This is a genomic window from Pseudomonas sp. TE3786, from assembly GCF_054057335.1.
In genome coordinates this window covers 111,002-166,417 of record NZ_JBSRZF010000002.1, presented here as the reverse complement: position 1 = coordinate 166,417, position 55,416 = coordinate 111,002, and the positions used below count along the sequence as shown (strand labels likewise).

56 protein-coding genes, 2 tRNA genes and 1 pseudogene (2 of these 59 only partly in view) are annotated in these 55,416 nt (G+C 61.5%); 37 read left to right on the top strand and 22 right to left on the bottom strand.

The features are described from left to right. On the bottom strand, positions 1-689 hold the 5' portion of the coding sequence (locus tag ACVW0Y_RS03245) for an AraC family transcriptional regulator (RefSeq protein ID WP_457436017.1). Its footprint begins 307 nt before the window's first position; the window shows 689 of its 996 coding nt (coding positions 1-689); its start codon is at positions 687-689; its stop codon lies off the left edge, out of view. Positions 690-885: 196 nt separating this feature from the next. Here ACVW0Y_RS03245 and ACVW0Y_RS03240 point away from each other — a divergent pair, with 196 nt between their 5' ends. The 5 genes from ACVW0Y_RS03240 to ACVW0Y_RS03220 all read left to right on the top strand — a co-directional run bounded on the left by ACVW0Y_RS03240 (position 886) and on the right by ACVW0Y_RS03220 (position 4,099). Then, positions 886-1,737, top strand: coding sequence for a MaoC family dehydratase (locus ACVW0Y_RS03240; protein ID WP_457436016.1), 852 nt, complete (start codon positions 886-888; stop codon positions 1,735-1,737). 39 nt (positions 1,738-1,776) lie between these two features. After that, complete coding sequence (locus ACVW0Y_RS03235; RefSeq protein ID WP_457436015.1) at positions 1,777-2,082, top strand: MazG-like family protein; 306 nt, start codon at positions 1,777-1,779, stop codon at positions 2,080-2,082. Further along, entirely contained in the window at positions 2,079-2,828 is a 750-nt protein-coding gene (locus ACVW0Y_RS03230) for a methyltransferase domain-containing protein (protein WP_457436014.1), read from the top strand. The genes ACVW0Y_RS03235 and ACVW0Y_RS03230 overlap by 4 nt, the downstream gene beginning before the upstream one ends. 27 nt (positions 2,829-2,855) lie before the next feature. Next, positions 2,856-3,461: a DUF4136 domain-containing protein gene (locus ACVW0Y_RS03225; RefSeq protein WP_457436012.1), complete on the top strand. Its 606-nt coding sequence runs from the start codon at positions 2,856-2,858 to the stop codon at positions 3,459-3,461. 71 nt (positions 3,462-3,532) lie between these two features. Beyond that, positions 3,533-4,099: a DUF4136 domain-containing protein gene (locus ACVW0Y_RS03220; protein WP_457436321.1), complete on the top strand. Its 567-nt coding sequence runs from the start codon at positions 3,533-3,535 to the stop codon at positions 4,097-4,099. Positions 4,100-4,173: 74 nt separating this feature from the next. On the opposite strand, the gene ACVW0Y_RS03215 is transcribed toward ACVW0Y_RS03220, so the two are convergent. Further along, positions 4,174-4,569 (bottom strand): hypothetical protein, encoded by a 396-nt coding sequence (locus ACVW0Y_RS03215; RefSeq protein WP_457436011.1) that lies wholly within the window; start codon positions 4,567-4,569, stop codon positions 4,174-4,176. Positions 4,570-4,800: 231 nt separating this feature from the next. Here ACVW0Y_RS03215 and ACVW0Y_RS03210 point away from each other — a divergent pair, with 231 nt between their 5' ends. Then, positions 4,801-5,280: an N-acetyltransferase family protein gene (locus ACVW0Y_RS03210; protein WP_457436009.1), complete on the top strand. Its 480-nt coding sequence runs from the start codon at positions 4,801-4,803 to the stop codon at positions 5,278-5,280. 110 nt (positions 5,281-5,390) lie between these two features. Continuing rightward, on the top strand, positions 5,391-6,512 hold the full coding sequence (locus tag ACVW0Y_RS03205) for a GGDEF domain-containing protein (protein ID WP_457436008.1): 1,122 nt from the start codon (positions 5,391-5,393) through the stop codon (positions 6,510-6,512). 100 nt (positions 6,513-6,612) lie between these two features. Here ACVW0Y_RS03205 and ACVW0Y_RS03200 read toward each other — a convergent pair whose 3' ends face one another. The 6 genes and pseudogenes from ACVW0Y_RS03200 to ACVW0Y_RS03175 form a co-directional block, all read right to left on the bottom strand. Then, complete coding sequence (locus ACVW0Y_RS03200; RefSeq protein WP_457436320.1) at positions 6,613-7,341, bottom strand: methyl-accepting chemotaxis protein; 729 nt, start codon at positions 7,339-7,341, stop codon at positions 6,613-6,615. A gap of 135 nt (positions 7,342-7,476) precedes the next feature. Continuing rightward, positions 7,477-8,499 (bottom strand): annotated as a pseudogene (locus ACVW0Y_RS03195) (cache domain-containing protein); the annotation flags it as partial. Positions 8,500-8,709: 210 nt separating this feature from the next. Beyond that, a complete protein-coding gene (locus ACVW0Y_RS03190; RefSeq protein ID WP_457436007.1) occupies positions 8,710-9,321 on the bottom strand; it encodes an ABC-type transport auxiliary lipoprotein family protein in 612 nt (203 codons plus the stop codon). After that, a complete protein-coding gene (locus tag ACVW0Y_RS03185; protein ID WP_457436005.1) occupies positions 9,318-10,256 on the bottom strand; it encodes an MlaD family protein in 939 nt (312 codons plus the stop codon). Before ACVW0Y_RS03185 ends, ACVW0Y_RS03190 begins: the two co-directional genes overlap by 4 nt. A 1-nt stretch (position 10,257) precedes the next feature. Continuing rightward, positions 10,258-11,046 carry an ABC transporter ATP-binding protein gene (locus tag ACVW0Y_RS03180; RefSeq protein ID WP_457436004.1) on the bottom strand — a complete coding sequence of 263 codons (789 nt, stop codon included), beginning with the start codon at positions 11,044-11,046 and terminating at the stop codon, positions 10,258-10,260. Next, complete coding sequence (locus ACVW0Y_RS03175) at positions 11,043-12,173, bottom strand: MlaE family ABC transporter permease (RefSeq protein ID WP_457436003.1); 1,131 nt, start codon at positions 12,171-12,173, stop codon at positions 11,043-11,045. The genes ACVW0Y_RS03180 and ACVW0Y_RS03175 overlap by 4 nt, the downstream gene beginning before the upstream one ends. Positions 12,174-12,354: 181 nt before the next feature. Between ACVW0Y_RS03175 and ACVW0Y_RS03170 the strand changes: the two genes are divergently transcribed. Continuing rightward, complete coding sequence (locus ACVW0Y_RS03170; RefSeq protein ID WP_457436001.1) at positions 12,355-12,648, top strand: hypothetical protein; 294 nt, start codon at positions 12,355-12,357, stop codon at positions 12,646-12,648. Between the two features lie 136 nt (positions 12,649-12,784). Further along, entirely contained in the window at positions 12,785-13,915 is a 1,131-nt protein-coding gene (locus tag ACVW0Y_RS03165; RefSeq protein ID WP_457436000.1) for a M14 family metallopeptidase, read from the top strand. 48 nt (positions 13,916-13,963) lie between these two features. On the opposite strand, the gene ACVW0Y_RS03160 is transcribed toward ACVW0Y_RS03165, so the two are convergent. Next, a complete protein-coding gene (locus ACVW0Y_RS03160; RefSeq protein WP_457435999.1) occupies positions 13,964-14,140 on the bottom strand; it encodes a hypothetical protein in 177 nt (58 codons plus the stop codon). 150 nt (positions 14,141-14,290) lie between these two features. Here ACVW0Y_RS03160 and ACVW0Y_RS03155 point away from each other — a divergent pair, with 150 nt between their 5' ends. From ACVW0Y_RS03155 to hutH, 4 genes are all read left to right on the top strand, one after another. Further along, positions 14,291-15,670 carry an MATE family efflux transporter gene (locus tag ACVW0Y_RS03155; protein WP_457435997.1) on the top strand — a complete coding sequence of 460 codons (1,380 nt, stop codon included), beginning with the start codon at positions 14,291-14,293 and terminating at the stop codon, positions 15,668-15,670. Then, on the top strand, positions 15,645-16,706 hold the full coding sequence (locus ACVW0Y_RS03150; RefSeq protein ID WP_457435996.1) for a sensor domain-containing diguanylate cyclase: 1,062 nt from the start codon (positions 15,645-15,647) through the stop codon (positions 16,704-16,706). Before ACVW0Y_RS03155 ends, ACVW0Y_RS03150 begins: the two co-directional genes overlap by 26 nt. Positions 16,707-16,768: 62 nt before the next feature. Then, on the top strand, positions 16,769-17,221 hold the full coding sequence (locus tag ACVW0Y_RS03145; RefSeq protein WP_457435995.1) for a DUF2214 family protein: 453 nt from the start codon (positions 16,769-16,771) through the stop codon (positions 17,219-17,221). Between the two features lie 211 nt (positions 17,222-17,432). Beyond that, a complete protein-coding gene (gene hutH, locus ACVW0Y_RS03140; protein ID WP_457435993.1) occupies positions 17,433-18,965 on the top strand; it encodes a histidine ammonia-lyase in 1,533 nt (510 codons plus the stop codon). A gap of 69 nt (positions 18,966-19,034) precedes the next feature. Here hutH and ACVW0Y_RS03135 read toward each other — a convergent pair whose 3' ends face one another. Both ACVW0Y_RS03135 and hutC read right to left on the bottom strand, forming a co-directional pair. Next, entirely contained in the window at positions 19,035-19,598 is a 564-nt protein-coding gene (locus ACVW0Y_RS03135; protein WP_457435992.1) for a HutD/Ves family protein, read from the bottom strand. Then, positions 19,595-20,326, bottom strand: a complete 732-nt coding sequence (gene hutC, locus ACVW0Y_RS03130; RefSeq protein WP_457436318.1) for a histidine utilization repressor — start codon at positions 20,324-20,326, stop codon at positions 19,595-19,597. The genes ACVW0Y_RS03135 and hutC overlap by 4 nt, the downstream gene beginning before the upstream one ends. Positions 20,327-20,462: 136 nt before the next feature. On the opposite strand from hutC, the gene ACVW0Y_RS03125 reads away from it, so the two are divergent. The 3 genes from ACVW0Y_RS03125 to ACVW0Y_RS03115 all read left to right on the top strand — a co-directional run bounded on the left by ACVW0Y_RS03125 (position 20,463) and on the right by ACVW0Y_RS03115 (position 24,736). Further along, a complete protein-coding gene (locus ACVW0Y_RS03125; RefSeq protein WP_457435991.1) occupies positions 20,463-21,827 on the top strand; it encodes a formimidoylglutamate deiminase in 1,365 nt (454 codons plus the stop codon). Positions 21,828-22,098: 271 nt separating this feature from the next. Continuing rightward, positions 22,099-23,373, top strand: a complete 1,275-nt coding sequence (locus tag ACVW0Y_RS03120; protein WP_457435990.1) for a murein hydrolase activator EnvC family protein — start codon at positions 22,099-22,101, stop codon at positions 23,371-23,373. A 34-nt stretch (positions 23,374-23,407) separates the two neighbouring features. Beyond that, a complete protein-coding gene (locus tag ACVW0Y_RS03115; protein WP_457435989.1) occupies positions 23,408-24,736 on the top strand; it encodes a S41 family peptidase in 1,329 nt (442 codons plus the stop codon). Positions 24,737-24,818: 82 nt separating this feature from the next. Here the strand turns inward: ACVW0Y_RS03115 and ACVW0Y_RS03110 are convergent, their stop codons facing one another. From ACVW0Y_RS03110 to ACVW0Y_RS03070, 9 genes are all read right to left on the bottom strand, one after another. Beyond that, on the bottom strand, positions 24,819-25,574 hold the full coding sequence (locus ACVW0Y_RS03110; RefSeq protein ID WP_457435988.1) for a substrate-binding periplasmic protein: 756 nt from the start codon (positions 25,572-25,574) through the stop codon (positions 24,819-24,821). Between the two features lie 243 nt (positions 25,575-25,817). After that, entirely contained in the window at positions 25,818-26,576 is a 759-nt protein-coding gene (locus ACVW0Y_RS03105) for a substrate-binding periplasmic protein (protein WP_457435987.1), read from the bottom strand. A 232-nt stretch (positions 26,577-26,808) separates the two neighbouring features. Next, positions 26,809-27,564 carry a substrate-binding periplasmic protein gene (locus tag ACVW0Y_RS03100; RefSeq protein WP_457435986.1) on the bottom strand — a complete coding sequence of 252 codons (756 nt, stop codon included), beginning with the start codon at positions 27,562-27,564 and terminating at the stop codon, positions 26,809-26,811. A 279-nt stretch (positions 27,565-27,843) separates the two neighbouring features. After that, entirely contained in the window at positions 27,844-28,614 is a 771-nt protein-coding gene (gene hisF / locus ACVW0Y_RS03095; RefSeq protein WP_457435985.1) for an imidazole glycerol phosphate synthase subunit HisF, read from the bottom strand. Between the two features lie 10 nt (positions 28,615-28,624). Beyond that, positions 28,625-29,362 (bottom strand): 1-(5-phosphoribosyl)-5-[(5-phosphoribosylamino)methylideneamino]imidazole-4-carboxamide isomerase, encoded by a 738-nt coding sequence (gene hisA / locus ACVW0Y_RS03090; protein WP_457435984.1) that lies wholly within the window; start codon positions 29,360-29,362, stop codon positions 28,625-28,627. A gap of 39 nt (positions 29,363-29,401) precedes the next feature. Next, positions 29,402-29,662: a DUF2164 domain-containing protein gene (locus tag ACVW0Y_RS03085; RefSeq protein WP_457435983.1), complete on the bottom strand. Its 261-nt coding sequence runs from the start codon at positions 29,660-29,662 to the stop codon at positions 29,402-29,404. Beyond that, positions 29,662-30,300 (bottom strand): imidazole glycerol phosphate synthase subunit HisH, encoded by a 639-nt coding sequence (hisH, locus tag ACVW0Y_RS03080; RefSeq protein WP_457435981.1) that lies wholly within the window; start codon positions 30,298-30,300, stop codon positions 29,662-29,664. Before hisH ends, ACVW0Y_RS03085 begins: the two co-directional genes overlap by 1 nt. Continuing rightward, positions 30,300-30,893: an imidazoleglycerol-phosphate dehydratase HisB gene (gene hisB / locus ACVW0Y_RS03075; protein ID WP_457435980.1), complete on the bottom strand. Its 594-nt coding sequence runs from the start codon at positions 30,891-30,893 to the stop codon at positions 30,300-30,302. Before hisB ends, hisH begins: the two co-directional genes overlap by 1 nt. 277 nt (positions 30,894-31,170) lie before the next feature. Further along, entirely contained in the window at positions 31,171-32,829 is a 1,659-nt protein-coding gene (locus ACVW0Y_RS03070) for an OFA family MFS transporter (RefSeq protein ID WP_457435978.1), read from the bottom strand. Between the two features lie 165 nt (positions 32,830-32,994). On the opposite strand from ACVW0Y_RS03070, the gene ACVW0Y_RS03065 reads away from it, so the two are divergent. The 5 genes from ACVW0Y_RS03065 to ACVW0Y_RS03045 all read left to right on the top strand — a co-directional run bounded on the left by ACVW0Y_RS03065 (position 32,995) and on the right by ACVW0Y_RS03045 (position 37,275). Beyond that, positions 32,995-33,393, top strand: coding sequence for an acetyl-CoA sensor PanZ family protein (locus ACVW0Y_RS03065; protein ID WP_457435977.1), 399 nt, complete (start codon positions 32,995-32,997; stop codon positions 33,391-33,393). Positions 33,394-33,548: 155 nt separating this feature from the next. Further along, on the top strand, positions 33,549-35,774 hold the full coding sequence (locus ACVW0Y_RS03060; RefSeq protein ID WP_457435976.1) for an AsmA family protein: 2,226 nt from the start codon (positions 33,549-33,551) through the stop codon (positions 35,772-35,774). Then, positions 35,771-36,838: an A/G-specific adenine glycosylase gene (gene mutY / locus ACVW0Y_RS03055; RefSeq protein ID WP_457435974.1), complete on the top strand. Its 1,068-nt coding sequence runs from the start codon at positions 35,771-35,773 to the stop codon at positions 36,836-36,838. Before ACVW0Y_RS03060 ends, mutY begins: the two co-directional genes overlap by 4 nt. Further along, a complete protein-coding gene (locus tag ACVW0Y_RS03050) occupies positions 36,835-37,122 on the top strand; it encodes an oxidative damage protection protein (protein ID WP_457435972.1) in 288 nt (95 codons plus the stop codon). Before mutY ends, ACVW0Y_RS03050 begins: the two co-directional genes overlap by 4 nt. Before the next feature lie 77 nt (positions 37,123-37,199). After that, positions 37,200-37,275 (top strand) — tRNA-Phe (locus ACVW0Y_RS03045). 97 nt (positions 37,276-37,372) lie between these two features. On the opposite strand, the gene ACVW0Y_RS03040 is transcribed toward ACVW0Y_RS03045, so the two are convergent. After that, entirely contained in the window at positions 37,373-38,395 is a 1,023-nt protein-coding gene (locus ACVW0Y_RS03040) for a PDDEXK nuclease domain-containing protein (RefSeq protein ID WP_457435971.1), read from the bottom strand. A 618-nt stretch (positions 38,396-39,013) separates the two neighbouring features. Here ACVW0Y_RS03040 and ACVW0Y_RS03035 point away from each other — a divergent pair. From ACVW0Y_RS03035 to ACVW0Y_RS03005, 7 genes are read left to right on the top strand one after another with little or no spacing between them, the layout of a single operon-like run. Beyond that, a complete protein-coding gene (locus ACVW0Y_RS03035) occupies positions 39,014-40,147 on the top strand; it encodes a transporter substrate-binding protein (RefSeq protein ID WP_457435970.1) in 1,134 nt (377 codons plus the stop codon). Further along, a complete protein-coding gene (locus tag ACVW0Y_RS03030) occupies positions 40,144-40,737 on the top strand; it encodes an ANTAR domain-containing response regulator (protein WP_457435969.1) in 594 nt (197 codons plus the stop codon). The genes ACVW0Y_RS03035 and ACVW0Y_RS03030 overlap by 4 nt, the downstream gene beginning before the upstream one ends. Beyond that, positions 40,734-41,582, top strand: a complete 849-nt coding sequence (locus tag ACVW0Y_RS03025; protein WP_108096440.1) for an ABC transporter permease — start codon at positions 40,734-40,736, stop codon at positions 41,580-41,582. Before ACVW0Y_RS03030 ends, ACVW0Y_RS03025 begins: the two co-directional genes overlap by 4 nt. Next, the gene (locus ACVW0Y_RS03020) at positions 41,583-42,509 is read left to right on the top strand and encodes an ABC transporter permease (RefSeq protein ID WP_457435968.1); all 927 of its coding nucleotides are present in this window, start codon (positions 41,583-41,585) and stop codon (positions 42,507-42,509) included. 39 nt (positions 42,510-42,548) lie between these two features. Continuing rightward, positions 42,549-44,171, top strand: a complete 1,623-nt coding sequence (locus ACVW0Y_RS03015) for an ABC transporter substrate-binding protein (RefSeq protein WP_457435967.1) — start codon at positions 42,549-42,551, stop codon at positions 44,169-44,171. Between the two features lie 59 nt (positions 44,172-44,230). Further along, positions 44,231-45,178, top strand: a complete 948-nt coding sequence (locus ACVW0Y_RS03010; RefSeq protein WP_457435966.1) for an acetamidase/formamidase family protein — start codon at positions 44,231-44,233, stop codon at positions 45,176-45,178. Beyond that, a complete protein-coding gene (locus ACVW0Y_RS03005) occupies positions 45,175-46,908 on the top strand; it encodes an ABC transporter ATP-binding protein (protein WP_457435965.1) in 1,734 nt (577 codons plus the stop codon). Before ACVW0Y_RS03010 ends, ACVW0Y_RS03005 begins: the two co-directional genes overlap by 4 nt. A gap of 290 nt (positions 46,909-47,198) precedes the next feature. Here the strand turns inward: ACVW0Y_RS03005 and ACVW0Y_RS03000 are convergent, their stop codons facing one another. Continuing rightward, entirely contained in the window at positions 47,199-48,068 is an 870-nt protein-coding gene (locus ACVW0Y_RS03000; protein WP_457435963.1) for a helix-turn-helix transcriptional regulator, read from the bottom strand. A gap of 162 nt (positions 48,069-48,230) precedes the next feature. On the opposite strand from ACVW0Y_RS03000, the gene ACVW0Y_RS02995 reads away from it, so the two are divergent. The 9 genes from ACVW0Y_RS02995 to ACVW0Y_RS02955 all read left to right on the top strand — a co-directional run. Then, on the top strand, positions 48,231-48,821 hold the full coding sequence (locus ACVW0Y_RS02995; protein WP_457435961.1) for a nucleotidyltransferase domain-containing protein: 591 nt from the start codon (positions 48,231-48,233) through the stop codon (positions 48,819-48,821). Continuing rightward, positions 48,793-49,236, top strand: a complete 444-nt coding sequence (locus ACVW0Y_RS02990; RefSeq protein WP_457435960.1) for a DNA-binding protein — start codon at positions 48,793-48,795, stop codon at positions 49,234-49,236. Before ACVW0Y_RS02995 ends, ACVW0Y_RS02990 begins: the two co-directional genes overlap by 29 nt. A 181-nt stretch (positions 49,237-49,417) precedes the next feature. Continuing rightward, entirely contained in the window at positions 49,418-50,191 is a 774-nt protein-coding gene (locus ACVW0Y_RS02985) for an ABC transporter ATP-binding protein (protein WP_108096446.1), read from the top strand. A 16-nt stretch (positions 50,192-50,207) separates the two neighbouring features. Further along, on the top strand, positions 50,208-50,960 hold the full coding sequence (locus ACVW0Y_RS02980; RefSeq protein ID WP_457435958.1) for an ABC transporter substrate-binding protein: 753 nt from the start codon (positions 50,208-50,210) through the stop codon (positions 50,958-50,960). A gap of 176 nt (positions 50,961-51,136) precedes the next feature. Further along, positions 51,137-51,829, top strand: a complete 693-nt coding sequence (locus ACVW0Y_RS02975; RefSeq protein WP_457435957.1) for an ABC transporter permease — start codon at positions 51,137-51,139, stop codon at positions 51,827-51,829. After that, complete coding sequence (locus ACVW0Y_RS02970; RefSeq protein ID WP_457435956.1) at positions 51,829-52,518, top strand: ABC transporter permease; 690 nt, start codon at positions 51,829-51,831, stop codon at positions 52,516-52,518. The genes ACVW0Y_RS02975 and ACVW0Y_RS02970 overlap by 1 nt, the downstream gene beginning before the upstream one ends. A gap of 57 nt (positions 52,519-52,575) precedes the next feature. Further along, positions 52,576-53,793: a methyltransferase gene (locus ACVW0Y_RS02965; protein WP_457436316.1), complete on the top strand. Its 1,218-nt coding sequence runs from the start codon at positions 52,576-52,578 to the stop codon at positions 53,791-53,793. 292 nt (positions 53,794-54,085) lie between these two features. Continuing rightward, positions 54,086-54,161: transfer RNA gene (locus ACVW0Y_RS02960), tRNA-Thr, on the top strand. Between the two features lie 141 nt (positions 54,162-54,302). Further along, positions 54,303-55,416, top strand: the 5' portion of a protein-coding gene (locus tag ACVW0Y_RS02955) for a Fic family protein (protein WP_457436314.1). The gene runs 14 nt beyond the window's last position; only the first 1,114 of its 1,128 coding nucleotides appear in the window; it begins with the start codon at positions 54,303-54,305; its stop codon lies off the right edge, out of view.

The window sequence follows — 55,416 nt, the reverse complement described above, 5'->3', positions numbered from 1 at the left end:
CGCACCAGGTCCAGGCGCTCCACTTCGGCCAACTGCCGCCGCGCCAAGGATTCGTGCATGCGCAGGAGTTCCGGGGCGGCATGCCGGGAGGCGCGATTCAGCACCTCGGCATCGAATTGCAGGGCATAACGCTCGGCATCCAACTGGGCGGGGCAGCCATACACATCAAGGTAGCGCTCCAGTGCCGCACCCTCGCTGTGGATCAGTTGCACCAGGCGCGGTTTGAAGTGGCCTTCGGTGAGCGCGTCGAACAGGCGAATCACCGCGCCTGCGAGCATTTCCGGGAAGTGCCGGGGCACACCGGCAGGCATGCCGAGCACCAGGGTGGCGAGTTCGCCATCGACGTCCAGGCGCGCGTTCAGGGTATCGGAGAGCAGGCGCACATAGCGCAGGGCGTGGCGCAGGCCGTCGCCAAAGGTTTCGCTGGAGAGAAACAGGTATTCCAGCAGCAGGCCATGGAAGGCCGGCAGGTGCCGGGCCAGGAACAGGCCGACATCCACTTCGCCACATTCCTCGCTGGCGGCTTTCCAGAACAACGCCTGTGCCGAATGGGGAAAGCGCCCGGCAGGCAAGCCACCAGGCGGTAAACCGACCCGCGCCAGCACTCGATCAGGGTCGGTTCCGCTGGCCCGCAGGGCGTCGATCACCGGGCGCATCAGCGCCACATCGTCGGTCAGATCACGCGTCATTTTTTAGGATTCTTATTTGTCCGTGAGGCGCGGCCATCTTAGGCAGTTTTACCCCGCAGGCTCAAGGCCGCGCATTGCCTTGCAACAGGCTATTGGCTGGGCTGCCGCCCGAGCGGGCCGGGCGGCCAATGTGGCGTGGTGCTGGCAGTCTAAGCTTCGGGCATTGCCGTTTTTGCGCAAAAGCTAAGGAGACGCTATGCCCACCAACTGGCTCGACCTGCCCGCCCTCCCTGCCCTGCCCGGCCTGTTCGCCCGTGCGGCGCTGCGCCGGGGAGTGCGTGGACAGACCCTGCCCGATTTCGGCTTACGCTGCGCGATCAGCGTGGAGCCAAACAAGCTTGCGCGTTATCGACAGATTTGTGGCTTCAGCGACGACGGTCATCTGCCGCCCACCTATCCGCATATCCTCGCCTTCCCCCTGCAAATGCAACTGCTCACCGACCCCAGCTTCCCCTTTCCGCTCCTGGGTTTGGTGCACCTGGAAAACCGTATCCGTGGCGTGCGCCCCCTGGGTGGCCTGGGGCCATTTATTGTCAGCGTGCAGGTGGAAAACCTGCAGCCCCATGAAAAGGGCGCGGTGTTCAGCCTGATCACCCGCCTGGAAGATCAGCTTGGCCTGCTTTGGGAGGGTGACAGCCGGATTCTCTGCCGCGCCCTGAAACTGCCTGGGCAGCCGGCCGAGCGCGGCGAAGAAATCACTCTGCCACTGGAAGACATCGCCCACTGGCACGCGCCCGCCGATATCGGCCGACGCTATGCCGCCGTGGCGGGCGACTACAACCCCATCCATATGTCGGCCCTGAGCGCCAAGCTGTTCGGCTTTCCGCGCGCCATCGCCCATGGTCTGTGGAACAAGGCGCGTGCCCTGGCGGCGCTCGGCGAGCGGCTGCCGACGTCCGGCTATGTGGTCGAGGTCCGTTTCCAGAAGCCGGTGCTGTTGCCCAGCGCGGTCACCCTGCAAGCCAGCAACCCGGCCTCCAGCGGCCAGTTCAGGCTGAGCGGTAACAACGATTTGCCGCATATGAGCGGTAGCTGGCGAGTGATCTAGCTGCGTGAAACAATGCGGTTCTTCACTCAGGACAGCCGCATGAACCTCGACGAACTCACCACCCGCCTGCATGCCATTCGTGACCGCAACGACTGGCGCGGCTTTCACAGCCCGAAAAACCTGGCCATGGCCGCCAGCGTGGAAATGGCCGAGCTGGTGGAGATTTTCCAGTGGCTGAGCGAAGACCAGTCACGGCAACTGCCGGCTGACGAACTGGCCCATGCCGGCCAGGAAGTCGGCGATATCGTGCTCTACCTGTTGCTGCTGTGCAGCGAGCTGGGCCTGGATATGAACGAGGTGGTGCGCGCCAAGCTGGCCGACAGCGAGCGGCGGTTCAGCAAATGAGCGACCGTCATTTCGATGAGTTGGCCACTCGTTTCGCCGAGAAGATCTACGGCGGTGCCAAGGGGGCCATTCGCCTCGCCGTGCTCCAGGCCGACCTCGCCGAAGCACTGCCGGAGCGACCGCTGCGGGTGCTGGATATCGGCGCCGGCCTGGGGCATATGTCGCTGTGGCTGGCCGAACGCGGCCATCAGGTGACCCTCACCGAGCCCGCCGAACCGATGCTGCAGGGTGCCCGTGAGCGCTTCGCCGCCGCCGGGCAAACCGCCACCTTTATTCAAGCGCCCTGGCAGGACCTGCTCGGCCAACTGACCGAGCGCTACGACCTGGTGATCTGCCACGCCGTGCTCGAGTGGCTGGCCGAACCCCATGCCATTTTGCCGGTGCTGCATCAACTGACCGCACCGGGTGGCTGGCTGTCGCTGGCCTTCTACAACAAGGACGCGCTGATTTACCGCAACCTGCTCAAGGGCCACTTCCGTAAGCTGCGCAAACAGGAATTCGCCGGCGAGAAACAAAGCCTGACTCCGCAAATGCCCTTGGACCCATGGGAGCTGGCGACGCAACTCGCCCCTGACTGGCGAGTCGAAAGCCAAAGCGGCGTCCGGGTGTTCCACGATTACATGCCCAGCGAATTCCAGCACAAGGCCGAACTGCTCGACCTGCTGGAAATGGAACTGGCCCACCGTCGCCATCCCAGTTTCATGGGCCTTGGGCGCTACTTGCATTGGATCTGCCGCCCGCATTGACCAGGCGGCTCTGCCGAGGAGTGCGTGATGAACTGCCGTTTACCGCTGCTGATCTGCTGCCTCGGCCTGGCTGCCTGCCAGAGCCAGAACCCTTACACGCCCAGCTCCAACCCCCTGCCGCCCGCGCCGCCGCAAGCGGCGCAAACCCTTGATCTCAGCGCCTACCCGGCCGCCCCGCGCGACTACAGTCGCTACCAGACCTGGGCCTGGGCCAACGGCCGCCTGCCGGGCGGCAGCGCCGGTGCCACCCCCGAGCAGATGGCCGATATCCTCAGCAACAGCCTCGACCAGCGCGGCCTGCGCCCGGCCCGTCAAGGCACGCCCGCCGATGTCCAGGTGCATGCCGATGTACGCGTGGAGCGCCGCCTGCGCGAAGAACGCGGTGACTACGGCACTTACTACGGCCGCGGCCCCTACGGCAACAATTACGGTGGCATGTACGGCAGCGTGCCGATCATGCGTACCTATGAAGAAGAGGTGCAGGTGGTGCAGGTCGAGCTGATCGACTCCCACAACCAACAGAGCATCTGGAATGGCAGTGCTGAAACCAGTAACCGTGGCAGCCAGAGCGAGCGCGTCGATGCATTGCGCTCGGCAGTAAATAAAGCCCTTAGCGCTTATCCGCCGCGCTAGAGCCTCGCAACCACGACTAGACTCAAGCGCACCAATGCTTTTGAGTAGGGAGACCGACCATGACTGCCCGTTTGCTGGCCCGTTTGCTGTTAGTACCTTTATTGCTGATGCTGGCTGCCTGCCAGACCACCCAGCTGGACCAGGATTTCGACAAACACCGCGACTTCGCCGCCTACCGCACCTTTACCTGGAAAGAACCCGGGCTGCAGTACAGCCCCGATGACCCGCGGATCAAAAGCGACCTCACCGAACAACGCATCCGTGACGCCGTCAGCGAACAGCTCGACCAGCGTGGCGTGCGCCTGGCACCGGCCGGCAGCAAGGGCGATGTCAGTGTGCAAGCCTGGCTGATTGTGGAAAACCGCACCGACCAGGTCAGCACCAGCTACGGCGGTGCCTGGGGTAACTACTGGAATGGCGGTGCCTATTGGGGCGGCCCGGCGTACACCGAAACGCGCAATGTCGACTACAAGGTCGGCACCGTGCAGGTCGATCTGTTCGACGGCAAGGATGGCAAATTGGTCTGGCGTGGCAGCGCCGAGCAGATCGTGCGCAACAACCAGACCAGCCCGGTGGAGCGCGAAACTGCGATTCGCGAGACAGTCAGCAAGCTACTTTCCCAATACCCGCCACGCTGATGGCAACAGCGCCCAGTGAACTGACTGTGGGAGAGGCCCTCTCCCCCACAGTAAATTGTGCGAGCTGAAACGCCCTATTCGCCGGTACGTTCCCGCTCCATCGCCTCACCACTGGCGCGGCGCTGGTCTTCCAGACTGCCGCTGCTCTCGGTGCCGGTGCTGCCTGAACCCGTCTGGTTATTCAGCTGCGGATTGCTGGTGCCGGTATCCGCACCGTTGTTGATCGAGCCGCTGTTATTGGTGTTGTCGTTATAGCCATTGCTGTTCAGGCCATTGGTATTGGAGTTGCTGTTGCCGCCCGTGGTGCCAGTGCCGGAAGGCGCAGTCTGGGTCGACGGTGCCGATGGGCTGGCACCCTGTACCGCGCGAGCCGGGGCGCTGGCGTCGACGGCGAAACTCGGCGCACTGGCACCCAGCGCCAACAGCAAAGCCGCGCCCAGCAGGGCCGGCCGGCGAATCAAAGCGTTCATCTGTCACTCCCTGAGCCGGGGGCTCATTGTCTGATGTACAGCTTGGAGCCGTTGCGTTGGCCAAGAGTGCGAGGTGATGGACGAATGGTCGTCGCGCTGCTCGACGGGATCAGCGCAAGTTCTTCCGCGCAGAACAGCGACTTCGGTGCTGATCAGGATGTTCGCCCAGCCACCTGGCTGAACCGCTCGGGTTAAGCTGCCCAGCTCTTGCCAGCCACTGTCGAGCCCCGCATGCCCCCACTCAGCCATCGCCCCGCCACGGCCGACGACCTGCCCCAGGTCGTGGCCATTCCCCAAGACGCCGAAGAGTTGTTCTTCTGCTACCCCAAAGGCAGCTGGCCATTCACCCTGGCGCAGCTGGCCGACGCCGTGGCCGCACGGGAAGCCAGCACAGTGGTGGAACTGGACGGACGAATTGCCGCCTTCGCCAACTTCTACAGCAGCCAGCGCGGCGAATACTGCGCCCTCGGCAATGTGATGGTGGCGAGCTGGGCGCGCGGTCAGGGCGTGGCCCATTACCTGATCGCGCAGATGGAACAGATCGCCCGCCAGCGCTTCGCCGCCAAGGAAATGCAACTGAGCTGCTTCAATGCCAACAGCGCCGGGCTGCTGCTCTACCCTGCCCTGGGCTATCAGGTGTATGGCGTGGAAGAACGCCGCGATCACCGCGGCCAGCGCGTGGCCCTGCTGCAGTTTCGCAAGACGCTCTGATAGCCCCGTTGGCAGCGGCTTTAGACAGAGCTCGCGGTGATAGCCTTTTGATATTTTTTTCCCGGCGAAAGCACTATGCTCGGGCAACATAGCTGCTGTGATCACAAATCATGACCGACGCCGAATTGCCGCGTTCGCCCCAGGCCTTTGCCCTGTGGCGCGAAGTCCAGGACACCCGGGTACGCACCCGCCTGGGGGGCATCTATTACCTGCTGGCCTGGCTGCTCACCTGGCTGTTCAGCGGCAATCCTGCGGCCATCTGGGTCAGCGGCGTTGCCGGCACCCTGCTGTTTGCCGCACTGATGGCCGGCCGGCTGCTGCACACCCCGCCCCACACCCAGGACCAGCTGCAATGCTGGTTGGACCGCCATTGGGGCCTGGTACTGCTGACCTCGCTGTGCTGGGGCCAGGCGCATGCCTGGGCACTGTATAGCGAGGCCCTGCATGACTCGGCGATGATCGCTACCCTGAGCACCGTAGCCTTCAGCACGGCGATGACCTTCAACTTCGCCATGCGTAAAAAGCGCGCTTTTATCGCCCTTCTGCTGCTGTATGTGCCGGGGCTGGCGGTGATGGCCCTGGATTGGCGCGCGGGCCACAGCCAGCTGATCACCTTGCTGTTCTACCTAAGCTACCTGCTGCTGGCGCTGAACCGCAGTCACCGCGAATACCTCGCCACCCTCGACCTGGAGCTGCGTCTGCTGCAACAGCAAGCCAGCCTCGACCAGTTGAGCCGCACCGACAGCCTCACCCAACTGGGCAATCGCTACCAATTCAACAGCCTGTTCCAGAGCATGGTGGCCGCTGCCAAACGCACCGGCGAGCCACTGGCCCTGGTGCTACTGGATATCGACTTCTTCAAAAAGGTCAACGACCAGCGCGGCCATGCAGGCGGCGATGCCTGCCTGAGCGCGTTCGCCCAACGTATGCGTCTGGTGTTCCGCCGCGACAGCGACGCCTTGTTGCGCCTGGGCGGCGAAGAGTTTGGCGTGCTGATGCCCAACACCAGCCTGGAGCAGGCGCAGTTGCTGGCCGAGCAATTTCGCCGCGACCTGGCGCACAACGGCATCGACCTGCAAGGCGAGCACCAGCCGCTGACCACCAGCCTGGGTGTAGGTCGCTTCGACCCTCGCCTGGATGACAATGCGGAAAGCTTTTTCAAGCGCGTCGATAGCGCCCTTTACCAGGCCAAACGCAATGGCCGCGACCGCCTCGAGTTAGCCGCGGTGTAGCCGTAGGTTGGGCTAAGCGCTAGCGCCGCCCAACTCAGATGCCATGCCCATTGTTGGGCTGCGCCTTTGGCTCAACCCAACAAGGAAGTCGCGACCAGCTTTAAAGCCGGAAACTGCCCATCTGCTTGCCCAAGTCCTCCGCCAGGCCCTGCAAGGTCTGGCAGTCCTGGCGGCAGGCTTGCACTTCGTCCGCGGTGGCATGCGCCAGGTCGGCGATGCCCTGGACGTTGCGGTTGATCTCTTCAGTTACCGAGGATTGCTCCTCCGTGGCCGCCGCCACCTGGGTGTTCATATCGCTGATGCGTTCGATCTGCGCGGTGATCGAGCCCAGCGACTCGCCGGTGCGCTGGCTGGATTGCACGCCATCGCCCGTCGCCGCCTGACCGGCCTGCATCGAACTCACGGCAGTCTGCGCGCCGGTTTTCAGGCGCTGGATCATTTGCTGAATCTCGCCAGTAGAAGCCTGGGTGCGGCTGGCCAGGGTCCGCACCTCATCGGCCACCACGGCAAAGCCGCGGCCCATCTCGCCGGCGCGCGCCGCTTCGATGGCGGCGTTCAACGCAAGGAGATTGGTCTGTTCGGAAATGCCGCGAATCACCGATAGCACCTGGTCGATGGACGCCACTTCATTGGCCAGCTCGGCAACGGCGTCAGAGGCTTCGCCGATGTCACCGGACATTTTCTCGATTTGCTTGATCGAGCCGCCCACCACCTCGCGCGCCTGCACCGCTTCATCGCGGGCACTCTGCGAGGTGCCGGCAGCACTGCTGGCATTGCGGGCGATTTCCTGCACCGTCAGGCCCATCTCATGTACAGCAGTGGCCACCATATCGGTCATTTCATGTTGGCGGCTGGCGCGCCCGGCGGTGTTTTCCACCACTGTGGCAACCTGACCCACCGCAGTACGCAGGCGCACGCTGGTGCCCAGAACGGCACTGATCAGCTCGCGCTGGCTACTGATAAAGCGGTTGAAGCCGCGGGCCAGATCGCCCAATTCGTCCTGCCGCGTTTCATCCAGACGGCGCGTCAGGTCGCCACCACCGCCACCGATTTCCACCAGGGCCGCGGTCACCTGCTTGATTGGCCGCACCAGGCCACGGGCGAGAAACACCACCAGACCCAGGGAGAACAACGCCACCAGCACGCCGATCAGGCTGCTGGTCACCAGCGCCTGGTTGGCATCGGCATAGATTTCCGCTTCCGGCACTTCGCTGACCAGCAGCCAACCCAGGGTTTTCAGCGGTTGCGCCAGGGCCAGGTAGGCTTCGCCATCGCGTTGGAAATGCACGGCCTTGCCGCTGTCCACCAGCAGCTTGCCGGCGGCCTCGCTGCCCAGCAGGTCGCTGAGCTGACGGGTGTCGTTGTATTCGGATTGCGGGTGAATCTTCACCTTACCGTCGGCACTGACCAGAAAAATCCGTCCGCTCTTGCCGAAGTGGAAGTTGCGCACCAGGTCCGACATGGCCTGCAAACCAAAGCCCAGGCCGGCAAGACCGAGGGTTTTGCCATTGGCGCTGATGCGCTGGTTGATAAACAGGGTTGGCTGGTTGGTGGTCTTGTCCGAGTCGATCTGCACCACCCGGCTGTCGCTGCCATCGACGAAGCTGTAGAACCAGCCGTTCTCTGCCGGGCCGCGGCTAAGGGTGCGGTCCAGGCCTTTTTCGGTGAAGTAGTTGCCACTGCCGGCCACCACGATAAAGGTAGTCAGCGCCTTCTGCTGAACCTGCACGCCGTGCAGATAACGAACGAAGGCATCCTTTTGGCCAGGGTCTTCGCCGTTGCTCAGCCACTCCTGAACCATGGCGTTTTCGGCGATACCGCGGGCGGCGGTGAGGGGTTCGGTAAGAATTCGTTCGAGGTCGTTGCCAATCGCCGCCACGCTGGCAGGAAGGGCTTGTTCGACCAGGGCTTTTTCCGCGAGGCGATTGACCACCGCCGCATAGATGCCCACCACAATCAGAATACTGGCCAGCAGGGCGGCACCCATGCTGAGGATCAACTGCCACTGAATACTGCGTTGCCAGAGGCGCATGGGCTATTACCTGTGTGGACTTTTGGGGGGATACGGCGACAGATTGTATACAAAGCACCTGGCGATTCGCGCAGAAAGTTACGCGTTTATGACCCGCTGCTTTGCTCTTATCGACCAAGGGCATAACTAGCTTTAGCCCTTATCCCGTACCCCGCCAACCACTGCTCAGGGTCGCGCGCGCTGTTGCCCCTGCTCCAGCACCCAGGGCACCAGCTGCGCACTCAGGCTGTTGCTGGCCTGACCGAAGGCGCGCACCACATCGGGTACCTGCTCACTGCTGGCCGCCTGGCGCACATCGAAGCGCCGCGCGGCGAGAATCTTGCGGCTGGCGCTATCCACCAGCTGCACATCCAGACGCACCACCACCTGCACCTGGCCGTTCTGGTATTCGCTCTGGAATGCGCGCAGGTCGCTGACCAGCACCAGGTCGGCCTGCAGCTGGGCGTCATCGCTACTCAATTGATGGATGCGGCCGTCGGCCTGAAAGCCATCGAGCAGCCGATCCCGCAACAACACCGGGCCGTTGTCGCTCCAGCGTGAACCCTTGTAGCTGCTGATCACGCTACCCTCGGGCACCACGGCAATGCGCGGATTATCCAGGGCCATATTGGCCTGCGGTTTGGCCACCCGCAGCGACCAGTTCACCGCCGCCGCACTGCTGGCAGCCACGGCCGGCGCGCCGGGCAGCAGGTAGACATTGCTCGGCTCGCTCTTGGGCAGAATCGAGCAGGCCGTCAACAGGCTGAGCAAACCCAGGGTCAGCAGGGCACGGGTCATGGTTGGAACTCCTTGTTCTTCTCGCCGCCAAGCAGGTAGCCGGCCGGGTCTTCCTGCAGGCGACGGGTGATCGCGCGCAGGCTGCTGAGGGTTTCGCGCAACTCGCCCACCGCCGGGCCGATGGCGCTCAGGCCCTGGGCACCGGCGTTCAGCGAGTCACGGTTTTCGTTAAGCAGGCGTTCGATGCTCTGGCTGGCGCGGTCCAGCGCGGCCATGGCATCGCGGGCGCTATTGAGGGCCTCCTTGCCTTGTTGGTCGAGCAGGTTGTTGGCGGTGGCCATGACCTTGCTGCTCTGCTCCAGGGTCACGCTGGCCTGACGCGAGGCGGCGGCCAGTTGTTTGACGATGGCACGCATGTCTTCTCGCTCATCGGCAATGGCGCCGGTGGCCTGATCCAGGTGGTCGAGGGTACGGCTGACGCGGGCGACGTTGTCCGGCGAAACCAGCAGGTTGGCGCTGGCGGCCAGCTTGTTGATATTGGTCAGCAGGTCTTCGCCGCTGGCCAGCAGCGCGGTGATCGGCGATTTGTCCGCGACTATCACCGCCACCTTGCCGGTCTTGCTCACCAGCTTGGGGCTTTCCGGCGAGCCGCTGTGCATCTGGATAAACGAGCCGCCGGTGATCCCCACCAGCGACAGCTTGGCGTGGGTGTCCTGCTTGACCGGGGTGTCGGCCGCCACGCGAATGCGCGCACGCACTTTGCGCGGGTCTTTGGGATCGAGTTTGAGGGCGATCACCTCGCCGACCTTGATGCCGCTGTATTGCACCGTGCTGCCAGGCGACAGGCCATTCACCGCCTCGTAGAAAACGATGTCGTAGAGGGCAAATTCGCGGTCGGCCGTGGACTTGGCCAGCCACAAGCCGAACAGCAGCGCTGCGGCTACCGCCAGCACCGTGAACAAGCCGATCAACACATGATGGGCGCGGGTTTCCATATCAGTTGTTCTCCGTCAGACGGACGCTGGCTTGCAGCGCCGCACGGCCACGGGGGCCATGGAAATAGTCGTGCACCCAGGCGTCTTTGGTGGCAGCCACGGTGGGCAGATCGCCGGCCACCAGCACGCGTTTTTGCGACAACACTGCCACCCGGTCGCAGATGGTGTAGAGGGTGTCGAGGTCGTGGGTCACCAGAAACACGGTTAGGCCGAGGGCATCGCGCAAAGTCAGGATAAGTTGGTCGAAGGCCGCCGCGCTGATCGGGTCGAGGCCGGCGGTCGGCTCGTCGAGGAACACGATCTCCGGGTCCAGGGCCAATGCCCGCGCCAGGGCAGCACGCTTGATCATGCCGCCAGACAGCGAGTCCGGGTATTTGTATGCCGCGGTTTCAGGCAGACCGGCCAGGGCCAGTTTCACCACGGCGAGGTTTTCCGCCTCTTCGCGGCTGAGGCCGGCGTGTTCGATCAGCGGCAGGGCGATATTTTCCAATACGGTAAGCGAGGAAAACAGCGCGCCGGACTGAAACAGCACGCCAAAGCGCCGCTCCACCTGTGAGCGTTTTTCCGCCGAGAGACTCAGCAGGTTCTCGCCAAACACTTTTACGCTGCCGGCGGTGGGGCGCTGCAGGCCGACAATCGAGCGCAGCAGCACCGACTTGCCGGTGCCCGAGCCGCCGACGATGCCGAGGATTTCGCCGCGCACTACATCCAGGTCGAGGTGCTGATGGACCACCTGGGTGCCAAAGGCATTGGTCAGGTCGCGCACTTCGATGATTGCATCCGTCGTCACCAGCCCATCTCCATAAAGAACATCGCCGCCAGGGCATCCAGCAGGATCACCACAAAGATCGACTGCACCACTGCCGAAGTGGTGTGTTCACCCACCGACTGCGCACTGCCGCTGACCTTGAACCCCTCCAGGCAACCGATCACGGCAATCAGAAAGGCAAACAGCGGTGCCTTGCTCAGGCCCACCAGCAGGTGCTGTACATCGATGGTCTGGAGGATGGTGAGGTACATGGTCGGCGAGATATTCAGCACCAGCAGGCAGACCACCGCGCCGCCGAGAATGCCGGAGAGCATGGCCAGAAAGGTCAGAATCGGCAGCGACACCAGCAGCGCCAGCACCCGTGGCAGCACCAGCAACTCGATGGGGTTGAGACCCAGGGTGCGAATCGCATCGACCTCTTCATTGGCCTTCATCGAACCGATCTGCGCGGTAAAGGCGCTGGCGGTGCGGCCGGCCATGAGGATGGCGGTGAGCAGCACGCCAAACTCCCGCAGAAAGGCGAAGGCCACCAGGTTCACCGTGTAAATGGTGGCACCGAAGTTGGCCAGCACCGTGGCACCGAGAAAGGCCACCACAGCGCCGACCATAAAGGTCAGCAACACAACGATGGGCACGGCGTCCAGGCCGGTCTGTTCGATATTGGCGACCAGCGAAGTGAACCGCCAGCGGCGTGGGCGGAACAGACCGCCGATAAGGGTTTCCAGCACCAGACCGATAAAGCCGAGCAGCGCCGCCACCCGTGCCCACAGGCTGACGACAAAGTCGCCGATATGCGCCAGCACATCGGCGAGCCCGGCGCGCGGTTGGGGTTTTTCCGGTTGGCAGTATTCGCGCAAGGCACTGCCTACCGAATTGAGCAATGCCTGGCGGGCGGGGTTGAGACTGGGGTCGCTGGCGGCCAGATCGATCAGCCGCTCGGCACCCAGCAGATCGGCCAGCAAGGCTGCACCGGAGGTGTCCAAACCTTGCAGCCCGGCCAGTTGCACCCGGGTGCCGCCCTGCAACTGCGGGCGCAAGGCGGCCACTTCGCGAGCCAGCTGGCTGTAGTGGGGCAAGGTCCAGTCGCCGCTCACCAGCAACTGTGCCGGCGTTACGGCAGTGTCCAAACGTAATGCGGCTGAAGTCATAACAAGCGGCTTATTCATCCTGGGTGGCCGGTAGCGTAGCAATGGCAGGTTACATCACCTGCACGCCAAGGTGTTTCCTGCTGTTTAGAGCGGCTGCGCCAAGCTCGCCAGCGGCCGGCCGTTCAGATGGAACCGCCAGCCGCTGCGCTTGCCCAACCAGAACAACAACCGAGGACAGAGCATGCAGGTAGAAGGATTCTTCGATTGGCTTGGCCACGCGCTGGGTAGCGTTATCCGTTTTATCGTCGACGGCTTGAGTGGCCTGCTGCATCTGATCGGCAATGCCGGCCGACAGTTTCTCCATGGTCTGTCGAGCGCCCTGGGCATTACCCCGTCACTGCTCAGCATCGTCGCACTGATCGTTGGCTTGTTATTGCTCTACAGCGCGGTGCGCGCCTTTATGCGTCGCTCACTGGTGCTGGGGCTGATCTGGCTGGTGCTGGGCTTGTGGCTGCTGAGTCTATTGATCAGCTGAGCCTTTTCATCAGCTCAGTCTATTTTTCAACTGCCTGGGGGCCTTGCACGTTTGTGTCGCCTTCTGCGTTTGCAAGCCGGCGCTCAGCTGCGAAGCTACACGGCATCCGGGCATTAGATAGATGTAGAGGTTCACCATGCAGATCAGCTCCCACTTCGACAGCGGCAATATCGAAGTCCAAGACTCCAGCAATCCGCACCATCCGTTGCTGAAGATGCGCAAGGACCTCAACAGCCACCACTTCCAGTGGTTTCACTTCAAGGCCGAAGACCTTACGCCCGGCCAGCGTTACGACTTCAGCATCACCAATGCCGGTGAGTCGGCCTACAACTGGGCCTGGTCGGGTTACCACGCCGCCGCTTCCTACGATCAGAAAACCTGGTTCCGCGTGCCCAGCACCTACGCCGACGGCACCCTCGGTTTTGGCCTGGAAGTGCAGCAGGCACAGATCTGGTTCGCCTACTTCGAACCCTATAGCCGCGAACGCCATGACTGGTTGATCGACCAGGCGCTGTTCAAGGCCGACGCCGAGCTGGTCGCCTGCGGCAAAAGCGTCGAAGGCCGCGATATCCAACTGCTGCGCATCAGCCGCAATCCCCATGCCCAGCGCAAGGTGTGGATCATTGCCCAGCAGCATCCCGGCGAACATATGGCCGAGTGGTTTATGGAAGGGCTGATCGAGCGTCTCAAGCTGCGCGACGACGCCGAACTGGATGCCCTGCTGAGCACAGCCGATCTGTATCTGGTACCCAATGTGAATCCCGATGGTGCCTACCGCGGCCACCTGCGCACCAATGCGGCCGGCAAGGACCTGAACCGTGCGTGGCAGTCGGCCAATGAGGCGGAAACCCCCGAGGTGTTTTTTATTCAGCAGCAGATGCGCAAAATGGGCGTCGACCTGTTCCTGGATATCCACGGCGACGAAGAAATCCCCCATGTATTCACCGCCGCCTGTGAAGGCAACCCAGGCTATACGCCGCGTATTGCCGAACTGGAAAAGCGCTTCCGCCAGCGCCTGGTGGCGCAGGGCGCGGAATTCCAGACGCGCTTTGGCTATCCGCGCAGCGAGCCGGGCAAGGCCAATATGACCTTGGCCTGCAATGCGGTAGGGGAAGAATTTGACTGCCTGTCGTTCACCATCGAAATGCCGTTCAAAGACCACGACGACAGCCCCAACCCGCAAACCGGTTGGGATGGCAAACGCTCCAAGCAATTGGCCAAGGATGTGTTGAGTGTGACGGCGGGGATGGTGGAGGAATTGCGTTAGGGCGCATACCCGCTTGCCGGTATGCGCCGATTTCGCCGCTCGACTGCCTTAGCGCATCGAGCTAAGCCACCCGGTGTGTGGCACGCACAGATCATGTTTGCAGGACACCGACGCCACCGGCGGCCCCTGCCGCGCCAGCTCCACGCGGATGGCGGCGGCAGCGTAAATGCCGCAGACCATCAGCAGGCCGAAGGCGATCAGGTACTTTCTTGTTCTTAGGGTCATAACGGCATCCTCGTGGAATGTTTCCGTTCTTTCAGCGTAGGCCAGCGGTGCCCGCCGTGGATGACCGCTGGGTCTTATTCAGCCTGCGTATAACGGCCTATGGCGCGCCAGACGTGATCTCTATACTGCGTCGTCCACAGGGAGTTACCGATGCTGCGCGAAGCCTGGAGCCATAGCCCCACCCACCGGAAAGTCTGGGCCCTGGCGGCACCGATGATTCTGTCGAATATCTCCGTACCGCTGGTGGCGCTGGTGGACAGCACGGTGGTCGGCCATTTGCCCCATGCTCATCAACTGGGTGCAGTGGCGGTGGGTAGCACCCTGTATGTGATGATCGTCGGCATCCTCGGTTTTCTGCGCATGGGCACCACCGGCTTCAGCGCCCAGGCCAGCGGTCGTGCCGATGGCGGAGCGTTGCGCCAGGTGCTGATCCAGGGCCTGGCGCTGGCGGCCTTGCTGGCGTTGACCCTGGGTTTGCTGGCCCTGCCCTTCGGTGATCTGGCGCTGGACCTGATGAACCCCTCCGCCGAGCTCGACCAACACACCCGTGCGTTCTTCCATACCCGCCTGTTCGGCCTGCCGGCGGCGCTGGCCAACTTCGCCCTGATCGGCTGGTTTCTCGGCACCCAGAACGCCCGAGCGCCGCTGGCGATTCTGCTCGGCACCAATCTGTTGAATATCGTCCTGTCGCTGTGGTTTGTCCTCGGCCTGGACTGGGGGGTGGTGGGCGCAGCGCGGGCGGCGGTGCTCAGCGAATGGGGCGGTGCCCTGCTCGGCCTGGCCCTGACCCGCGGTGCCCTGCGCCGTTATCCCGGGCGCACCCAATGGACGGCCATGGCGTTATGGCGCAACTGGCGGCCGCTGCTGGCGGTGAACCGCGACATCTTTATCCGCTCCCTGGCCCTGCAGGGCGTGTTCTTTCTGCTGACTGTACAAGGCGCGCGACTGGGCGATGAAACCGTGGCGGCCAACGCCCTGCTGCTCAATGGCCTACTGCTGACGGCCTACGCCCTGGATGGTTTCGCCCATGCCATCGAGGCGCTGTGCGGCCATGCTCTGGGCGGCCGGGATCGCCTGGGGCTGCTGCGCAGCCTGGTGGTGGCTGGGGGCTGGTCGCTGCTTGCCAGCCTGCTGTTCGCCCTGTTGTTCGCCGTCGGCGGGTCGCTGTTTATCGCCGTACAAACCGATATCCCTTCAGTGCGCCGCACTGCGGATATCTACCTGCCCTATCTGGCGTTGCTGCCGCTGGTGGCGGTGTGGAGTTACCTGCTCGACGGCCTGTTTATCGGGGCCACCCGCGCACGGGAAATGCGCGATGCCATGCTCCTCAGCGTGGCCCTGGCGCTGCCCCTGGCCTGGCTGCTGCGCGACTTCGGCAACCACGGTCTGTGGTTGGCCTTTCTTGCGTTCATGTTGCTGCGAAGCTTGTGTTTGGGTGTCTATGCTTACCACCTGACCCGCCGCGACCAGTGGTTCGTTCCGCCCAGCCTTGAAGGATCAGCGCATGTTCAGCCCGGCAATCCCAGCTAACGAGCTTATTCGTCAGGAGGTACTGGATAACCAGGAGTTGCTGGACACGCCCGCCGACCCGTACCTGGATGTACTGGTGAAGGTGGTCAGCGAGATGTTCGAGGTGAAAACCGTACTGATCAGCCTGATCGACCGCGACCGCCAATGGTTCAAGGCCCGTCGCGGCCTGGAGATTCCGGAAACGCCGCGCAGCCTGTCGTTCTGCGGCCACGCAATCCTCCAGGAGGATCTATTCATGGTCGAAGACACCCACCAGGACCCGCGCTTCGTCGATAACCCGGTGGTCACCAACCCGCCCTTTCTGCGCTTCTATGCCGGCCAGCCGCTGTATGCCCAGGATGGCCATGCGATCGGCACCTTGTGCCTACTGCACCCCAAGCCCAAACAACTGAACCGCAAACAGAAACAGCGCCTGAAAGACATGGCCACCCTCGCCGAGGGTTACCTGAAGCTGCGGAATATAAGTGAGCAGACCCAACAGTTGCGCGCGGCGCTAAGCCGCGAGCAGCGCAAGACCATGCTCGACAGCCTGACCCAGGTGTGGAACCGCGCCGGCCTCGAGCACTTTCTACCCCGCGAGCAGACCCGTGCCGAAGAGCGTCACCTGAAGCTCGGTCTGCTGTTCTGCGACCTCGATTATTTCAAGCGGGTGAACGATGCCCACGGCCATGACGCTGGCGACAAGGTGCTTTGGGAAAGCGCGCGGCGCATCGCCGCGGCGGTGCGTCCGCAGGATGTGGTGACCCGCAGTGGCGGTGAGGAATTTGTGGTGTTGACCCAGGTGCATCACGAAGAAGAGCTGCGCATGATTGGCGAGCGTATCCGCGCCGCCCTGGCGCGCACGCCCATCGATACCGGCGAGGTCGAGCTGCAGCTGACCATCAGTGTCGGCTGCGCGCTGGCCGAGCCGCAGGAAAACCCCGAACGCGCGCTGAAGCGTGCCGACCAGGCGCTGTATCACGCCAAAGGCAATGGCCGGAACCGCGTGGAATTCGCCGCGTTCGAAGCCAATCCCGTGCCCAAAACCCTTAACTGAGCCCGCGCATCCGGCGCGCAGACTCCGGAGCGATTCACCACCCTAGCCCCCGAGGAACTCCCATGGCCGCTGCCATTGCTGCGTACCTGCATTACCTGGCGATCTTTCTGCTATTCGCCCTGCTGACCCTGGAACACCAGCTGTTCAAGCTGCCGCTGGACCTGGCCCGCGCGCGCAGCCTGATGCGTATCGATACCGCCTACGGAGTCGCCGCCGGCCTGGTGCTGGCCACCGGCGCGGCGCGGGTGCTGTGGTATGGCAAAGGGCTCGACTACTACCTGCACAACAGCGTGTTCCACGCCAAGTTCGGCCTGTTTATTCTGGTTGGCCTGCTGTCTGCCGTGCCCACCGTGGTGTTCCTCAAATGGCGCTCGGCGGTAAAGGCCGGCGAGGTGCCGCAGGTGAGTGCCCAGCAGGCCAGGCTGGTGACTCTGGTGATTCGCCTGGAGCTGCTGGGCCTGCTGGTGCTGCCATTGCTGGCGGCATTGATGGCCAGAGGCCATGGCTCGTTTTAGGCGCGCTCCTCAACCCTTTAGGAGCGGCTTCGGCCGCGATGCCGCCCACGCAAACGAAGCGGCGACTATCAACCACCGTTGAGGCACGCCTCGCGCTTTCGTGTGAAAACGCAGTTCGCAGAAGACTTTCACGGCCGATTTGCCTAACCTGTATATACAAGCGTATATATGTGCTCGTTTTCCTCTACCGGCAAATTCCAGGACCACTCCCATGTCGCAATCACTGCTTCTTCAGCCCGGCCAGCTCACCCTCGAACACTTGCGTGCGATCTATCAGCAGCAATGTCCTTTCGAACTCGATCCGGCGGCCAAGGCAGTGGTCGACACCAGTAACCGCACGGTGTTGGAAATCATCGCCAATCAGCGCACGGTGTATGGCATCAACACCGGTTTCGGCCTGCTGGCGCGCACCTCGATCCCCACCGAATCCCTGGCCAAACTGCAACGCAACCTGTTGCTGTCGCACTGCACCGGCACCGGACCGCTGCTCGACGATGCCAGCGTCGGTCTGATCATGGCGCTGAAAGTCGGCTCCCTGGCCCGTGGTTTTTCCGGTATCCGTTGGGAAGTGATCCAGGCCCTGGCAGCGCTGTACAACGCCAAGGTTTATCCGTGCATTCCGTCCCAGGGTTCGGTGGGTGCCTCCGGTGATTTGGCACCGTTGGCGCATATGTCGGCGGTGCTGATCGGCATTGGCCGCGTGCGCCACCAAGGCCGTGAAATGGATGCGCTCGAAGGCCTGGCGATTGCCGGTCTGCAACCCATGGTGCTGGGACCGAAAGAAGGCCTGGCGCTGATCAACGGCACCCAGGTGTCCACCGCCCTGGCCCTGCGTGGCCTGTTCGCCACCGAAAAACTGTTCAGCGCCGCCGTGGTCGCCGGCAGCCTTAGCGTGGAAGCGCTGAAAGGTTCGGCCGTGCCGTTCGACCCACGTATTCAAGCGGTGCGCGGCCAGGCCGGGCAGATCGACGTGGCGGCCTTCTATCGCGAGCTGCTGGGCAACACCAGCGAGATCCGCGAATCCCACGCCGACTGCACCCGCGTGCAAGACCCCTACTCCCTGCGCTGCCAGCCACAAGTGATGGGGGCCTGCCTGGACCATATGCGCTTTGCTGCGCAGATTTTCCTGCGTGAAGCCAACGCCGTATCCGATAACCCACTGGTATTCAGTGCCGATGGTGATGTGCTGTCGGGCGGCAACTTCCACGCCGAGCCGGTGGCCATGGCCTCCGACGTGCTGGCCCTGGCCATCGCCGAAATCGGCGCGCTATCGGAGCGGCGCATTGCGCAACTGGTTGACCCGGCGTTGTCCGGTCTTCCCGCGTTCCTGGTGAAGGAAGGCGGCTTGAACTCCGGTTTTATGATTGCCCAAGTCACCGCCGCGGCCTTGGCCTCGGAAAACAAAACCCTCGGCCATCCGGCGTCCATCGACAGCCTGCCGACTTCTGCCAACCAGGAAGACCATGTCTCCATGGCCACCTTCGCCGCCCGCCGGCTACTGGATATGGCCGGCAACAGCAGCGCAGTCGTGGCTATCGAACTGCTTGGCGCAGCGCAAGGCGTAGAACTGCATGCGCCACTGAAAACCTCGCCGCTGCTGCTGGAAGTGATCGAGCTGGTGCGTAGCGAAGTGCCGCACTACGACGAAGACCGCTACTTCGCTCCAGACATCGCGGCAGCGCGGGCGTGGGTGGAGAACGGCGCGTTTGGGCGCTGGTTGGCGTTTGATCGTCTGTATGCCTGACGAGCATTCGTAGGAGCGGCTTAAGCCGCGATGCTCTTGCGTTTGCAGGGATCGCGGCTAAAGCCGCTCCTACGAGAGCTCAATCAGGCAGTACGGATGAGCGGCCTGGCACCGCAGCGTTTGCAGGTGTTCGCCGGAAACGTGCAGGCAATCATACTGCCCCAACTCCACCGCCTCTCCCGCTAACTTCACGCGTAACGCCTCACCGGTACTGAACAACAGAACGGTTTTGGTCGATGTAAACACCGCGCTCTCCCCCGCCGCCATCCACTGCAACCGTGCCTGGCAACGCTCTGGCGCATAGATCAGGTTGAAGTCACGAATCGCCCCGCCCAGCAGCGTGCAATGCACCTGGCTATCCCCGGAAAAGGCGAAGGCATCCAAGGCGCGCAACGGTCGCGACAGTTGCCCATCGACCTCTAGCTGCATGCCTTCACCCTCCAGCACGGTGATGATTCGCTGATAGCCATTGAACGCAGAAAACGGCCCAGGCTGGGCGACGTCGGCAATCGACAGACGCCAGACGAAAGCCTCCAGGCCATCACCATCGCGGAGAATTTCCAGGGTGCTGCCGCCGCCGTTTTTCCACGGCATACGCGGGTAATCGGCAGCGCGCAGCAGCTGCCAGGTCATGAGGCGAAACGCCCTTCCAGGCGATGGCGCGAACCCGGGTACAACAGGCGCGCCACGGTGACGGTGCGGCGCCCCGACCAGGTACGACGACGGATCAGCAGGCAAGGTTCGCCGCGCTCGATCTGCAGCAATTTGCATTCGGCGGGCTCAGCCAGAATCGCCTCGACCACATGCTCGCCTTCGCTCATCGGCGCGATCTGCATCAGGTAGGCGTAAGGGGTGGCGACGGTGAAATCCTGCTGGAGGTAATCCGGCGCGACGCTGGCATTTACGTAGCGGTCTTCGATCTGCACCGGGATGTCGTTCTCAAAGTGCACGATCAGCGAATGGAACACCCGCTCGCCTTCACGGACGTCCAGCAACACCGCGCGCTCAGCACCGGCTTTTTCTTCCACCAGGCGCACCACCACACAGTGGTGACGATGGCCACGGGCGGCGATTTCATCGGCGATATTGTGCACTTCGAACAGCGCTGACTGGCCCTTGGGTTCGGCGACAAAGGTGCCAACGCCCTGCATGCGCACCAGCAACCCTTCGGCGGTCAACTCGCGCAGCGCACGGTTGATGGTCATGCGGCTGAAACCCAGCTGCGCGACCAGCTCGCTCTCCGAAGGCACGCGGTGATGGGGTGGCCAGACGCCGGCGTGGATCTGCGCGCTGATCATCTGTTTGACCCGCGCATACAGGGGTGCAGGCACCTCACCCAGTTGCGCGGCCAGGGTGGCCATCTCGGACTGTGGAGCAGACACAGGAATCTCCTTGGCTAGTCAGCGCTGCCGGCGCGACGGTGGCGAGAGTTTACGTTTCCCGTTTGCCTCTGTATATGTATATACAACCTGAACATCGCCCTGGAGCGCCCGGAATATGCCTGTTTTCTTTGCTGAGCGCGCTTTGCTGCCAAACGGTTGGGCGCGCAATGTACGCCTGCTGGTGGGTGCCGACGGCCTGCTGCAACAGGTGCAGGCCGACGCCAGCGACGACGGTGCCGAACGCCTGCACGGCCCGCTACTGCCGGGCATGCCCAACCTCCACTCGCATGCTTTTCAACGGCTGATGGCCGGGCTGGCGGAAGTGGCCGGCAACCCCAACGACAGCTTCTGGACCTGGCGCGACCTGATGTACCGCCTGGTGGCGCAGCTGACGCCCGAGCAGATCGAAATTATCGCCCGCCAGCTGTATATCGAAATGCTCAAGGCCGGCTACACCAGCGTCGCCGAGTTCCATTACGTACACCACGCGAGTGCCGGCCAGCCTTACGCCAACCCGGCCGAGCTGGGCCTGCGCATCAGCCACGCGGCGGCCGACAGCGGTATCGGTCTGACGCTTCTGCCCGTGCTCTACTCCCATTCAGGCTTTGGCGGGCAGCCGGCCAATGAAGGCCAGCGCCGCTTTATCCACAGCGTCGACAGTTACCTCGACCTGCAACAGCGCCTGCACAGCGCCCTCGCTGAGCAGGCGACGCAACGCCTGGGCCTGTGCTTCCACTCGCTACGGGCGGTCACCCCGACGCAAATCGACCAGGTGCTGGCCGCCAGCGCCAGCGACAGCCCGGTGCATATCCATATCGCCGAGCAGCAAAAGGAAGTCGACGACTGCCTGGCCTGGAGCAACCAGCGCCCGCTGCAATGGCTGTTCGAACACGTGCCTGTGGACCAACGCTGGTGCCTGGTCCACGCCACCCACGCCAATCCCGACGAGGTGCGGCAGATGGCGGCCAGCCAGGCCGTGGCCGGTTTGTGCCTGACCACCGAAGCCAATCTGGGCGACGGCGTCTTCCCGGCGGTGGATTACCTCGCCCAGGGTGGACGGCTGGGGATAGGTTCCGACAGCCATGTATCGGTAAGCGTGGCCGAAGAACTGCGCTGGCTGGAATACGGCCAGCGCCTGCGCGATCAGAAACGCAACCGCCTGTACCGCAGCGACCAGCCCATGATCGGTCGGACCCTGTACGACGCGGCCCTGGCCGGCGGTGCGCAAGCCCTGGGGCAACCGATTGGTGAACTGACGGTGGGCAAACGCGCCGACTTCGTCGTGCTCGATGGCAGCGACCCGTACATTGCCTGCGCCGAAGGCGACGCCATTCTCAACCGCTGGCTGTTTGCCGGGGGTGATCGGCAGGTGCGCGATGTGCTGGTGGCCGGCCAATGGTTGGTGCGTGATGGGCGGCACCGCGACGAGCAGGTCAGCGCCCAGGCGTTTGCGGGCGTGCTTAAGGCCATGCTGGGCTAATGGCTCCATCACCGTCGTCCCAGCGCAGGCTGGGACCCAGGCGCTGTGACAGATCAGACAACATTTTTCTTGTGCAAAAATCTGGGTCCCAGCCTTCGCTGGGACGACGGTGGGATATCTGATACACGCGTATATGCGCCGCGCCGCGCAGGGATTCACGGCTGGCCTGAGGCCTGTGCCCCACATTTATTCCAGCTGAGCAGTGCGGACGTTTTTTTTGCCGCGCACCGCGGGCATACTAGGCCGTCTCCATCCGGTATCGCCCACCCCCATGCTTCGCACCCTGACCGCCATTGTTCTCGCTTGCCTGCTGTGCCCGGCCCTGGCCGACGAGCGCGCAGACACCCAGAAGCAGCTCGACGCCGCCCAGCAAGATGTTGCCGAGCTGAAAAAGCTGCTGCAGAAGATCGAGGCGGACAAATCCGGGATCCAGAAACAGCTGCGTGGCACCGAAACCGAGATGGGCGATCTGGAGAAACAGATCAAAACCCTTGAGGAGCAACTCAAGGACAGCGAATCCGAGATCCAGCGCCTCGATGGTGAGAAAAAAAAACTTGAAGGTGCGCGCCTCGAACAGCAAAGGCTGATCGGCATCCAGGCGCGAGCGGCCTACCAGAGTGGTAGGCAGGAGTATTTAAAACTCCTGCTCAACCAGCAGAATCCGGAAAAATTCGCCCGCACCCTCACCTACTACGACTACGTCAGCCAAGCCCGCCTCGATCAGCTCAACACCTTCAACGAAACCCTGCGCCAACTGGCCAACGTCGAACGCGAGAGCGCCGAGGAAAAGGCCCAGCTCGATCAGCGCAAAGGTGCCCTTGATCAGCGCCGCGACCAGTTGGCCCAAGTGCGCAAAGAGCGCCAGCTGGCGTTGGCCAAGCTCAACAACGATTCGAAAAGCAGCGACCAGAAGCTCAAGGCCCGTCAGCAGGAACAAGCCGCGCTGGGCAATGTGCTGAAAACCATCGAAGAAACCCTGGCCCGTCAGGCCCGCGAAGCCAAGGCCGCGGAAGAAGCACGCAAGCGTGCTGAGGAAGAACAGCAGCTGGCCATGGCCAACCGCCGTGTCGGCCCCGGTCAGAAGCCGGTCAGTGCCGCCAGCGGCCCGATGGTTTCCAGCGACGGCGCCACATTTGGCGGCGCGTTTGCCAGTGCCCGCGGCAAATTGCCGTGGCCGGTGAATGGCCGCATCGTGGCGCGATATGGAACCCAACGCGGCGATGACGCTCGTACAACATGGGACGGCGTGCTGATCGGTGCCTCCGCGGGTAGCCAAGTGCGTGCCGTGAGTGGTGGGCGCGTGGTATTTGCCGACTGGTTGCGCGGTTCCGGGCTGCTGGTAATCCTCGACCATGGCAACGGCTACCTGAGCCTGTACGGGCACAATCAAAGCTTATTGAAAGACGCGGGTGACGTGGTCAAAGCTGGCGAACCGATTGCGACGGTCGGCACCAGCGGCGGCCAGGACACCCCGGCGCTGTATTTTGCGATTCGTCAGCAGGGCCGCCCCAGCGACCCCGCGCAATGGTGTCGGGCGCAGGGATAGGCCCAGTACCTCTTATTAGTGGAGCTCGTTCGATATGCCGCATTTGTCTCGCCTTAATTCCCTGGCCCTGGCTATCGCGCTGGCGCTCGGCGCCCCGCTCCTGCACGCCGCTACCGATGTTGAAAGCAAGGCACCAGCCGCCTCGCCGGCGACCGCCAAGGCACCGCTGCCATTGGACGAACTGCGCACCTTCGCCGAGGTGCTGGACCGTATCAAAGCCGCCTATGTGGAACCGGTGGACGACAAGACCCTGCTGGAAAACGCCATCAAGGGCATGCTCAGCAACCTCGACCCGCACTCCGCCTACCTGGGCCCGGAAGACTTCGCTGAGTTGCAAGAAAGCACCAGCGGCGAATTCGGCGGCCTGGGCATCGAAGTCGGCCTGGAAGATGGCTTCGTCAAAGTGGTCTCGCCCATCGACGACACCCCCGCCTCGAAAGCTGGTATCCAGCCCGGTGACCTGATCGTGAAAATCAACGGCGAGCCCACCAAGGGCCTGTCGATGATGGAAGCCGTGGACAAGATGCGCGGCAAGGCCGGCGAGAAGATCCTGCTGACCCTGGTGCGCGACGGCGGCGACCCCTTCGATGTGCAACTGACCCGCGCGGTGATCAAGGTCAAGAGCGTCAAGAGCCAGACCCTGGAACCGGGTTATGGCTACCTGCGAATCACCCAGTTCCAGGTCAACAGCGGCGACGAAGTGGGCAAGGCCCTGGCCAAGCTGAAGAAAGACAACGACGGCAAGAAATTGCGTGGCCTGGTGCTGGACCTGCGCAACAACCCCGGCGGCGTGCTGCAGGCGGCCGTGGAAGTGTCTGACCACTTCCTTACCAAAGGTCTGATCGTTTACACCAAGGGCCGTATCGCCAACTCCGAACTGCGCTTCTCCGCCGACCCGGCCGACGCCAGCGAAGGCGTGCCGTTGGTGGTGCTGATCAACGGCGGCAGCGCCTCGGCTTCGGAGATCGTCGCCGGTGCCCTGCAGGACCAGAAGCGCGGCATCCTCATGGGCACCAACAGCTTCGGCAAAGGCTCGGTGCAAACCGTGCTGCCGCTGAGCAATGACCGCGCCCTGAAGATCACCACCGCGCTGTACTTCACCCCCAACGGCCGCTCCATCCAGGCCCAGGGCATCGTTCCCGATATCGAAGTGACGCGCGCCAAGATCACCCGCGAAGACGACGGCGAAAGCTACAAGGAAGCCGACCTGGCCGGCCACCTGGGCAACGGTAATGGCGGCAAGGACAAAACCAGCAGCGAGCTGAAAGCCCAGAGCGGCAAGACGCGCCCGCAGGATGACGACTTCCAGTTGAGCCAGGCGTTGAGCTTGTTGAAAGGGTTGAACGTTACTCGCAGCCAGTAACTTTGTTGCCAGGAATCGACGCTGTTAAAAGTAAAAAGCCGAACCCTCTGGGTTCGGCTTTTTAGTTTACGGCGGTGTTGGTTTACAGGTAGCTGCTGGAAATCTTCTCTACGGTGCCATCGGCACGCATCGCATCCAGGGCTTTCTGCAAGCGCTGTACGACTTCATCCGGGGTGTTGAGGTTCAGCGCCAGGAACAACTGGTTTTCGTTGAAACGCAGCACGGTCACCAGACCATTCACACCTTCCTGCTTGGCCAGGTAGCGCCCCACCGGATCGGTGGTGGCCCACAGGTCGATCTTGCCTTCCATCAGTTTGCTGACGTTTTCCTGGTCACGCAGGGCGTTCACCGGAGTCATGCCTTTGCCTTCCAGGTACTGGCTGACCGAGGCGTTTTTATAGGCACCGAGCTTGTACTGGTTGGCTTCTTCCAGGCTGTTGAGCTTCAAGGTGCTGCCCGGCTTGGCCAGAATTACCGCACTGGTGTTGGCCAGCGGGCCAACCCATTTGAACAGTGCCTGGCGCGCCTCGGTGCGGGTGGTGGAGAACAGGCCGTAGTTGGCGTTGTCCTGGGTCAGCTTGTACAGACGGTCCCAGGGGAAGCGCAGGGTCAGGTTGTACTTGATGTCAGCGCGCTTGAACATTTCCCGCACCAGCTCGGCGCTGATGCCATCGATGCCTTCATCGCGGGCGAAGTTCTTGTCGCCCACCGCCATGTTGAACGGCGGGAAGTTTTCGGTCAGCAGTACCACTTCGTAGCCTTCCGGCAGCTCGGCGCGGGCGGCGCTGGCGACCAGGGCCAGGCCCAGCAACAGGGTACGGGTGAATAGTTTCAGCATGATCGGGTGATGTCCTATCGAGGATTTTTTCGGGCAGCCGAGTTCCGGCGCAGCAAGCGCGCAATCGTACAGAGAGTTCCATAGAATTTTGTGACGCAGATCTCAGAGCGGAGAGAGCGTGGAGGGACAGATAGCGACGGATTGGGACAAGAAGTCTTCGTTCGCAGGAGTCGCGGCTAACGCCCCTCCCACAGGATTCACGATTTCCTGTGGGAGGGGCGTTAGCCGCGATGCTCTTGAGGGCTACAGGTAGTTATTGGTCACGTCGTCGACAAAACCTTCGGTACGCATGTCATCCAGGGCCTTTTGCAGGCGCTGCACCACTTCGTCCGGGGTGTCGATGTTCAGCGCCAGGTACAGTTGGGCATCGTTGAAGCGCAGGGCGGTGGACAATCCGCTGACGCCTTCCTGCTTGGCCAGGTAACGGCCCACCGGGTCGGTGGTGGCCCACAGGTCGATCTTGCCCTCCATCAGCTTGGCGACGTTTTCCTGGTCACGCAGGGCGTTCACCGGGGCCATGCCCTGGCTTTCCAGATGCTGGCTGACGGCGTCGTTCTTGTAGGCACCGACGGTGTATTTGCTCGCTTCCTTGAGGTTTTTGAGCTTCAGCGTGCTACCCGGTTTGGCCAGCAGCACCCAGCCGGTTTTCGCCAGCGGCCCCACCCATTTGAACAGCGGCTTGCGCTCTTCGGTGTAGGTAGTGGAGAACAGCCCGTAGTTGGGTTTGTCGAGGGTCAGCTTGTACAGCCGGTCCCAGGGGAAACGCAGGCTCAGGGAGTATTCGATGCCGGCACGCTTGAACATTTCGCGCACGATCTCGGCGCTGATGCCGTCGATACCATCGTCACGGGCAAAGTTTTTGTCGTCGATGGCCATGTTGAAGGGCGGGAAGTTTTCGGTCAGCAACACCACCTTGTAGCCATACGGCAACTCGGCGTGGGCGACACTGCTGGCAGCGAGTGCCAGGCCCAGCAACAACGAACGGGTGAACACTTTCAGCATGATTCTGTCCTGTCTGCGATCTGTCGACCCAACCCCAAGACGCAATAGCTACACCCTCACCTGCCCGCCATTGCGACGGACAAGACTGCTGTTGGTCGAGCGGCACGGATCGAGAAAATAGGTCGGCGCAAGGCAGGCTTGTGGCCCGTCTTGCAGTGCTCTTCTTCTTGGAATGCCAGGGTGCCGCCGCAACAGATGGCCGGGCAGTTAGAAGTGCCCGGCTGGCTTGACCCTACAGATAGCTGTTGAGGATTTCGTCGACGAAGCCCTCACTGCGCATCTTGTCCAACGCACCCTGCAGCTTCTGTACCACCTCGTCGGGGGTTTCCTTGTTGAGGGCCAGGTACAACTGCGCTTTGTTGAAGCGCAGCACAGTTTTAAGACCGGTCACGCCTTCCTGCTTGGCCAGGTAACGGCCGGCAGGGTCGCCAGTGGCCCACAGATCGATCTGACCATCGCGCAGTTTTTGCGCATTTTCCTGATCGCGTAGTGCGGTAACAGGCTCGAGCTTGTGTTCGGTGAGGTATTCGGCGATGGCGTCACCTTTGTACGCACCAACGCTGTACTTGCGAGCATCGTCGAGGTTGTTGAGGGTGATTGGGCTATCGGCCTTGGCCAGCATGATCCAGTCATCCGGACCAATCGGCCCGACCCATTTGAACGAGGCCTCACGCTCGGGCAGGCGCGCCGTCACGAACACCCCATAGCCTGGCTTTTCCAGCGCCAGCTTGTAGATCCGATCCCAAGGGAAACGCAGGGTCAGGGTGTATTTGATGCCCGCACGTTTGAACATCTCTTTGACCACGTCCACGGCGATGCCGTCGATATTGTCTTCCTGAGCGAAGTTCTTGCCGTTGATGGCCATGTTGTAAGGCGGGAAGTTTTCGGTCAGCAGCACGACGCTGTAATCCGGGTTTACTTCAGCACGAGCACTGCCAGCAAGCACCATTACGGTGCTTGCCAGCGCAAGCAGCAGGCGTTTGTACATTTGGGTCTCTCTACCTCTAAGGGATTTGAGGCGCAGCGCTGGGGAGCAGGACCAGTGGGTTGATCCTTTAATGCTCCCGGGCCAAGCCGTGCAGAACAACATGCAACTTAGCAGCCAGAACACTCACTTGCTCGGAGTGTTGGTTCAGGCCCATGACGCTTAAAACGTAGCGAGCGAAGGTCAGGCAAGGCAAACGCGGGCAAAAAAAAGCGCAGTGGGCTCTCGCCAATGAGCATTTTTGCGCCTGCTTTTAACGCCACATAACCGAGCGCAGCAGTTTTAACGGACCACGATGCCGCGGCTCGCCATATAGGCTTTGGCTTCCGGCACGGTGTATTCACCAAAGTGGAAAATGCTCGCAGCCAATACTGCCGACGCCTTGCCTTCCAGGATGCCGTCGGCCAAGTGCTGCAGATTGCCCACACCGCCGGAAGCAATCACCGGAATGCCCACGGTTTCACTGATGGCGCGGGTAACGCCAAGGTCAAAACCGTTCTTCATGCCGTCCTGATCCATGCTGGTAAGCAAGATTTCGCCGGCACCGAGGTCTTCCATTTTTTTCGCCCACAGCACGGCATCGAGGCCAGTGGGTTTGCGCCCGCCGTGGGTGAAGATTTCCCAGCGCGGGGTTTCGCCGGGTAGCGAAACCTTCTTGGCATCGATGGCAACCACGATGCATTGCGCACCGAAACGCGAGGCGGCTTCGCCGACGAATTCCGGGTTGAACACCGCAGCGGTGTTGATCGACACCTTGTCGGCTCCGGCATTCAGCAGGTTGCGGATGTCCTGCACAGTACGCACGCCACCGCCCACGGTCAGTGGGATAAACACCTGGCTGGCCATGCGCTCGACGGTATGCAGCGTGGTGTCGCGGCCATCGACGCTGGCGGTGATGTCGAGAAAGGTAATTTCATCGGCACCCTGCTCGTCGTAGCGACGGGCAATTTCCACCGGGTCGCCGGCATCACGGATGTTCTCGAATTTGACGCCTTTGACCACGCGGCCATTGTCGACGTCGAGGCAAGGGATGATGCGTTTGGCCAGCGCCATGGGTCAGTCCTCAGCCGTTGTAGGCGTCGCAGTAAGCCTGAGCTTCGGCAACGTCCAGAGTACCTTCGTAAATCGCCCGGCCGGTGATGGCACCGATGATGCCAGGGGCCTTGGCGTCCAGCAGCGACTTGATGTCGCCCAGGTTGTGGATACCGCCGGAAGCGATCACCGGAATCTTGGTGGCGGCGGCCAGGGCGGCGGTGAAGGGCACGTTACAGCCCTGCATCATGCCGTCTTTGGCGATATCGGTATAAACGATGGCCGACACACCGTCGGCTTCGAAACGCTTGGCCAGGTCGATCACCTGTACGGTGCTGACTTCAGCCCAGCCGTCGGTGGCCACAAAACCATCTTTGGCATCCAGGCCGACAATCACCTTGCCCGGGAACGCTTTGCACGCTTCGGCGACAAACTCAGGCTGCTTGACCGCCTTGGTGCCGATGATCACGTAGCTGACGCCGGCTTTGACGTAGTGCTCGATGGTTTCCAGCGAACGGATGCCGCCGCCGATCTGGATCGGCAGGTTCGGGTAACGCTTGGCGATGGCGGTGACCACTTCGCCGTTGACCGGTTGGCCTTCGAAGGCACCATTGAGGTCGACCAGATGCAGACGACGGCAGCCACCCTCAACCCATTTCGCGGCCATGCTCACCGGGTCATCGGAGAACACCGTGGAATCTTCCATCCGGCCCTGGCGCAAGCGCACGCAGGCACCGTCTTTAAGATCGATAGCGGGGATAATCAGCATCAGTCGAACCTGCTCAAGTCTTGAAAGTCGGGGAAAGGGTCAGCTCTTTTCGAGTGCCCACAAGTCGCTTTCGATGCTCACGAACCTGTCAGCCAGGTGCGCCTGCACATCGGCAATCGCCTTGTTGTAAAACAGTGGGGCCACTTCACGGGTAAAGACCTCGAGCACTTCCTGGGCTTCGAAGCTACCCAGTTCCAGCTCGAAACGATCCTCGAGAAAGCGCTTGAGCACAGCCACCGCAGCAGTTTCCTGCGCGGGTTCGAGACTCAGGCTTGGCACCTTTTGTTTGCCGCGGCTCATTACCAGCGACCATCCCAGGCGGCGAAGTTCTGCAGCAACTGCAGACCGTGGGTGTGGCTCTTTTCCGGGTGGAACTGCACGGCGAAGCGCGAACCATCGGCCAGGGCGGCAGCGAAGTCGACACCGTAGTGACCGCGACCGGCGATCTGCCGGGCGTTACCTGCGTCGATATAGAAGCTGTGCACAAAGTAGAAGCGCGCCTGATCCGGAATGCTGTGCCACAACGGATGGTCGAGGGTTTGCGCCACTTCGTTCCAGCCCATATGTGGGACTTTCAGGGCTTCGCCGTCTTCCACCAGATCTTTGCCGAAGAAACGCACGGCACCGGGAAACTGGCCGATGCAATCGACGCCGCCGTTCTCTTCACTGTGGTCGAGCAGCGCTTGCATGCCCACGCAGATGCCGAGGAACGGACGGTCCTGGCTGACTTCGCGCACCAGGCTGTCAAAGCCCAGACGACGAATCTCGGCCATGCAATCGCGAATCGCGCCGACGCCGGGGAACACCACGCGGTCGGCTTCACGAATTACATTGGCATCGCTGGTGATCTGCACCCGGCCGGCACCCACATGTTCGAGGGCCTTGGCCACCGAGTGCAGGTTGCCCATGCCGTAGTCAATGACTGCCACCGTTTGCATTACAGGCAACCCTTGGTCGACGGCATCTGCCCAGCCATGCGCTCATCCAGGGTCACAGCCATGCGCAGCGCGCGGCCGAAAGCCTTGAAGACGGTTTCGATCTGGTGGTGGGTGTTGTGCCCGCGCAAGTTGTCGATGTGCAGGCTGACCAGGGCGTGGTTGACGAAGCCCTGGAAGAACTCCTGAAACAGGTCGACATCGAAGCCGCCAACGGTGGCGCGGGTGTAAGGCACATGCATCTGCAGGCCGGGGCGACCGGAGAAGTCGATCACCACACGGGACAGCGCTTCGTCCAACGGCACATAGGAATGGCCGTAACGAACGATGCCTTTCTTGTCGCCGATGGCTTTGGCAAAGGCCTGGCCGAGGGTGATACCGACGTCTTCCACCATATGGTGGTCGTCGATATGCAGGTCGCCTTCGGCTTCGATATCCAGGTCGATCAGCCCGTGACGGGCGATCTGGTCGAGCATGTGCTCAAGAAAGGGCACGCCAATGGCAAAGCGTGCTTTGCCGGTGCCATCCAGATTGATAGACGCCTTGATCTGGGTTTCCAGAGTGTTGCGTTCGACGGACGCCGTACGTTCGGCCATCACCAGCTCCACAAAATCGTTTCACAAAAGGGTGGGCATTATAGGCCGACAAGTCGGAAACCTTGAAGCCATAAGGCTGAACCGTTTATGCAGGCGTTTTTTATCGCTTCAATAGACACAACAAAGCCGACGCAAGGTCGGCTTTGTTAACACCCGGTCGAGGTTTCCGGGCTAAGACCAGGCAAGGCACCCTGGGGCTTTTAAGCGCAGCGTACTCCAGTACCTGAGCATTAAAAGCGAGGACGCAACGCCGCCTGGTCGACGACCCGGAAGCCGGTTAGCTGAACAAGACGACAGTCTTGAGCAGCGTTACCCAGATACCCCAAGCAAGCGGGATACCTACAGCAAGCCAGGCAGCAATCACCAGAGGCTTGCTCTTCGGATCAGCCGCCCACTCCAGATCGGCAGCGCTCAGCACGGTGTCGTGCCCAATCGCACGTTCCGCAGCCAGCTCCGCTTCGGTCATAAAGTGCTTCGGGTCCACCGGCTTGACCAGGGCGTTGCAGATAAAACCAACCACCAGCAAGCCAGCGAGGATGTACAGGGTGATGTCATAGGCATCAGCCTTGGCCACGCCCACGCTCAATTGGTACTCGCGAATGTAGTTCACCAGCACCGGGCCAACGATGCCGGCAAACGCCCAGGCGGTCAGCAGACGACCGTGGATCGCACCGACCATCTGGGTACCGAACAAGTCCGCCAGGTAAGCCGGAACGGTAGCGAAACCACCGCCGTACATGGACAGGATCAGGCAGATGCTGAATACGAAGAACGCCACGCTACCCAGGTGACCGGTCCATGGCACCAGGGCGTACAGCATGAAGCCCAGGGCGAAGAACACGAAGTAGGTGGTTTTGCGGCCGATCAGGTCGGAGAACGACGACCAGAAGAAACGACCACCGATGTTGAACAGGCTCAGCAAACCGGTGAAGCCGGCCGCGATGATCGCGATCTGCGCCAGTTGCTCAGGGCTCAGCTCGCCGAAGCTCTGGTGGGTACCGATCAGGCGACCCGCGAACACTTCCTGGAGCAGCGGCGAAGCCATGCCGATGATGCCGATACCGGCCGACACGTTCAGGCACAACACCGCCCAGACCAACCAGAACTGCGGGGTTTTCCACGCCTTGCTGACGTGTACGTGACCCTTGGTGATCATCTCGTTGTTGGCCTTCTTCACCGGCGGAGTCCAGCCCTCAGGCTTCCAACCGGTAGGCGGTACGCGGTAAGCCAGCGCGCCACCCATCATGAAGACGAAGTAGACAACCGCCATGACCACGAAGGTCTGCCAGACGCCAACGCCGTCCGGACCTGCGAAGTGGCTCATCAGTTGTGCGGCCAGCGGCGCGCCAACCATCGCACCACCACCGAAGCCCATGATGGCCATACCGGTAGCCATACCGCGCTTGTCCGGGAACCACTTGACCAGGGTCGATACCGGCGAGATATAGCCCAACCCCAGGCCGATACCACCGATAACCCCGGAGCCTAGCCACATCAGCCAGATCTGGTGGGTATACACACCCAGCGCGGAAATCAGCAGACCGCCGCACCAGAACACGGCGGAAACCACACCGGCCTTACGCGGGCCAGCATGTTCCAGCCAGCCACCGAAGATGGCAGCCGAGCAACCGAGGAAAACGAAGAACAGGGTGTACAGCCAGCCCAGCATGGATATCTGCCAGTCGCAATCGCTGGCGAAGACTTGCTGGAAGAAACCCAAGTCGGCACCGCACGCTACCGGCGCGGTGATACCAATGGCTTTGGACAGCGGCAGCCAGAACACGGAGAAACCGTAGGCCATACCGATACACAGGTGGATAGCCAGAGCCGCAGGCGGCACCAGCCAACGATTGAAACCAGGAGCGGCGATGATGCGCTCCTTGGACAAAAACGCAGATTTCGCTGCGCCGCCGTCCACTGCAAGGGCGTCACTCATAAGAGGATCTCTCTTTAGTTTTTTAGTATTGGCAGAAAAGGTGAAGCTGATAACAGGGAGAGGATATCGTCTACGGACGTACGACGACTAGGTTTGCGCGTACCATTTGTTGTGCAACGCACATTTGACCCACATCAACGTCCATCCAGAGGCTCTAAATCAGGCATGCCGGTACTTGTAGAAGTAATAAGTGAACCCTCAAGTCAGGATCTTCTCGACCTGCAGAAGATCTACCAAGACGCCCCGGATTGGCTGCTCACCCCCTTCGCCAATCGCAACCAATTGATCGAACACGGCATCGCCCAGCACCAACTGCTGGCCGGCCGCTTCAATGATCGTTTGCTGGCCGCTGCCATCGTCGAAAAAGGCCAGGCTTGCTGGCGCCTGTCGCACCTGTGCGTGCGCAACGTCACCCGCCAACGCGGGGTGGCCCGCCGCCTGCTCGCCGAAGCGCAACGCCTGGCCCGCGAAGCCGGCAAGCCGCTGCACCTGGCGGCACCGCAAGATCACCTGGAAAGCCAGGCCCTGGCAGCCAGAACCGGCCTCCCTCTGCAAGCGCTCTAAGCGAGGCCCTGCGGGGCCCGGGCACAGCAGCGGAACCACCGCCCGGTGTGCCCATCCAATCCTCCAGCCACCCTTACCGCTGGTCGGCGTTATACTCCGGCATCGGTTTTTCCAGCCCTCTCTCCGCTTTCCATTTCATAAAAAAGGAATCGTCCATGAAATCGCTTGGCAAAATCCTGGGTCTGTTTTTCCTCGGAGTCTTGCTGATCCTCGTGGCGCTGGGCTTTGCCCTTACCCACCTGTTCGATCCCAACGACTACAAAGACGAAATTCGCCAGATTGCCCGCGACAAGGCCAACCTCGAGTTGACCCTCAATGGCGACATCGGCTGGAGCCTGTTCCCCTGGCTCGGCCTGGAACTGCACGACGCCACCCTGGCCAGCGCCACCACCCCGACCCAACCCTTTGCCGACCTGCGCATGATCGGCCTGTCGGTGCGCGTACTGCCGCTGCTGCGCCGCGAAGTGCAGATGAGCGACATCAAGGTCGACGGCCTCAACCTCACCCTGACCCGCGACGAACAAGGCCATGGCAACTGGCAGGACATCGGACGCCCAGCCAAACCCGCCGCCCCCGCCGATCAAGCGCAGAGCGCCAGCACCCCGCCACCGGCCAACCCCGGCACACCAGACAGCAAGCCGTCCCAGCCAATGAAACTGGACATCGACAGCCTGACCCTGGCCAACACCCGCATCGACTACAAAGATGCCAAGAGCGGCCAGCAATTCAGCGCCGAAGGTATCGAGCTGACTACCGGAGCCATCCGCGAAGGTGCCAATATCCCGGTAAAACTCACCGCTTTCCTTGGCACCAACCAGCCGGTGCTGCGCGCCAAAACCGAACTGGCCGGCCAACTGCGCTTTGATCGCGCCCTCAAGCGCTACCAGTTCGAAGACCTGAAGCTATCGGGCGAAGCCTCCGGCGAGCCGCTGAATGGCAAAACCCTGACCTTCGCCGCCCAAGGCCAACTGCTGCTCGACCAGGGCGCGCAGATTGCCGAATGGAACGGTCTGAAACTCTCCGCCAACCAACTGCGCGCCCTTGGCGAGCTGAACGTGCGTGACTTGGATAAAGAACCGCAGCTGACCGGCGGCCTGTCCATCGCCGAATTCAACCTGCGTGAATTCCTCGAAGGCATCGGCCGCCCGCTGCCGCCAATGAGCGACGCCAACGCCTTGAGCAAAGTCGAGCTGGTCACCCGCCTGCAAGGCAACGCCAACAGCCTGGCCCTCAACGAACTGAAATTGAAAGTCGATGAGAGCGCCTTTACCGGCACCCTGGCGGTCACCGACCTGAGCAAGCAGGCCCTCAGCGTTCAGCTCAAGGGCGACAAGCTCAACCTCGACAACTACCTGCCGCCCAAGTCCAAGGACGATCAGCAGCGCAGCAGCCGCCAGAACGAAGTCAGCGGCACCCTGGCCAGCGCCGGCAAGGACGGCAACAGCGACCTGCCCAACCCGCCCACCCAGCAGGCTTGGAGTGAAGCGCCGGTGCTACCCATCGACCAACTGCGCAAACTCACCGCCGACCTGAATATCGGTCTGGGCTTGCTGACCATCGACAAGCTGCCCATCGAAAACGCCAGCATCAAAGCCAACGGCAAAGACGGCCTGCTGACCCTGGAGAACATGCGCGGCGAGCTCTACAACGGCAACTTCAATGCCACCGCCAGCCTCGACGTGCGTCCCGCCGTACCGCTGCTGAAAGCGCAGAAACACATCAGCCGCGTGCCGGTGGAAAAACTCCTCGCCACCCAACAGGAAAAACCACCGGTGCGCGGCCTACTCGACCTTAACGCCGACCTCAGCACCAGCGGCAACAGCCAGAAAGCCTGGATCGAAGGCCTGAACGGCAGCGCCAGCTTCGCCCTCAGCGATGGCGCACTGGTCGACGCCAACCTCGAACAGCAACTGTGCAAAGGCATCGCCACCCTCAACCGCAAATCCTTGAGCGGCGAGCCACGCGGCAAAGACACCCCGTTCGAACAATTGGACGGCACCCTGACCTTGCGCAACGGCGTAGCCAGCAACCCGGACATGAAAGTGCGCATCCCCGGCCTGCGGGTGAACGGCAATGGCGATATCGACCTGCGCGTATTGGGCATGGACTACCGCGTCGGCATCATCATCGACGGCGACAAGAGCGATATGCCGGACCCGGCCTGTGAAGTGAACAAACGCTACGTCGACCTCGAATGGCCACTGCGCTGCCGCGGCCCGCTGGAACTGGGTGCCAAAGCCTGCCGCCTGGACAAGGACGGCATGGGCAAGGTGGCGGCCAAGCTGGCCGGCGACAAACTTAGTGAAAAACTCGAAGAGAAGCTCGGCGACAAAGTCAGCCCGGAACTCAAAGATGCACTCAAGGGCCTGTTCAAACGATGAACCCCGAGCAATTCAGTAGTGCGGTACTCGACTGGTACGACCGCCACGGCCGCAAAGACCTGCCCTGGCAGCACAACATCAGCCCGTACCGCGTGTGGGTGTCGGAAATCATGCTGCAGCAGACCCAGGTGAGTACCGTACTGGGCTACTTCGACCGCTTTATGGCCGCGCTGCCCACTGTCAAAGCCCTGGCCGAAGCACCCGAAGACGAAGTGCTGCACCTGTGGACGGGCCTCGGCTACTACACCCGCGCCCGCAACCTGCAAAAGACCGCACAGATCGTGATGGCCGAACACGGCGGCGAATTCCCCCGCGACGTCGACCAACTGACTGAACTGCCCGGCATCGGCCGCTCGACTGCCGGCGCCATCGCCAGCCTGTCTATGGGCGTGCGTGCACCGATCCTCGACGGCAACGTCAAACGCGTGCTGGCCCGCTACGTCGCCCAGGAGGGCTACCCCGGCGAGCCAAAGGTGGCGAAACAGCTGTGGGACGTCGCCGAGCGCTTCACCCCCCATGCCCGCGTAAACAACTACACCCAGGCGATGATGGATCTGGGCGCCACCCTCTGCACCCGCAGCAAACCCAGCTGCCTGCTCTGCCCGCTGCAAAGCGGCTGCCAGGCGCACATGCTCGGCCTGGAGATCCGCTACCCCATCGCCAAGCCGCGCAAAGCCCTGCCGCAGAAACACACCCTGATGCCGATCCTGGCCAACCGCGACGGCGACATCCTGCTTTACCGCCGCCCATCCACCGGTTTGTGGGGCGGCCTGTGGAGCCTGCCCGAACTGAGCGAAAGCGCCGCCCTGGAAACCTTCGCCGCCCAACGCGGCCTGACCCTAGGCAGCCGCCGCGAACTGGCCGGCATCACCCACACCTTCAGCCACTTCCAACTGGCCATCGAACCCTGGCTGATCCAGGTCGAGAGCGACACCCCCGGCGTGGCCGAGGCCGACTGGCTCTGGTATAACCTCGCCACCCCGCCCCGCCTGGGGCTGGCAGCGCCAGTGAAAAAACTGCTGAAACGCGCCGCCGACGAATTGAAAGCTGGAGAACCGACATGACCCGCACCGTACATTGCCGCAAACACAAACAAGACCTGCCGGGTCTGCCGCGCCCGCCCTACCCCGGTGCCAAAGGCGAAGACATCTACAACAACGTCTCCCAACAAGCCTGGGACGAATGGCAAAAACACCAGACCCTGCTGATCAACGAGCGACGCCTGAACATGATGAACAGCGAGGACCGCAAATTCCTCCAGGCCGAGATGGACAAATTCCTCTCCGGCGAGGAATACGCCCAGGCCGAAGGCTACGTCGCGCCTAGCGATTCCGAGAAAAAATCGTAAGCGCCCGGATTAATTAAATATTTTTTAAAAAGCGTGTTGACAGAGGTGCTCCAAATCCGTCTAATAGCGCCCCGTTGGCCCAGGTAGCTCAGTCGGTAGAGCAGGGGATTGAAAATCCCCGTGTCGGCGGTTCGATTCCGTCCCTGGGCACCATCTTTAAGTTTCCAAGCGCTGTAACCGGCAATTGGAAACGACAAAAAACCCGCCTAGTGCGGGTTTTTTATTGGCTACGATTTCTTCCAAGTCCCTCCTATAGCGTTTCTTCCTGCGCCGCGTTCAACGCATAAAACTCATGCAGCTTCGCCTGCAGCAATTGCTTATCCGGCAAACGCGTCTGGTACTCCGCGATCAACGCGGGCGATAACGATCTGTTCAATGCGTACTCAACCACTTCGTCCTCTTTGCTCGCACAGAGCAGCACGCCGATGGCGGGGTTTTCGTGGGGTTTGCGCACATCGCGGTCGAGGGCTTCCAGGTAGAAGTCGAGCTTGCCGAGGTATTCCGGTTCGAAACGGCCGACCTTGAGTTCAATGGCTACCAGGCAATTGAGGCCTCGGTGGAAGAACAGCAAGTCCAGGGCGAAGTCGCGGCTGCCGACTTGCAGCGGGTATTTGGAGCCAACGAAGCAAAAGTCGCGGCCCAGCTCGCTGAGAAAATCCTTGAGGCGTGCAAGCAAGCCCGCATGTACATCGGCCTCGGCGTGCCCGCTCGGCAGGCCCAGAAATTCGACCATATAGGCATCTCGGAAGACATCTAGCGCGGCGGCGTGAGTTTGTCTCAACACTGGTGAGACTTTTGCCGGTTGGGTGACGCTGCGCTCGAAAAGAGCGGCTTTGAACTGGCGCTCCAGCTCGCGCTTTGACCACTGCTCCTGAACCGCCATACGTAGGTAGAACTCGCGTTCTTCCGGGCGCTTGCTTTGGCCAAGAATGATGAGGTTTTGGGTCCACGACAATTGTCGCGCCAGTGGCGCGACTTTCTCCTCATTGCGATAAACCTCATAAAACTGGCGCATGCGAAACAGGTTGCTGCGCGTAAAGCCCCGTAGCCCCGGCTGCGTCACCGCCAAATGCTCAGCTAACTGCGTAACCACTGAATCGCCCCACTCCGCCCTTTCCAGCTTTCGGCTGATATACGCACCCACTTGCCAGTACAGCTCAATCAGTTGGGTATTGACCGCTTGTGCAGCCCGCTGGCGAGCGCTGTGGATAAGCGTCAGCACTTCATCGAAACGGTCTTCCCCTGAATGTTGTGGAGCGGTTGCTTTACTCATGCCTGTAGCCCTCGACCCTGAATGTGGACGAAAGCCTAACCGCTAAGAATTGGTCGTCTTGCCGCTCGGCTCGGCAGAGCGGCTACGAGTTTTTTCGCTTGGAAAGACGAAAGGCGAAAAGCCGCGACCTATGGACACTCGAGGATTGCTTGCTGTGCCGCTGTATGACAAACCGCCCGCTTACTCAGAAGGGACTTACTCGCGATGGCGATGTATGACCGAGTCGATTTTTGGGACTGAGGCAGGATGTAAAAAGCGAGTGATCACCTAACCGACCAAGTAACCGATCAAGTAACCGATCAAGTAAAAACATCGCAGCTACAGCCTTTCTCATCAAACAACCTGAGTATTGCCGTTACAGCCCGCGCCCAAAAAACGAGCCCGTGCACCTCATCCGCGCCTCATCCCAGTGCACCCCGCCCTACCCCTTCCGCGCCGCGCCGCTCAGCAGCGGGTTTCCCCACCACCTGGCACACTTCTTCCATACCAAATCCCAACTCCCACAAGCCGGGCCACGCCCATTAAGCCTTGTGCACAACACAAACGCGCCCAGCGCCAGGTAATGAAGCCTGATCCACCAGTTCGCTGGTCGATCAGGTTTTTTTTTGGAATGAATAAATGCGCCGCACCGTTGATATCGGCTTTCTGTTTTCCACTGACGGCACTTACCGCCATATGGGCCGTAATGGCTTGCTCGGGGCGCAGCATGCGTTGGCGGAGGTGAATGCCGGTGAGGCGTTCGATTTCACGCTACGGGCTACCCATGTGAATCCGCAGGGGGTGTTGCAGGGCTATGGCGAAGGCGCGGCGCGGCTGATTGAGCAGGGCGTGCGGCATATCTTCGGTACCACCACTTCTGCGAGCCGTAAGGAGATCATTCCCGACCTCGAGCAGCACGCCAGCACGCTGTGGTATGCCTGCCCCTATGAGGGCTATGAGAGCAGCGAGAACGTGCTGTATTTCGGCGGTTGCCCGAACCAGACGCTGATCCCGCTGCTGCGTTTTGCCTTGGCGACGTTCGGCAAGCGCGCGCTGTTGGTGGGTTCGAATTATGTGTGGGGCTGGGAGAGTAATCGCATCGCCCGTGAGGTGATCACCCTGGCTGGCGGCGAGGTGTTGAAGGAGAAGTACATGCACCTGGGTGCCACCCAGGTGGCCGAGCTGGTGCAGGCAGTGGTCAGCGAGCCGCCGGCGTTTGTGCTGAATAACCTGGTGGGCGATTCCTCGTATGCGTTTTTGCATCAGCTGGATGCGGCGTGTCAGGTGGCCGGGCTGCAGCTGCCGGTGTTGAGTAGCAACCTGGCCGAGGCAGAGCTGAGCGAGCTCGGTACGTTGCAGAATTTGCGCATGCTGGCCTGCGGGCCGTTTTTTGAGGCGGCGGACCCGGCGTTTTGCCAACGGCAGACCGAGCGCCATGGCCGGCATGTTTACTCCCATCTCTATGCAGGCTCTTACAGCGCTGTGCATTTGTTTGCCCGAGCGTTGCAGCACTGCGGTATTGATGACTCGGCGGCCATCTGCGCGTACCTGCACCAGCACCCACAACCGAGTGTACTGGGCGAGTTACGTGTGTCGCCGCGCAATAACCACAGCAGCCTGGCGTGCCATATCGCCGAGTTGCACAACGGCCGCTTTGTGATTGTGCACAGCGAGCCGCAGGCGGTGCCCGCCGACCCGTATATGACCGCCACCGATCTCACCGAATTTCGCCAGTTAAGTGCGCCTGTGCCGCGCTTGAGGATCGTCAAATGAGCCCGTTCAACCGCCCCGATTTTGAAAACGGCACCTTGCTGTTGGTGGACTGCGAAGCGCGCACCCTGAACAGCCTGGAAAAGAGCCTGCAGCGTTTGGGCATCCAGGCGCAGCCGTTGCTGGAAGATGCGCCGCAGAACTTGCAGGGCTGCTTTGCGGCCATTGTCGAGCTGGAGCATTTCGCCAGCCCCAAGACGCTGCTCGAACTGGCGAAGGCCAATGTGCCGGTGGTGGCGCTCACGCCCCACGAAACCCTGTCGCAGATCCAGCGCGCCATCGAGCTGGGTGCCACGGCCCTGCTCAACCGCCCCATCACCCAGGGCTCGGTGTACACCACGCTGATGATGGCCATCGGGCTGCGTGAGCGCCTGGACCGCGACGCGCAAACCATCGACCACCTGCAGCAGCGCCTGGCCAATCGTCCGCAGTTGGCCATGGCCCTGGCGCGCTTGATGGTGGAACACGGGCTGGATGAAAGTGCCGCCTATGAGCGGCTGCGTGAGTTGTCGATGCGCCTTAACCGCAGCATCGATGAGCTGTGCGCGGAGCTGGCAGCGGATCACGGGCAACAACGCGGCGGTCTGCAATGAGCACTGCGCTGGCCCTGCTGCGCCGGCCGACGGTGGCCGTGTCGTTGCTGTATATCGTGCTGGTGGTGGTGCTGGCGGCGCTGGCGCCGTGGCTGAGCCCGTTCGATCCGTCTGAGCAATTTATCGAAGGGTTGTCGATGGAGGGCGCTCCACTGGCACCCGGCGACACCTATTGGCTGGGTACCGATCTGCTGGGGCGCGACCTGCTCTCGCGGTTGATTTACGGCGCGCGCACTTCGCTCTTTATCGGCCTGGTGGCCAATGGCATGGCGGTGTTGATCGGCACCTTGGTGGGCCTGACGGCGGGCTTTTTGCGCGGCTGGCTGGGCAGTGCGCTGATGCGTTTTACCGACCTGATGATGGCTTTCCCGGCGCTGCTGCTGGCGATTGCACTGTCGGCGATTTTCCAGCCCAGCGTGTGGATCGTTGCCCTGGTGATTGCCATGGTCAACTGGGTGCAGGTGGCGCGGGTTATCTACTCGGAAACCATCGCCCTCAGCGCCCGTGATTTTGTCGCAGTGGAGCGCACCCTCGGTGCCAGTTCGCTGCGCATTCTGTTTTCGCACCTGTTGCCGCATTTGCTGCCGACCATTCTGGTCTGGGCCACCCTGGGCATTTCCACCACCGTATTGCTGGAAGCCACCCTGTCGTACCTGGGGGTTGGCGTGCAGCCGCCCACGCCCAGCTGGGGCAATATCATTTTCGAAAGCCAGACCTATTTCACTTCGGCACCCTGGCTGGTGTTTATTCCGGGCGCGGCGATCATTTTGCTGTCGCTGGCCTTCAATCTGCTGGGCGACGCGCTGCGCGACGAGCTCGATCCCACGCTGCAGGGGAGAAGCTGAATGCTGACCTTTATTGGCCGGCGTATGGGCTACTCGCTGCTGATTCTGCTCGGCGTCAGCCTGATCACCTACCTGCTGCTGTTTATGCTGCCAGCCGACCCGGCGCGGCAGATTGCCGGGCGCAGTGCCACGCCGGAAGTGGTGGCCGGCATTCGCGCACAGCTGGGGTTGGACCTGCCGTTCTATCAGCAGTACGCCCATTACCTGGGCAACCTGCTGCAGGGCGATCTGGGCCGCTCCTATATCCAGCGCAGCCAGGTGACCGAGCTGCTCGGTTCGCGCTTGCAGCCCTCCTTGGAATTGATGGCGGCCGGTATCGGCTTTGAGTTGCTGATCGGTATCAGCCTCGGTGTGATCGCGGCGCTGCGCCGAGGCGGCATCGCCGATCGCCTGCTGACGGCGCTGTCGTTTATCGGCGTGTCGGCCCCGCAATTTATTGCCGCCATGCTGTTTTTGTACTTCTTCGCCGTGCAGCTGGAGTGGTTCCCCATGGGCGGCTATGGCGGGCTCAAGCACCTGATGCTGCCGGCGCTGACCCTGGGTTTGCTCGGCAGCGGCTGGTACTCGCGCATGGTGCGCTCGTCGATGATCGAGGTGCTGCACCAGGACTTTATCCGCACCGCCCGCGCCAAGGGCCTGAGCCGCGCCCGCGTGGTGCTGCGCCATGTGTTGCCGAACGCCATCGTGCCGATCATCCCGATGATCGGCATCGACATCGGCGTATTTATGGGCGGCCTGGTGGTGGTCGAGTCGGTGTTTGGCTGGCCGGGAATTGGCCAGCTCGCCTGGCAAGCCATTCAGCAAGTGGACATTCCGGTGATCGTCGGCGTGACCACCATCTGCGCCGTGGCGATTGTGCTCGGCAACCTGATTGCCGATCTGGTCATTCCGCTGATCGACCCACGTATCGATATCAAAAAACACTGACTACCAACACACAACAATCCCCAGCAAAGAGGCAGGAGCATGAAGCGCACAGCACTATCCCTGGTTATCGCCGCCACGCTGTTTACAGGCCCACTCATGGCCGATGAGCTGGTGGACGCCAACGCCAAAAACGGCGGCAACATCATCGTCACTTACCAGAACGACGTTGCCACCCTGGACCCCGCCATCGGCTACGACTGGCAGAACTGGTCGATGATCAAAAGCCTGTTCGACGGCCTGATGGATTACAAACCCGGCACCACCGAATTGGTGAAGGATCTGGCCGAGGACTACAGCATCTCCGCCGACGGCCTGGTGTACAGCTTCACCCTGAAAAAGGGCGTGAAGTTCCACAACGGCCGCGAGATGAAAGCCAGTGACGTGAAGTACTCGCTGGAGCGCACGGTCAACCCGAAAACCCAGAGCCCGGGCGCCGGATTTTTCAGCTCCATTGCCGGCTATGAAGACGTGACTGGCGGCAAAAGCGAAACCCTCAGCGGCGTGGAAGCCACCGACGACTACCACGTAAAAATCACCCTGAGCGCACCGAACGCGACCTTCCTGCACATCATGGCGATCAACTTCGCCTCGGTGGTGCCGAAGGAAGAAGTGCAGAAATGGGGTGCCGATTTCGGCAAGCACCCGGTCGGTACCGGCGCTTATAGCCTCGGCGAATGGAAGCTCGGCCAGCAGATCGTCTTCAAGAAAAACCCGGCCTATTTCCGCGCCGGCTTGCCGCACCTGGACAGCATTACCTTTGAAGTGGGCCAGGACCCGATGGTCGCCCTGCTGCGCCTGGAAAAAGGCGAAGTGGATATCGCCGGCGACGGCGTGCCACCAGCCAAATTCCTGCAGTTCAAAAACGACCCGAAATTCAAAGACCGCATGGTGGTCGGCGAGCAATTGCACACCGGCTACCTGACCCTGAAAACCACCCTGCCGCCGTTCGATAATCTCAAGGTGCGCCAGGCCGTGAACATGGCCATCAGCAAAGACCGCATCGTGCGCATCATCAACGGCCGCGCCACCCCGGCCAACCAGCCGTTGCCGCCAGCGATGCCGGGCTACGACAAGGCGTACAAGGGTTATGCCTATGACGTCGAAGGCGCGAAGAAGCTGCTGGCCGAAGCCGGTTTTGCCAAGGGTTTTGATACCGAACTGTTTGTGATGAACACCGAGCCGCAGCCGCGTATTGCTCAGTCCATTCAGCAAGACCTGGCCAAGGTCGGCATTCGTGCGCAGATCAAATCCCTGGCCCAGGCCAACGTGATCGCCGCTGGCAGTGCCAAAGACCAGGCACCGATGGTGTGGTCCGGCGGCATGGGCTGGATCGCCGACTTCCCCGACCCGTCCAACTTCTACGGCCCGATTCTGGGCTGCAGCGGTGCGGTGGATGGCGGCTGGAACTGGTCGCTGTACTGCAACAAGAAACTGGACGCCGACGCGGCCAAAGCCGATGCCATGGCCAAGCCGGAGCAATCGGCGGAGCGCATTGCCCTGTGGAGCAAGATTTTCACCGACGTGATGGCTGATGCGCCGTGGGTGCCGATCTTCAACGAGCAGCGCTTTACCGTGCGTTCCGAGCGGATGGCCGGCGGCAATGACCTCTACGTAGACCCGGTCCACGTTCCGGTGAACTACGACCATATCTCGCTGAAGTAATTAACTGACTGCGTAACGGCGGCAGACTGAAAAGCCGCCGTTCGAAGGGAGCGTTTTTTATGTGTCAGAACTGCCTGGTTAAAACCATTCACAGCGTGCACAACCATTTTGGTTGGGACCGCAGCATCGAGCCCGTCATGCGTGTGGCGCCGGGGCAGATGCTGGAGTTTCAGTGCCTGGATTCCTCCAACGGCTACTTCACCCCGCAGTCGGTGGTCGGCGATGTGGCGACCATGTCGTTCGACCAGATCAACCCGGTCACCGGGCCGATCTTTGTCGAGGGCGCCGAGCCCGGCGATATCCTCAAAATCACCATCGACAGCTTCAAGCCCAGCGGCTTTGGCTGGACGGCGAATATTCCTGGTTTCGGCTTGCTCGCCGACCAGTTCAAAGACCCGGCCCTGGCGCTGTGGCATTACGACAAAGCCAGCCTGGCCCCGGCCGCGTTCGGCCAGTTCGCCAAGGTGCCGCTCAAGCCATTCGCCGGCACCATCGGCCTGGCACCGGCCGAAGCCGGGCTGCACTCGGTGGTGCCGCCACGGCGCGTGGGCGGCAATCTGGATATCCGCGACCTGGCCGCCGGCACCACGCTGTACCTGCCGGTTGAAGTGGCCGGTGCCCTGCTATCCATTGGCGACACCCACGCCGCACAGGGCGATGGCGAAGTCGGCGGCACCGCCATCGAAAGCGCCATGGACGTGGTGGTGCAGGTCGATCTGATCAAGGACACACCGCTGGCCACCCCGCGTTTCAGCACCCCCGGCCCGGTGACCCGCCATCTGGACAGCGCCGGCTACGAAGCCTTTACCGGCATCGGCCCGGACCTGATGGAAGCCGCGCGCCAGGCCGTGAGCAACACCATCGACTGGCTGTGCCGCGAGCACAATATGCCGGCCGAACAGGCGTACATGCTGTGCTCGGTGTGCGGCGATCTGCGCATCAGCGAAATCGTCGACCTGCCGAACTGGGTGGTGTCGTTCTACTTCCCGAAAGTGGTGTTTGCGTGAGCCAGAACGACAGTCCGGCGATTCTCTCGGTGGAGCGGCTGTCCATCGAGTTCGGTGCCAAGCGGGTGGTCGATGACCTGAGCTTTGCGCTGTATCCCAAGCAGACGCTGTGCATCGCTGGCGAATCCGGCAGCGGTAAATCGCTGACCTCGCTGGCGATCATGGGCCTGCTGCCGAAACCCGCGCGCACGCCGAGCGGCGCGATTCTGTTCGAGCACCGCGACCTGCTCAGCCTGGCCGAGCGCGAGCGGCAGCAGTTGCGCGGCAAAGATATCGGCATGATTTTTCAGGAGCCGATGACCTCGCTGAACCCCCTGATGACCGTCGGCCAGCAGCTCGCCGAAACCTTGCGCCGCCACGAGCCGCTGTCACGCCAGGCCATCGCCCAGCGTTGTCGGGAAATGCTCGAAGCCGTGCGTATGCCGCAAGTGGAAAAACGCCTGACCCAGTACCCGCACGAACTCTCAGGCGGTATGCGCCAACGGGTGATGATCGCCATGGCCATGCTCTGCCGGCCCAAGGTGTTGATCGCTGATGAACCGACCACCGCGCTGGACGTAACCATTCAGGCGCAAATCCTCGAGCTGATGCGCGAGCTGCAACAGCAATACGGCACCAGCCTGCTGCTGATCACCCACGACATGGGTGTGGTGGCGGAAATGGCCGATCAGGTGGTGGTGATGAACCAGGGCCGCGTGGAAGAACAGGCACCGGTCCGGCAACTGTTCGCCAGCCCGCAGGCTGCCTATACCCGAAAACTCCTGGCTGCAGTACCGGTGCTAGGCAGCGCCGGCATTCCCGACGACCTACGCCTGCAACCGGCGCTACTCGAAGTACGCAACCTCAGCGTGCGTTTCCCGCTGCGTAACGGCTGGTTCGAAGCCGGCAAGAATGTGCACGCCGTGGAAAACCTCAACTTCGATCTGCGCGCCGGCGAAACCCTGGGGCTGGTCGGCGAGAGCGGTTGCGGCAAGTCCACCACCGGCAAGGCGCTGATGAATATGCTCGCCTATGAAGGTAGCGTGAAGCTGCTCGGCCAGGAGCTGAACGGCCTGCACGGCGAGGCCCTGCAGCGTGTGCGCCGTGATGTGCAGATGGTGTTTCAAGACCCCTACGCCGCCCTCAACCCACGCAAAACCATTTTCGAGTTAGTGGGTGAACCGCTGCTGATTCACGACCGGCTAGCCAGTGCACCGCGCCGCGAGCGCGTGGCGCAATTGCTTCAGCAGGTTGGCTTGCCGGCAGAGGCCATGGCGCGTTATCCGCACCAGTTCTCCGGCGGCCAGCGCCAACGCATTTGCATCGCCCGCGCCCTGGCGTTGAACCCCAAGGTGATCATTGCCGACGAGTCGGTTTCCGCGCTGGACGTTTCGGTGCAAGCCCAGGTGCTGGAGCTGCTGGAACAGCTGCGCGAAGAACACGGCTTGAGCTACCTGTTTATCTCCCACGATATGGCCGTGGTGGAGCGCATCTGCCACCGCGTGGCGGTGATGTATGGCGGGCAGATCGTCGAGATCGGTCGGCGTGATCAGGTGCTGCATAACCCGCAGCACCCGTACACCAAACGCCTGCTCAGCGCCGTGCCGCTGCCGGATGTGGAGCGCAAGCGCGACTTCAAGAGCCTGCTGCAGGAATTCCGCACGCCGAGCCCGATCAAGGAACTGGGGTTTGTCGCGCCGGTGCAGCAGTTTGTGCAGATCAGCGAAGAGCATGCGGTGGCAGCCACCTGAAAAAATCACAAGCATCGCGGCTGAAGCCGCTCCTGCAGACCACGTGTATCGGTAGGAGCGGCTTCAGCCGCGATGCTTTTCAGGCCTAACCCGTACCAAAACCTTACGCACGAAAAGTAGACAGATCGACGCCCAACCCCGCCGCCCTTAAGTTTTCTCCACCCCCATTCGGACGGAGATTGCTTCCATGTGGTTTCTCAACGCTGCACTCACCAACGCTCATATCCTGCTGGCCATCGGCGCATTCTTCTGGCTGATGGCACACCTGGCCTACGGGCCTGCCGAGTGACTCAATACAGCCAGGGCTGCAGCGCGTCGATATTGGCCACGACAATCTGCTGCGCGCTGGCCTTGCTCTGCACTTTGCTGGCGTCGATCTGGTAACGCTGCAACACGTACTGCACCAGCGCGCCACGGCTGGCCACACGCAATTGGCCGTCGTGCATGCCGTAGTCGATTTCGATGATCGCCTGCTGCTCTGGGCTCAGGCGTGAGTCAGGGACGATGAGCACATCCACCTCGGTAGCCCAGCCGCTATCACCGTCGATGCCGTGCTCGGACAGGTCCAGCACATCGGGCTCGCCGCGCAGGCGGCTGAGGACGAAGTCGCGGTAGTCACGGTTCTTTTCGCAGTAGGCGCGCACGTGCCAGCGCATGCCGGTGTAGATCAGGGTGTGCGGCGCAATCAGGCGCGTCTCGGCCAGCGGGTTGGCCAGCGACACATACTCACACTCCAGCCGCAGCCCTTCACGGCAAGCGCGCAGCAGCGGACGCAGCACTTCCGGGCGGATGGAGCGGTCCGGTACCTTGAGGATTTCGGTGTGGGCGTAGGCCAGTGCCAGGCCCTCGATATGTGGGGAGCGTTCGTGGTTCTGGTTAAGCAGATGCAGGTAGGCGCTGGCGCTGTCATCGATAAACAGCGGGGTAAAGGTTTTGCTCGGTACGTAGCCCTTGAGGTGCTTGTCGTAGTCGAGATTTTTCGGCGCGTATTCGGTCAGGTAGCTGTTGATGTCTTTCGACGCCTGCTGGCGGCTGATGCCGAAGCTTTGCATCAAGTGGCCGGTGGTGAGCCGGCCTTCCCACCAGGCGACGGTTTCGATCAGGCGGTAACGCAGGGCCAGGTCCCAGCGCACGTGTTCGATGGATTGTTTGCGTTTCATGGCTGGGTACCTGTACTTGTCGTTTGCTCTTACATGCAATGCCCGAGGATATGTCTAGTAAGCGTACATATCCAGCCACTCCAGCTTCGACCATTTGCCGGACTGAGATGCGTCAGCTATCGTAGCCAAATCGGCTACATTCGTAGCCAAAAAGGCTACGTTATGTCTGTACTCGACTCCTTGTTTGGCATCCAGCGCCAGCGCGTGCTGGGCTGGCTGTTGCTTCACCCCGATGATCAGCTGCATGTGCGCGAGCTGGCGCGGCTCACGGCCACCAACGCCGGTTCGCTGCATCGCGAATTGGCGCGTCTGGCTGAAAGCGGTTTGCTGGTACGCAGTCAGCAAGGCAATCAGGTGCTGTACCAGGCCAACCGCAGTCATCCGGCGTTCACTGATTTGGCCGGGCTATTCCGAAAAACCTCCGGCGTGGTCGGCGTGCTGCAAGAAGCTTTATTGCCGCTAGCTGCTGATATCACGCTGGCCTGGGTGTTCGGCTCGGTCGCGCGCGGTGAGGAACACGCGGGAAGCGATGTGGATGTATTGGTTATTGGTGAAATGTCGTTCGCCGACCTAGTGCGCAGCCTTCACCCTTATCAGGAGGTGCTGGGACGCGAAATCAACCCTGTGCTGTACGCTCCTCACGAGTTCAAGCAGAAGCTGAACGAGGACGTATTTATCCGTGAGCTAATGACCACGCCACGGTTATTCATACAGGGAGTTGAAGATGACCTTGGAGAATTTACTCGCCATTAGCAGGCTACAAACGCTAGCGCCCGATAAGGCAGCCATCGCCAAATTGCTTGCTGCAGCAACGCGTAATCTCGCCGATGCTCAATTGCACGAAGTGAGCGCCAACAATCGATTCGACGCTGGCTACAAGGTGATCATGCAGTGCGCCGTAATCGGCTTGCAGGCCAATGGTTACCGCCTTTCAACCAGCCAACCCGGTCACCACCAAACCGCCATCCAAACGCTGCCCAAGAGCATGGGCGTCCATCAGGACGTCGCGATCGTATTGGATGCCCTGCGCAAACGCCGCAACCTCAATGATTACGACGGCGACCCGATACCTGATGCGGCGCTGGCGTCTTGCCTGGAAGAAGCGGCACTTTTACTGGCACATACACGAAGCTGGCTACGCATTCATCATCCACAACTGCTCGACTAATCCGCCGTGCGTATCCTTTTGCATCTTCGCGCCAGCCACTTGCGCTGAAGCGACACCGCATTAGCCTGCGACTAAATAGCTCTCCGGCCAGTCTTGGCTGCTGTTCCGACGCTATGCTAGGTTGCAGCCTCGCCAGGAAAGTCGCCGCATTCAGCGCACCCGAAGAACAAGAGGACACCCCATGGCCGAGGCTACGCCCGCGCTTGAGATTCGCAATTTGCACAAACGCTACGGCGACCTTGAAGTGCTCAAGGGCATCTCGCTCACGGCCCGCGACGGCGATGTGATTTCGATCCTCGGTTCTTCCGGTTCTGGTAAATCCACCTTTCTGCGTTGCATCAACCTGCTGGAAAACCCCCATCAGGGCCAGATTCTGGTGGCCGGCGAAGAGCTCAAGCTCAAGGCTGCGAAGAACGGCGAGCTGGTGGCCGCTGACAACAAGCAGATCAATCGCCTGCGCAGCGAAATCGGTTTTGTTTTCCAGAATTTCAATCTGTGGCCGCACATGACCGTGCTCGACAACATCATCGAGGCACCGCGCCGGGTGTTGGGTTTGAGCAAAGCCGAGGCCACCGAACGTGCCGAGGCGCTGTTGGCCAAGGTCGGCATTGGCGACAAACGCCATGTCTACCCGGCGCAGTTATCCGGCGGCCAGCAACAGCGTGCAGCCATCGCGCGCACGCTGGCGATGCAACCTAAAGTGATTCTGTTCGACGAGCCCACCTCGGCACTCGACCCGGAAATGGTCCAGGAAGTGCTGAACGTGATTCGTGCGCTCGCCGAGGAAGGCCGCACCATGCTGCTGGTCACCCACGAAATGAATTTCGCCCGCCAGGTGTCCAGTGAAGTGGTGTTTTTGCACCAGGGCCTGGTGGAGGAACAAGGTTCGCCCGAGCAAGTGTTCAGCAACCCGAACTCGGCGCGCTGCAAGCAATTCATGTCCAGCAATCGCTAACACGGAGCAATAACCCATGCAGAACTACAAGAAGATCCTGCTGGCCGCGGCCGCTACCCTGGCATTCGGCACTGGTGCCGTCGCCGCTGACAAACTGAAGATCGGCACCGAAGGCGCCTACCCTCCATTCAACCTGATCGACGCCAGCGGCCAGGTCGGCGGCTTTGACGTGGAAATCGCCCAGGCCCTATGCGCCAAGATGAAAGCTGAGTGCGAAGTGGTGACATCGGACTGGGACGGCATCATCCCCGCCCTGAATGCCAAAAAGTTCGACTTCCTGGCCGCCTCCATGTCGATCACCGAAGAACGTAAAAACGCTGTCGACTTCACCGACCCCTACTACACCAACAAGCTGCAATTTATCGCGGCCAAAGACAAAGCCTTCAGCACCGACAAGGCTGCTCTCAAAGGCAAAGTGATTGGTGCCCAGCGCGCCACCATCGCCGGCACCTGGCTGGAAGACAACATGGCTGATGTCGTCGACATCAAGCTGTACGACACCCAGGAAAACGCCTACCTCGACCTGGCGTCCGGCCGTGTTGATGGCGTGCTGGCAGACAAGTTCGTGAACTGGGAATGGCTGAAAAGCGAAACCGGCAAAGGCTTCGAATTCAAAGGCGAGCCCGTTTTCGACAACGACAAGATCGCCATTGCCGTACGCAAGAACGATCCGCTGCGTGAGAAGTTGAATGCGGCGTTGAAAGAAATTGTCGCCGATGGCACGTACAAGAAGATCAACGACAAATACTTCCCTTTCAGCATCTATTGATCTGCTCAAGCCGCCCTTCTGGGCGGCTTGTTCGAGATACGCAACTCAAGATCTTCTGGGCTAGAGCCAGGCAAGGCGAAATCGCGGCGAACAGCGCAGCGTACTGTAGTACGTGAGCATGTGAGTCGCGGTTTCAACGCCGCATGGCCGACGACCAGATGATCGCAGGCGAACATATGATCTTTGATCTTCACGGATTCGGCCCCGCTCTATTGGCGGGCACCTTGATGACCATCAAGCTCGCCCTAAGCGCGCTCTGCCTGGGTCTGGTGCTCGGTCTACTCGGCGCGCTGGCCAAGACTTCTCCGCACAAGCCGTTGCAGTGGCTGGGCGGTACCTATTCGACCCTGGTGCGCGGGATTCCCGAGCTGCTGTGGGTGTTGCTGATCTATTTCGGCACAGTCAATTTGATGCGCAGCCTTGGCGAAGCCCTTGGCATTCCTGGTCTGGAGCTCAACGCTTTTGCCGCCGGCACCATCGCCCTGGGCCTGTGTTTTGGCTCGTACGCCACCGAGGTATTTCGTGGCGCGATTCTGGCCATTCCCCGTGGCCACCGCGAAGCCGGGCAGGCGCTGGGGCTGTCGAAGGGCCGCACCTTCTGGCGGATCATCCTGCCGCAGATGTGGCGCATCGCCCTGCCGGGCTTGGGCAACCTGTTTATGATTTTGATGAAGGACACTGCGCTGGTGTCGGTGATTGGCCTGGAAGAGTTGATGCGCCGCTCGCAGATTGCGGTCACCTCCAGCAAGGAACCCTTCACCTTTTTCCTGGTAGCAGCCTTTATCTATCTGGGCCTGACAGTGGTCGCCATGACCGCCATGTATTTTATTGAAAGACGCGCCAGCCGCGGCTTCGTAAGGAGCACGTGATGAACTGGGACGTCATTATCAAGTACCTGCCGCGCCTGTTCGACGGCGCGATTCTGACCCTGGAACTGGTGGCCTTCGCCGTCATCGCCGGGCTGATTCTGGCCCTGCCCATGGGCATTGCTCGCGCCTCGCGGCACTGGTATGTACGCGCCCTGCCCTATGGCTACATCTTCTTTTTCCGTGGCACGCCGCTGCTGGTGCAGCTGTTTCTGGTCTACTACGGCGCGGCGCAGTTCGATGCGGTACGGCAGGGGCCGCTGTGGCCGTACCTGCGTGATCCGTACTGGTGTGCGGTGCTGACCATGACCCTGCACACTGCCGCCTATATCGCCGAGATTCTGCGCGGCGCGATCCAGGCGGTGCCCAATGGTGAAGTCGAAGCGGCGCGCGCCTTGGGCATGTCGCGGGCGCAGGCCATGTTGCACATCATTCTGCCGCGGGCGGCGCGTATCGGTTTGCCGGCGTACAGCAACGAAGTGATCCTGATGCTCAAGGCCAGCGCCCTGGCCAGCACCATCACCCTGCTGGAACTGACCGGCATGGCGCGCACCATCATTGCCCGCACCTACCTGCCGGTAGAAATCTTCTTCGCTGCCGGGCTGTTCTATCTGCTTATCGCATTCGTGCTGGTGAAAGGCTTCAAACTGCTGGAACGCTGGCTGCGCGTCGACGCGACCCAAGCTCGCTAGAATAGGCACCCGCCCATGGACCAACCGGCCATGGGCAGCTTGCCGAAACTGCTGACCATGACCGATCCCACTGTGCTAACTGGCTCCGCCCTGCTGCCACGCTTCCAGGCGCTGGATAGCTTTCTGCTGCGCCATCAGCACCTGTGGCGACCACGGCCGTTCACCCATCTGCATTTGCCGTGGGAAAAGCAGCATCCGGAGTTGGCCATATGGCTGCGTAGCCGCTCGCTGGCTGATGCCGAAGCAGCCCATAACCATCCGCAGTTGCTGCAAGCGCCAGCACCCTTTACCGAGTTGGCGGCGCTGTCTACCGAGCTGGCGGCCGTCGGCGCTTTGCCAAACCACGACCGCGCAGCGCTGCCAGCCAATTTCGCTGTGGATATTCCGGGGCGCAAATGGCAGCAGATCCAGGCCTTCGCCAGTTGCCTGAGTTTCAGCCAACCGCCACAGCACTGGCTGGACTGGTGCTCGGGCAAAGGCCACCTGGGCCAACTGCTTGCCCAGGACGGCCTGCCGCTTACCTGCCTGGAATACGATCCGGCACTGGTCAACGCCGGCGCACAACTGAGCGCCCGCCGCGGCCTCAACAGCCAGCACATCGAACAGGACGTACTGGCCGCCGATGCCGCCACCCGTCTATACGCCGCGCACACTCCGGTGGCCCTGCATGCCTGCGGCGACCTGCATGTACGCCTGCTGCAACTGGCCAGTGCGGCCGGCTGTGGACAACTGGCAGTGGCACCCTGCTGCTACAACCGCATTGCCGGCAGCCACTACCAAGGGTTATCCACAGCGGCGCAAGCGTCGGATTTAAAGCTGTCGGTGGACGACCTGGGGCTGCCGTTAAGCGAAACCGTCACCGCCGGCGCACGCATTCGCCGCCAACGCGACAGCTCCATGGCCCGCCGCCTGGCGTTCGATTTACTGCAGCGGCAAGTACGCGGCAGCGATGACTACCTGCCCACGCCCTCGCTACCCGTCGCCTGGCTGCACAAAGACTTCGCCGATTACTGCCGCGATCTGGCAGCGCTCAAGGGCCTGCCCGCCTTGGCCAATCAGGACTGGGCACGGTTGGAACAACGCGGCTGGCAGCGCCTGGCCGAAGTGCGCAACCTCGAATTGCTGCGCAACCTGTTTCGCCGGCCATTGGAGATATGGCTACTGCTGGATCGCGCGCTGTTTTTGCAGCAACAGGGCTACGCCGTACGCCTTGGCCATTTCTGCGTAAGCCATGTCAGCCCACGCAACCTGATGCTTCTCGCAGAACGCCAATAGTTGCCCACACAATCTGTGGATAACTTTGTTGATAGTTTCTGGGCAACCTTGGCAAACGCATGCACGGCAAGGCCTGCAGAAATCTGTTTATTTTTTAATCATAAAGAAAAATTCAATAAAACCAGCTAGTTACCAACTTCTGTCAAGTAGCGCACGAAAATCGTCCCAGGCCAGGCGCTGCGCCTCACGATTGTGCATAAGCCTATTCCAGTTGCTCGCGCACCAACAAAAAACGACCGTATTTCAGGCCTTTACTCGACGCTTCTAATGGATATAATGGCGGCCCTGAAATGCCGGTATAGCTCAGCTGGTAGAGCAACTGACTTGTAATCAGTAGGTCCCGGGTTCGATTCCTGGTGCCGGCACCATATAAAACAAAGCCCCTGCAGAAATGCTGGGGCTTTGTTGTTTCTGCGTGCTTGTAATTCGTGGTGAGCCGAATAAGCTTTGTATTCGGCTCATAATCTGAGCCGAATACGCCTTCTATTCGGCTCAGGTGCGAAATGACGATGAACGATCAGCAATGGATTTGGCAGCAACCGGGTTGGCCGGCCTTTATCTGGCGAGAGGCACCGCTTGCCGAGGTATTGCGCCAATGCACCCATAGCCAGGGCCAACTGTTGGGGAAAATGGGCACGCTGGGTGATCAGCTCAGCCAGCAACGCATGCTCGATACGCTGCTGCAGAACATCATTACGTCCTCGGCCATTGAAGGCGAAGAACTGAATGTGGGCTCTGTGCGTTCATCCCTGGCGCGCCGTTTGGGGGTGGATGAACCTGAGGCTGGCCGCCGCACGGCGCGTAGCGACGGACTGGCCGATCTGATGCTGGATGCGACCCGGCAATATGCGCAGCCACTGAGCCTGACGCGACTACTGCAGTGGCATACCCACCTGTTCCCGTTTCAAGACAATCCGCTGCTGGGCAACCGCATTCGCGTAGGTGCCCTGCGCGGTGACGATCCGATGCAGGTCGTGTCCGGTAGGCTGGATCAGCCATTCGTTCATTTCGAAGCGCCGCCCCGAGCAGGTCTTGAGCAACAGCTGGCGCTATTCGTTGCCTGGTTCAACGAAGACTCGCGCAGTATCGATCCGCTATTGCGCGCCGGTATCGCGCATCTGTGGTTCGTCACCCTGCATCCATTTGATGACGGTAACGGCCGCCTGACCCGAGCCCTCACCGACCTCGCGCTGGCTCAATGCGAACACCAGGCGATTGGCTTCTACGCCATGTCGGCGAGCATTCTCGATAACCGCCAGGAGTATTACCGGGTTCTGGAACAAACCCAGAAAGACGGGCTGGATATCACCATCTGGCTGATCTGGTTTCTGCGCACTTTACTGGCCTCGATTGAGCGGGCCCTGGCCAGTATCGACGGCATTCTCGGCAAAGCCCGTTTCTGGCAACTGCACCGCACAGTGGCGCTGTCGACGGAGCAGTTAAAAGTCATCAACCGTCTGTTTGATGGTGGTGCCAAAGGCTTCGAAGGCGGAATCAGCGCTGCCCAGTATCAGGCCGTAACTCAGGTGAGCAAGGCAACGGCCACCCGGCACCTGGCCGATCTGGTGGAAAAAGGTCTGTTGGTGCAGCTACCTGGCGGCGGCCGGAGCACCCGTTATCAAT

Coding starts and splice junctions, on each gene's coding strand:
- ACVW0Y_RS03225 (WP_457436012.1), top strand. CDS start 2,856: ATGAACTGCCGTTTACCGCTGCTGATCTGCTGCCTCGGCCTGGCTGCC.
- ACVW0Y_RS03145 (WP_457435995.1), top strand. CDS start 16,769: ATGGCCGCTGCCATTGCTGCGTACCTGCATTACCTGGCGATCTTTCTG.
- ACVW0Y_RS03170 (WP_457436001.1), top strand. CDS start 12,355: ATGCAGGTAGAAGGATTCTTCGATTGGCTTGGCCACGCGCTGGGTAGC.
- ACVW0Y_RS03000 (WP_457435963.1), bottom strand. CDS start 48,068: ATGAAACGCAAACAATCCATCGAACACGTGCGCTGGGACCTGGCCCTG.
- ACVW0Y_RS03200 (WP_457436320.1), bottom strand. CDS start 7,341: ATGGTGGCCACTGCTGTACATGAGATGGGCCTGACGGTGCAGGAAATC.
- ACVW0Y_RS03210 (WP_457436009.1), top strand. CDS start 4,801: ATGCCCCCACTCAGCCATCGCCCCGCCACGGCCGACGACCTGCCCCAG.
- ACVW0Y_RS03060 (WP_457435976.1), top strand. CDS start 33,549: ATGAAATCGCTTGGCAAAATCCTGGGTCTGTTTTTCCTCGGAGTCTTG.
- ACVW0Y_RS03050 (WP_457435972.1), top strand. CDS start 36,835: ATGACCCGCACCGTACATTGCCGCAAACACAAACAAGACCTGCCGGGT.
- ACVW0Y_RS03120 (WP_457435990.1), top strand. CDS start 22,099: ATGCTTCGCACCCTGACCGCCATTGTTCTCGCTTGCCTGCTGTGCCCG.
- ACVW0Y_RS03115 (WP_457435989.1), top strand. CDS start 23,408: ATGCCGCATTTGTCTCGCCTTAATTCCCTGGCCCTGGCTATCGCGCTG.
- ACVW0Y_RS03215 (WP_457436011.1), bottom strand. CDS start 4,569: ATGAACGCTTTGATTCGCCGGCCGGCCCTGCTGGGCGCGGCTTTGCTG.
- ACVW0Y_RS02980 (WP_457435958.1), top strand. CDS start 50,208: ATGCAGAACTACAAGAAGATCCTGCTGGCCGCGGCCGCTACCCTGGCA.
- ACVW0Y_RS03085 (WP_457435983.1), bottom strand. CDS start 29,662: ATGAGCCGCGGCAAACAAAAGGTGCCAAGCCTGAGTCTCGAACCCGCG.
- ACVW0Y_RS03020 (WP_457435968.1), top strand. CDS start 41,583: ATGCTGACCTTTATTGGCCGGCGTATGGGCTACTCGCTGCTGATTCTG.
- ACVW0Y_RS02985 (WP_108096446.1), top strand. CDS start 49,418: ATGGCCGAGGCTACGCCCGCGCTTGAGATTCGCAATTTGCACAAACGC.
- ACVW0Y_RS03105 (WP_457435987.1), bottom strand. CDS start 26,576: ATGCTGAAAGTGTTCACCCGTTCGTTGTTGCTGGGCCTGGCACTCGCT.
- ACVW0Y_RS03065 (WP_457435977.1), top strand. CDS start 32,995: ATGCCGGTACTTGTAGAAGTAATAAGTGAACCCTCAAGTCAGGATCTT.
- ACVW0Y_RS03185 (WP_457436005.1), bottom strand. CDS start 10,256: ATGGAAACCCGCGCCCATCATGTGTTGATCGGCTTGTTCACGGTGCTG.
- ACVW0Y_RS03190 (WP_457436007.1), bottom strand. CDS start 9,321: ATGACCCGTGCCCTGCTGACCCTGGGTTTGCTCAGCCTGTTGACGGCC.
- hisB (WP_457435980.1), bottom strand. CDS start 30,893: ATGGCCGAACGTACGGCGTCCGTCGAACGCAACACTCTGGAAACCCAG.
- ACVW0Y_RS03010 (WP_457435966.1), top strand. CDS start 44,231: ATGTGTCAGAACTGCCTGGTTAAAACCATTCACAGCGTGCACAACCAT.
- ACVW0Y_RS03160 (WP_457435999.1), bottom strand. CDS start 14,140: ATGACCCTAAGAACAAGAAAGTACCTGATCGCCTTCGGCCTGCTGATG.
- hutH (WP_457435993.1), top strand. CDS start 17,433: ATGTCGCAATCACTGCTTCTTCAGCCCGGCCAGCTCACCCTCGAACAC.
- ACVW0Y_RS03165 (WP_457436000.1), top strand. CDS start 12,785: ATGCAGATCAGCTCCCACTTCGACAGCGGCAATATCGAAGTCCAAGAC.
- hisF (WP_457435985.1), bottom strand. CDS start 28,614: ATGGCGCTGGCCAAACGCATCATCCCTTGCCTCGACGTCGACAATGGC.
- ACVW0Y_RS03135 (WP_457435992.1), bottom strand. CDS start 19,598: ATGACCTGGCAGCTGCTGCGCGCTGCCGATTACCCGCGTATGCCGTGG.
- ACVW0Y_RS02975 (WP_457435957.1), top strand. CDS start 51,137: ATGATCTTTGATCTTCACGGATTCGGCCCCGCTCTATTGGCGGGCACC.
- ACVW0Y_RS03230 (WP_457436014.1), top strand. CDS start 2,079: ATGAGCGACCGTCATTTCGATGAGTTGGCCACTCGTTTCGCCGAGAAG.
- ACVW0Y_RS02965 (WP_457436316.1), top strand. CDS start 52,576: ATGACCGATCCCACTGTGCTAACTGGCTCCGCCCTGCTGCCACGCTTC.
- ACVW0Y_RS02970 (WP_457435956.1), top strand. CDS start 51,829: ATGAACTGGGACGTCATTATCAAGTACCTGCCGCGCCTGTTCGACGGC.
- ACVW0Y_RS03030 (WP_457435969.1), top strand. CDS start 40,144: ATGAGCCCGTTCAACCGCCCCGATTTTGAAAACGGCACCTTGCTGTTG.
- ACVW0Y_RS03040 (WP_457435971.1), bottom strand. CDS start 38,395: ATGAGTAAAGCAACCGCTCCACAACATTCAGGGGAAGACCGTTTCGAT.
- ACVW0Y_RS03100 (WP_457435986.1), bottom strand. CDS start 27,564: ATGTACAAACGCCTGCTGCTTGCGCTGGCAAGCACCGTAATGGTGCTT.
- ACVW0Y_RS02990 (WP_457435960.1), top strand. CDS start 48,793: ATGACCTTGGAGAATTTACTCGCCATTAGCAGGCTACAAACGCTAGCG.
- ACVW0Y_RS03240 (WP_457436016.1), top strand. CDS start 886: ATGCCCACCAACTGGCTCGACCTGCCCGCCCTCCCTGCCCTGCCCGGC.
- ACVW0Y_RS02995 (WP_457435961.1), top strand. CDS start 48,231: ATGTCTGTACTCGACTCCTTGTTTGGCATCCAGCGCCAGCGCGTGCTG.
- ACVW0Y_RS03235 (WP_457436015.1), top strand. CDS start 1,777: ATGAACCTCGACGAACTCACCACCCGCCTGCATGCCATTCGTGACCGC.
- ACVW0Y_RS03125 (WP_457435991.1), top strand. CDS start 20,463: ATGCCTGTTTTCTTTGCTGAGCGCGCTTTGCTGCCAAACGGTTGGGCG.
- ACVW0Y_RS03205 (WP_457436008.1), top strand. CDS start 5,391: ATGACCGACGCCGAATTGCCGCGTTCGCCCCAGGCCTTTGCCCTGTGG.
- ACVW0Y_RS03110 (WP_457435988.1), bottom strand. CDS start 25,574: ATGCTGAAACTATTCACCCGTACCCTGTTGCTGGGCCTGGCCCTGGTC.
- ACVW0Y_RS03150 (WP_457435996.1), top strand. CDS start 15,645: ATGTTCAGCCCGGCAATCCCAGCTAACGAGCTTATTCGTCAGGAGGTA.
- mutY (WP_457435974.1), top strand. CDS start 35,771: ATGAACCCCGAGCAATTCAGTAGTGCGGTACTCGACTGGTACGACCGC.
- ACVW0Y_RS03015 (WP_457435967.1), top strand. CDS start 42,549: ATGAAGCGCACAGCACTATCCCTGGTTATCGCCGCCACGCTGTTTACA.
- ACVW0Y_RS03155 (WP_457435997.1), top strand. CDS start 14,291: ATGCTGCGCGAAGCCTGGAGCCATAGCCCCACCCACCGGAAAGTCTGG.
- ACVW0Y_RS03175 (WP_457436003.1), bottom strand. CDS start 12,173: ATGACTTCAGCCGCATTACGTTTGGACACTGCCGTAACGCCGGCACAG.
- hisH (WP_457435981.1), bottom strand. CDS start 30,300: ATGCAAACGGTGGCAGTCATTGACTACGGCATGGGCAACCTGCACTCG.
- ACVW0Y_RS03070 (WP_457435978.1), bottom strand. CDS start 32,829: ATGAGTGACGCCCTTGCAGTGGACGGCGGCGCAGCGAAATCTGCGTTT.
- ACVW0Y_RS03035 (WP_457435970.1), top strand. CDS start 39,014: ATGCGCCGCACCGTTGATATCGGCTTTCTGTTTTCCACTGACGGCACT.
- ACVW0Y_RS03025 (WP_108096440.1), top strand. CDS start 40,734: ATGAGCACTGCGCTGGCCCTGCTGCGCCGGCCGACGGTGGCCGTGTCG.
- hisA (WP_457435984.1), bottom strand. CDS start 29,362: ATGCTGATTATCCCCGCTATCGATCTTAAAGACGGTGCCTGCGTGCGC.
- hutC (WP_457436318.1), bottom strand. CDS start 20,326: ATGGCCACCCTGGCCGCGCAACTGGGTGAGGTGCCTGCACCCCTGTAT.